The organism is Perspicuibacillus lycopersici (assembly GCF_025660475.1).
In the GTDB taxonomy this organism is placed as follows: Bacteria; Bacillota; Bacilli; order Bacillales; family Caldibacillaceae; genus Perspicuibacillus; species Perspicuibacillus lycopersici.
Genome location: NZ_JAOUSF010000004.1, coordinates 346,029 through 399,047, shown reverse-complemented (window position 1 = coordinate 399,047; position 53,019 = coordinate 346,029). Strand labels below are relative to the sequence as shown.

At 36.3% G+C, this 53,019-nt stretch carries 53 protein-coding genes and 1 riboswitch (1 of these 54 cut by a window edge); of the genes, 20 read left to right on the top strand and 33 right to left on the bottom strand.

What is annotated here, in order from left to right:
* Positions 1 to 304: 304 nt before the first annotated feature.
* Entirely contained in the window at positions 305 to 1,168 is an 864-nt protein-coding gene (locus tag OEV98_RS14015; RefSeq protein WP_263073959.1) for a nucleotidyltransferase-like protein, read from the bottom strand.
* A gap of 317 nt (positions 1,169 to 1,485) precedes the next feature.
* Here OEV98_RS14015 and OEV98_RS14010 point away from each other — a divergent pair, with 317 nt between their 5' ends.
* A complete protein-coding gene (locus tag OEV98_RS14010; RefSeq protein ID WP_263073958.1) occupies positions 1,486 to 1,830 on the top strand; it encodes a YgzB family protein in 345 nt (114 codons plus the stop codon).
* A 1,639-nt stretch (positions 1,831 to 3,469) separates the two neighbouring features.
* Here the strand turns inward: OEV98_RS14010 and perR are convergent.
* The 4 genes from perR to bcp form a co-directional block, all read right to left on the bottom strand.
* Positions 3,470 to 3,913, bottom strand: a complete 444-nt coding sequence (gene perR, locus OEV98_RS14005) for a peroxide-responsive transcriptional repressor PerR (protein WP_407676515.1) — start codon at positions 3,911 to 3,913, stop codon at positions 3,470 to 3,472.
* A gap of 234 nt (positions 3,914 to 4,147) precedes the next feature.
* Positions 4,148 to 4,693, bottom strand: coding sequence for a cob(I)yrinic acid a,c-diamide adenosyltransferase (locus OEV98_RS14000; RefSeq protein ID WP_263073956.1), 546 nt, complete (start codon positions 4,691 to 4,693; stop codon positions 4,148 to 4,150).
* Between the two features lies 1 nt (position 4,694).
* Positions 4,695 to 5,645 (bottom strand): D-2-hydroxyacid dehydrogenase, encoded by a 951-nt coding sequence (locus OEV98_RS13995; protein ID WP_263073955.1) that lies wholly within the window; start codon positions 5,643 to 5,645, stop codon positions 4,695 to 4,697.
* A 326-nt stretch (positions 5,646 to 5,971) separates the two neighbouring features.
* Positions 5,972 to 6,448, bottom strand: a complete 477-nt coding sequence (gene bcp, locus OEV98_RS13990; protein ID WP_263073954.1) for a thioredoxin-dependent thiol peroxidase — start codon at positions 6,446 to 6,448, stop codon at positions 5,972 to 5,974.
* A 182-nt stretch (positions 6,449 to 6,630) separates the two neighbouring features.
* Between bcp and OEV98_RS13985 the strand changes: the two genes are divergently transcribed.
* The 3 genes from OEV98_RS13985 to OEV98_RS13975 all read left to right on the top strand — a co-directional run bounded on the left by OEV98_RS13985 (position 6,631) and on the right by OEV98_RS13975 (position 9,758).
* Positions 6,631 to 7,044: a potassium channel family protein gene (locus OEV98_RS13985; protein ID WP_263073953.1), complete on the top strand. Its 414-nt coding sequence runs from the start codon at positions 6,631 to 6,633 to the stop codon at positions 7,042 to 7,044.
* Positions 7,045 to 7,137: 93 nt separating this feature from the next.
* Entirely contained in the window at positions 7,138 to 8,436 is a 1,299-nt protein-coding gene (locus OEV98_RS13980) for a glutamate-1-semialdehyde 2,1-aminomutase (protein ID WP_263073952.1), read from the top strand.
* 248 nt (positions 8,437 to 8,684) lie between these two features.
* Positions 8,685 to 9,758, top strand: a complete 1,074-nt coding sequence (locus OEV98_RS13975; RefSeq protein ID WP_263073951.1) for an FUSC family protein — start codon at positions 8,685 to 8,687, stop codon at positions 9,756 to 9,758.
* Between the two features lie 129 nt (positions 9,759 to 9,887).
* On the opposite strand, the gene OEV98_RS13970 is transcribed toward OEV98_RS13975, so the two are convergent.
* The 4 genes from OEV98_RS13970 to OEV98_RS13955 all read right to left on the bottom strand — a co-directional run bounded on the left by OEV98_RS13970 (position 9,888) and on the right by OEV98_RS13955 (position 15,125).
* Positions 9,888 to 11,942, bottom strand: a complete 2,055-nt coding sequence (locus tag OEV98_RS13970) for a sigma-70 family RNA polymerase sigma factor (RefSeq protein WP_263073950.1) — start codon at positions 11,940 to 11,942, stop codon at positions 9,888 to 9,890.
* A 330-nt stretch (positions 11,943 to 12,272) separates the two neighbouring features.
* A complete protein-coding gene (locus OEV98_RS13965; RefSeq protein WP_317633819.1) occupies positions 12,273 to 14,018 on the bottom strand; it encodes an ABC transporter ATP-binding protein in 1,746 nt (581 codons plus the stop codon).
* A gap of 166 nt (positions 14,019 to 14,184) precedes the next feature.
* Complete coding sequence (gene ntdP, locus OEV98_RS13960; RefSeq protein WP_263073949.1) at positions 14,185 to 14,718, bottom strand: nucleoside tri-diphosphate phosphatase; 534 nt, start codon at positions 14,716 to 14,718, stop codon at positions 14,185 to 14,187.
* A 227-nt stretch (positions 14,719 to 14,945) separates the two neighbouring features.
* Positions 14,946 to 15,125 (bottom strand): gamma-type small acid-soluble spore protein, encoded by a 180-nt coding sequence (locus OEV98_RS13955; protein ID WP_263073948.1) that lies wholly within the window; start codon positions 15,123 to 15,125, stop codon positions 14,946 to 14,948.
* Between the two features lie 157 nt (positions 15,126 to 15,282).
* On the opposite strand from OEV98_RS13955, the gene OEV98_RS13950 reads away from it, so the two are divergent.
* Positions 15,283 to 15,507 (top strand): hypothetical protein, encoded by a 225-nt coding sequence (locus tag OEV98_RS13950; protein ID WP_263073947.1) that lies wholly within the window; start codon positions 15,283 to 15,285, stop codon positions 15,505 to 15,507.
* Positions 15,508 to 15,771: 264 nt separating this feature from the next.
* On the opposite strand, the gene mutY is transcribed toward OEV98_RS13950, so the two are convergent.
* Positions 15,772 to 16,884: an A/G-specific adenine glycosylase gene (mutY, locus tag OEV98_RS13945; RefSeq protein ID WP_263073946.1), complete on the bottom strand. Its 1,113-nt coding sequence runs from the start codon at positions 16,882 to 16,884 to the stop codon at positions 15,772 to 15,774.
* Between the two features lie 155 nt (positions 16,885 to 17,039).
* On the opposite strand from mutY, the gene OEV98_RS13940 reads away from it, so the two are divergent.
* A complete protein-coding gene (locus OEV98_RS13940; RefSeq protein ID WP_263073945.1) occupies positions 17,040 to 18,020 on the top strand; it encodes a metal-dependent hydrolase in 981 nt (326 codons plus the stop codon).
* Positions 18,021 to 18,147: 127 nt separating this feature from the next.
* Positions 18,148 to 18,306: a small, acid-soluble spore protein K gene (locus tag OEV98_RS13935; protein ID WP_263073944.1), complete on the top strand. Its 159-nt coding sequence runs from the start codon at positions 18,148 to 18,150 to the stop codon at positions 18,304 to 18,306.
* Between the two features lie 41 nt (positions 18,307 to 18,347).
* Here the strand turns inward: OEV98_RS13935 and OEV98_RS13930 are convergent, their stop codons facing one another.
* Together OEV98_RS13930 and recX are read right to left on the bottom strand one after the other, a co-directional pair.
* Positions 18,348 to 18,668, bottom strand: a complete 321-nt coding sequence (locus OEV98_RS13930) for a YfhH family protein (RefSeq protein ID WP_263073943.1) — start codon at positions 18,666 to 18,668, stop codon at positions 18,348 to 18,350.
* A gap of 61 nt (positions 18,669 to 18,729) precedes the next feature.
* Positions 18,730 to 19,635, bottom strand: coding sequence for a recombination regulator RecX (gene recX / locus OEV98_RS13925; RefSeq protein WP_263073942.1), 906 nt, complete (start codon positions 19,633 to 19,635; stop codon positions 18,730 to 18,732).
* Between the two features lie 67 nt (positions 19,636 to 19,702).
* On the opposite strand from recX, the gene OEV98_RS13920 reads away from it, so the two are divergent.
* Together OEV98_RS13920 and OEV98_RS13915 are read left to right on the top strand one after the other, a co-directional pair.
* A complete protein-coding gene (locus OEV98_RS13920; protein WP_263073941.1) occupies positions 19,703 to 19,813 on the top strand; it encodes a YfhE family protein in 111 nt (36 codons plus the stop codon).
* A 126-nt stretch (positions 19,814 to 19,939) separates the two neighbouring features.
* The gene (locus tag OEV98_RS13915) at positions 19,940 to 20,116 is read left to right on the top strand and encodes a YfhD family protein (RefSeq protein WP_263073940.1); all 177 of its coding nucleotides are present in this window, start codon (positions 19,940 to 19,942) and stop codon (positions 20,114 to 20,116) included.
* A 45-nt stretch (positions 20,117 to 20,161) separates the two neighbouring features.
* Here the strand turns inward: OEV98_RS13915 and OEV98_RS13910 are convergent, their stop codons facing one another.
* The 7 genes from OEV98_RS13910 to OEV98_RS13880 form a co-directional block, all read right to left on the bottom strand.
* Positions 20,162 to 21,442, bottom strand: a complete 1,281-nt coding sequence (locus OEV98_RS13910) for a hemolysin family protein (RefSeq protein ID WP_263073939.1) — start codon at positions 21,440 to 21,442, stop codon at positions 20,162 to 20,164.
* A 226-nt stretch (positions 21,443 to 21,668) separates the two neighbouring features.
* Positions 21,669 to 25,628 carry a 5'-nucleotidase C-terminal domain-containing protein gene (locus tag OEV98_RS13905; protein ID WP_263073938.1) on the bottom strand — a complete coding sequence of 1,320 codons (3,960 nt, stop codon included), beginning with the start codon at positions 25,626 to 25,628 and terminating at the stop codon, positions 21,669 to 21,671.
* A gap of 508 nt (positions 25,629 to 26,136) precedes the next feature.
* Positions 26,137 to 26,574 (bottom strand): phage holin family protein, encoded by a 438-nt coding sequence (locus OEV98_RS13900; RefSeq protein ID WP_263073937.1) that lies wholly within the window; start codon positions 26,572 to 26,574, stop codon positions 26,137 to 26,139.
* Positions 26,575 to 26,734: 160 nt separating this feature from the next.
* Entirely contained in the window at positions 26,735 to 26,992 is a 258-nt protein-coding gene (locus tag OEV98_RS13895; RefSeq protein WP_263073936.1) for a hypothetical protein, read from the bottom strand.
* Positions 26,993 to 27,297: 305 nt separating this feature from the next.
* A complete protein-coding gene (locus OEV98_RS13890) occupies positions 27,298 to 27,792 on the bottom strand; it encodes a DUF6376 family protein (protein ID WP_263073935.1) in 495 nt (164 codons plus the stop codon).
* Positions 27,793 to 27,924: 132 nt separating this feature from the next.
* Positions 27,925 to 28,074 (bottom strand): hypothetical protein, encoded by a 150-nt coding sequence (locus OEV98_RS13885; RefSeq protein WP_263073934.1) that lies wholly within the window; start codon positions 28,072 to 28,074, stop codon positions 27,925 to 27,927.
* Positions 28,075 to 28,139: 65 nt separating this feature from the next.
* Entirely contained in the window at positions 28,140 to 28,967 is an 828-nt protein-coding gene (locus OEV98_RS13880; protein ID WP_263073933.1) for a serine/threonine protein kinase, read from the bottom strand.
* 162 nt (positions 28,968 to 29,129) lie between these two features.
* Positions 29,130 to 29,235, top strand: a riboswitch (SAM riboswitch).
* A gap of 406 nt (positions 29,236 to 29,641) precedes the next feature.
* On the opposite strand from OEV98_RS13880, the gene OEV98_RS13875 reads away from it, so the two are divergent.
* Together OEV98_RS13875 and OEV98_RS13870 are read left to right on the top strand one after the other, a co-directional pair.
* Positions 29,642 to 30,739 (top strand): 5-methyltetrahydropteroyltriglutamate--homocysteine S-methyltransferase, encoded by a 1,098-nt coding sequence (locus OEV98_RS13875; RefSeq protein WP_263073932.1) that lies wholly within the window; start codon positions 29,642 to 29,644, stop codon positions 30,737 to 30,739.
* A gap of 213 nt (positions 30,740 to 30,952) precedes the next feature.
* A complete protein-coding gene (locus OEV98_RS13870; protein ID WP_263073931.1) occupies positions 30,953 to 31,534 on the top strand; it encodes a GNAT family N-acetyltransferase in 582 nt (193 codons plus the stop codon).
* Between the two features lie 70 nt (positions 31,535 to 31,604).
* On the opposite strand, the gene OEV98_RS13865 is transcribed toward OEV98_RS13870, so the two are convergent.
* Genes OEV98_RS13865 through OEV98_RS13850 form a run of 4 tightly spaced genes read right to left on the bottom strand, consistent with a single transcriptional unit; the run spans position 31,605 to position 34,651 of the window.
* Positions 31,605 to 32,108, bottom strand: a complete 504-nt coding sequence (locus tag OEV98_RS13865) for an acetyltransferase (RefSeq protein WP_263073929.1) — start codon at positions 32,106 to 32,108, stop codon at positions 31,605 to 31,607.
* Between the two features lie 41 nt (positions 32,109 to 32,149).
* Entirely contained in the window at positions 32,150 to 33,073 is a 924-nt protein-coding gene (locus tag OEV98_RS13860; RefSeq protein WP_263073928.1) for an MBL fold metallo-hydrolase, read from the bottom strand.
* Between the two features lie 23 nt (positions 33,074 to 33,096).
* Positions 33,097 to 33,720, bottom strand: a complete 624-nt coding sequence (locus OEV98_RS13855) for an SAM-dependent methyltransferase (RefSeq protein ID WP_263073926.1) — start codon at positions 33,718 to 33,720, stop codon at positions 33,097 to 33,099.
* Positions 33,721 to 33,751: 31 nt separating this feature from the next.
* The gene (locus tag OEV98_RS13850; protein WP_263073925.1) at positions 33,752 to 34,651 is read right to left on the bottom strand and encodes an aminoglycoside phosphotransferase family protein; all 900 of its coding nucleotides are present in this window, start codon (positions 34,649 to 34,651) and stop codon (positions 33,752 to 33,754) included.
* Between the two features lie 156 nt (positions 34,652 to 34,807).
* Between OEV98_RS13850 and OEV98_RS13845 the strand changes: the two genes are divergently transcribed.
* The 4 genes from OEV98_RS13845 to OEV98_RS13830 all read left to right on the top strand — a co-directional run bounded on the left by OEV98_RS13845 (position 34,808) and on the right by OEV98_RS13830 (position 38,286).
* Positions 34,808 to 34,987, top strand: a complete 180-nt coding sequence (locus tag OEV98_RS13845) for a hypothetical protein (RefSeq protein WP_263073924.1) — start codon at positions 34,808 to 34,810, stop codon at positions 34,985 to 34,987.
* Positions 34,988 to 35,159: 172 nt separating this feature from the next.
* Positions 35,160 to 35,924, top strand: a complete 765-nt coding sequence (locus tag OEV98_RS13840) for a MerR family transcriptional regulator (RefSeq protein ID WP_263073923.1) — start codon at positions 35,160 to 35,162, stop codon at positions 35,922 to 35,924.
* Positions 35,925 to 36,027: 103 nt separating this feature from the next.
* Positions 36,028 to 36,648 carry a TrkA C-terminal domain-containing protein gene (locus OEV98_RS13835; protein ID WP_263073922.1) on the top strand — a complete coding sequence of 207 codons (621 nt, stop codon included), beginning with the start codon at positions 36,028 to 36,030 and terminating at the stop codon, positions 36,646 to 36,648.
* A 312-nt stretch (positions 36,649 to 36,960) separates the two neighbouring features.
* Positions 36,961 to 38,286: an Nramp family divalent metal transporter gene (locus OEV98_RS13830; RefSeq protein ID WP_263073981.1), complete on the top strand. Its 1,326-nt coding sequence runs from the start codon at positions 36,961 to 36,963 to the stop codon at positions 38,284 to 38,286.
* A 187-nt stretch (positions 38,287 to 38,473) separates the two neighbouring features.
* On the opposite strand, the gene OEV98_RS13825 is transcribed toward OEV98_RS13830, so the two are convergent.
* The 4 genes from OEV98_RS13825 to OEV98_RS13810 form a co-directional block, all read right to left on the bottom strand.
* On the bottom strand, positions 38,474 to 40,054 hold the full coding sequence (locus OEV98_RS13825) for an ABC transporter permease/substrate-binding protein (protein WP_263073921.1): 1,581 nt from the start codon (positions 40,052 to 40,054) through the stop codon (positions 38,474 to 38,476).
* Positions 40,054 to 41,178, bottom strand: coding sequence for an ABC transporter ATP-binding protein (locus OEV98_RS13820; protein WP_263073920.1), 1,125 nt, complete (start codon positions 41,176 to 41,178; stop codon positions 40,054 to 40,056). The genes OEV98_RS13825 and OEV98_RS13820 overlap by 1 nt, the downstream gene beginning before the upstream one ends.
* 200 nt (positions 41,179 to 41,378) lie before the next feature.
* On the bottom strand, positions 41,379 to 41,945 hold the full coding sequence (locus OEV98_RS13815) for a hypothetical protein (RefSeq protein WP_263073919.1): 567 nt from the start codon (positions 41,943 to 41,945) through the stop codon (positions 41,379 to 41,381).
* 50 nt (positions 41,946 to 41,995) lie between these two features.
* Entirely contained in the window at positions 41,996 to 43,018 is a 1,023-nt protein-coding gene (locus tag OEV98_RS13810; protein ID WP_263073918.1) for a DUF2332 domain-containing protein, read from the bottom strand.
* A gap of 152 nt (positions 43,019 to 43,170) precedes the next feature.
* On the opposite strand from OEV98_RS13810, the gene OEV98_RS13805 reads away from it, so the two are divergent.
* Positions 43,171 to 43,623, top strand: coding sequence for an SRPBCC family protein (locus OEV98_RS13805; RefSeq protein WP_263073916.1), 453 nt, complete (start codon positions 43,171 to 43,173; stop codon positions 43,621 to 43,623).
* Between the two features lie 60 nt (positions 43,624 to 43,683).
* Here the strand turns inward: OEV98_RS13805 and OEV98_RS13800 are convergent, their stop codons facing one another.
* From OEV98_RS13800 to OEV98_RS13785, 4 genes are all read right to left on the bottom strand, one after another.
* Entirely contained in the window at positions 43,684 to 43,908 is a 225-nt protein-coding gene (locus OEV98_RS13800; protein WP_263073915.1) for a sulfurtransferase TusA family protein, read from the bottom strand.
* Between the two features lie 13 nt (positions 43,909 to 43,921).
* Positions 43,922 to 44,989 carry a YeeE/YedE family protein gene (locus OEV98_RS13795; RefSeq protein WP_263073914.1) on the bottom strand — a complete coding sequence of 356 codons (1,068 nt, stop codon included), beginning with the start codon at positions 44,987 to 44,989 and terminating at the stop codon, positions 43,922 to 43,924.
* Positions 44,990 to 45,238: 249 nt separating this feature from the next.
* Complete coding sequence (locus tag OEV98_RS13790; protein WP_263073913.1) at positions 45,239 to 45,439, bottom strand: YkvS family protein; 201 nt, start codon at positions 45,437 to 45,439, stop codon at positions 45,239 to 45,241.
* Between the two features lie 206 nt (positions 45,440 to 45,645).
* Positions 45,646 to 47,148, bottom strand: coding sequence for a DHA2 family efflux MFS transporter permease subunit (locus tag OEV98_RS13785; protein ID WP_263073912.1), 1,503 nt, complete (start codon positions 47,146 to 47,148; stop codon positions 45,646 to 45,648).
* Between the two features lie 186 nt (positions 47,149 to 47,334).
* On the opposite strand from OEV98_RS13785, the gene OEV98_RS13780 reads away from it, so the two are divergent.
* The 4 genes from OEV98_RS13780 to OEV98_RS13765 all read left to right on the top strand — a co-directional run bounded on the left by OEV98_RS13780 (position 47,335) and on the right by OEV98_RS13765 (position 52,005).
* On the top strand, positions 47,335 to 48,222 hold the full coding sequence (locus OEV98_RS13780; RefSeq protein WP_263073910.1) for a TetR/AcrR family transcriptional regulator: 888 nt from the start codon (positions 47,335 to 47,337) through the stop codon (positions 48,220 to 48,222).
* Between the two features lie 486 nt (positions 48,223 to 48,708).
* Entirely contained in the window at positions 48,709 to 50,376 is a 1,668-nt protein-coding gene (locus OEV98_RS13775; protein ID WP_263073909.1) for a glycoside hydrolase family 13 protein, read from the top strand.
* 125 nt (positions 50,377 to 50,501) lie between these two features.
* Positions 50,502 to 51,497, top strand: coding sequence for a hypothetical protein (locus OEV98_RS13770; RefSeq protein ID WP_263073907.1), 996 nt, complete (start codon positions 50,502 to 50,504; stop codon positions 51,495 to 51,497).
* Between the two features lies 1 nt (position 51,498).
* Positions 51,499 to 52,005, top strand: coding sequence for a hypothetical protein (locus OEV98_RS13765; RefSeq protein WP_263073906.1), 507 nt, complete (start codon positions 51,499 to 51,501; stop codon positions 52,003 to 52,005).
* A 40-nt stretch (positions 52,006 to 52,045) separates the two neighbouring features.
* Here the strand turns inward: OEV98_RS13765 and OEV98_RS13760 are convergent, their stop codons facing one another.
* Together OEV98_RS13760 and OEV98_RS13755 are read right to left on the bottom strand one after the other, a co-directional pair.
* On the bottom strand, positions 52,046 to 52,561 hold the full coding sequence (locus OEV98_RS13760) for a DoxX family protein (protein WP_263073905.1): 516 nt from the start codon (positions 52,559 to 52,561) through the stop codon (positions 52,046 to 52,048).
* A 62-nt stretch (positions 52,562 to 52,623) separates the two neighbouring features.
* Positions 52,624 to 53,019: the 3' portion of a DoxX family protein gene (locus OEV98_RS13755; protein ID WP_263073903.1), read on the bottom strand. It continues 120 nt past the right edge of the window; 396 of the gene's 516 nt are visible here — the last part of the coding sequence; its start codon lies beyond the right edge, outside the window — the gene reads right to left on this strand; it ends in the stop codon at positions 52,624 to 52,626.

Genomic DNA, 53,019 nt, shown 5'->3' with positions numbered 1-53,019 from the left:
GCACGCCGCCAGCGTTCGTCCTGAGCCAGGATCAAACTCTCCAAAAAGTGTTTGATTAGCTCAAAAATGTTTTAAAAATAGTTTAATTAAACGCTTCGTCTTGTTCAGTTTTCAAGGTTCAATATAATTTCTTCGCCGCAAACGCGACTCACTTAATATATCACGATAAGTTTTTGTTGTCAATAACTTTTTTTATCGTGTCGCTTTTATTAAGTATCTCGTAGCGACGAATATTAATATACCATCTCTTTTTATTAATGTCAACACTATGTTAATGTTTTTTTAATATAACAATTGAATGGATTTATTGTTTCTTATAATAACGGTGAAAAATCGATTTTCCCTTTGATTCTTTCAATTCAACTGCAATATACTTTTTATCAATTAAATATTCGATAAAGACGATAAGATCTGTTGCATATAAGCTTAATTCTGGATGCTCCATAAATTCTTGGATTGACCAAAGCTCTTTTTCCGCCAACACCTTCATAATATGTGCGGATCCAATCTCTGTTCTTGAATGGATGAAAAATTCACTTGCTAAAAATAATAGCTCTAATTTTTTATGGAGTGGTTCTTCGCTATGGACAAGCTCTTCATACATTTTATATACTTCTGGTTCGATTTGTTTAACTTGATTCCATACCGTTATTTCTGGATGATAGCCTTTTTCGATAAGTGCTACTCTTCCTAAGTAATGAAGGGAATGGATAATGTGACTGTACGCGTCTAAGTATTGTTTTTTCTCGTAAAGTGTTTTCCCTTCCATATAGGTACGGATTAGCTTGGCGAACTCTAAGCCGATTCTTAGCTTACGTTCATGGAATGGGAAATCCTTTATCTCTTGGATTAAGCGGTATAAATAGTCGTTGCGGTCAAATAAAATTTTTCCGTAATAAAACCAATCAAATACTTTTCGGTTCGTCCCTTTGGAAATCCATAGTTTTACTTGAGCTTCATTGACGATATATAGGGCCAGCTTTTTTGCTTCGTATTCATAATGCTTGACGAATAATGGGTGTTCTTGTTCTTTTGAGATAATAAGCAGTATTTCGTCGAAGGTGTCCGTGATAGTTGCAAGGCTGTCCCGATTTTCAATCGAAAGGATTCCTAATGTCGTTGGGTCACTCGCACGTTCTTGGTATATACTTCTTAATATATTTTCCATAATTGCCTCCAAGCTCCTTCTATATGACTCTCTTAAAAAACACTGATTTTATAAGTATAAATGCAATTCGATTCGATGCAAATATTATTTTTATAAATCTAGTTTTTGTTTTAAGGAATTATCCGTTTAAAGAATATTCGACAATATTTTAGGAAATTCCTTCTAAATAAATGAATAAGTTCACAAATATCTTGTGGCAATTTGTTGAACATTGTTTCTGTTTTACTATAAATAATATTTTTTGTATTTAAATATATTCGTTATTTTTTCTATCTTTTTGCCTATTTATGGTATAGTTTTCATTAGGAGGGGGCTATATGGCGAAATATACGAGCAAAATTAATAGAATCCGGACGTTTGCATTAAGTTTAGTATTTATTGGCTTTATTATCATGTATATTGGACTTTTCTTCCGGAATCACCCAATTTTCATGGCGATTTTTATGGTTTTAGGTTTCTTATCTATAATTGCTAGTACGGTTGTATATTTTTTAATAGGGATGCTATCGACAAGGGCTGTCCAGGTTGTTTGTCCTTCTTGTAATAAGGTGACAAAAATTCTTGGTAAAGTGGATATGTGTATGTATTGTCGAGAACCTTTAACATTGGATAAGGAGTTAGAGGGGAAAGAATTTGATGAATCATATAATCGTAGTAAATAATGCTGCTAGCCTTGCTGGGAGCATTTTTTTATTGCAAATGCAGCTTCCCTTATAGACATTTTCCCACTTTGTTTAATTAATGGAATCGTTATTTCGATTGTTTGCATTTTTCCACCACTAAAACGTAAAAACATTTAAAGTCAAACACTAATTTCCAATTTTATCTCCCACGACAATACCAACCTCCGATAAAAAGACATAATAAAAGGCTTTTTTCGTATAGATTGTTGCTTTTTCTAAAAAGGCTACAGACGGAAATACACTCTGCGTATCCATTCTGTTCTGGCAAACACTTGGCCACCTCGTCGCTAGCGCTCCTCCAGGTTCACACCTGTCAGTCTTCGTATATTCAGTCTGCTCAGCGTTTCATTGAGGGTTATAGCAAAAGGAGATTGCTTTTTTATTCTAATTTACGGTTTATTTTAAACGGATTTCTTGGCAAAGTCATGCTCACTTTCCTATTCATATATTTGCTGTCTTACGGATTTCTCCGAAAATTTACGTTCACTTTCCGTTTGATGCTTGCACTCTTAAGGATGTCTAGCTAATTTCTCGCTCGCTTTCTTTTTGATGCCCACTCTCTAAAGGATTTTTAGCCCAATTCTTTCTCGCTTTCCTTTTGATTCCTACTCTCTAAAGGATTTCTACCCTTATTCTCGCTCACTTTCCTTTTGATGCTCACTATCTAAAGGATTTCTAGACCAATTCTCGCTCATTTTCCTTTTGACTATCACTCTCTAAAGGATTTCTAGCACTATTCTTGCTCGCTTTCCTTTTGATGCTCACTATCTAAAGGATTTCTAGCACAATTATCGCTCACTTTCCTTTTGACGCCCACTCTCTAAAGGAGTTCTACCCTAATTTCCCGCTCACTTTCCTTTTGACGCCCACCCTCTAAAGGATTTCACCCCTAATTCTCCCTCGCTTTCTTCTTGATACCAACTCTCTAAAGGATTTCTAGCACTATTCTTGCTCGCTTTCCTTTTGATGCCTACTCTCTAAAGGATTTCTACCCTTATTCTCGCTCACTTTCCTTTTGATGCTCACTATCTAAAGGATTTCAAAACCAATTCTCTCTCGCTTTCCTTTTGATGCTCACTATCTAAAGGATTTCAAAACCAATTCTCTCTCGCTTTCCTTTTGACCCCAACTCTCTAAAGGATTTCACCCCTTATTCCCGCTCCCTTTCCTTTAGACGCCCACTCTCTAAAGGATTTCTAGCACAATTCTTGCTCGCTTTCCTTTTGACCCCAACTCTCTAAAGGATTTCACTCCTTATTCCCGCTCCCTTTCCTTTTGACGCCCACCCTCTAAAGGATTTCAAAACCAATTCTCCCTAGCTTTCCTCTTGATACCCACTCTCTAAAGGATTCCACCCCTTATTCCCGCTCACTTTCCTTTTGACGCCACTAATCTAAAGGATTCCACCCCTTATTCCCGCTCACTTTCCTTTTGACGCCACTAATCTAAAGGATTCCACCCCTTATTTTCACTCACTTTCCCGCGGAAGTCTTCGTAATTCAGTTTTCTCAGCGTTCATTTACTAAACGTATCTCATGAAATAACAACAAGCTTTTAAAAAACGGCATAAAAAAAAGAGCTATTCATTAGCTCTTGATGAAGAATGGATATATAGTTATTAGTGCGATTTTTTTGCTGCACAGTCTGGGCATACACCGTAAATTTCTAAGCGATGGTGGCTAACATTAAAGCCAGAAACGTGGGAAGCAAATTGTTCTACTTCATTTAGACCTGGGTATGCAAAATCGACTATTTTTCCACAGTCTTCGCAAATCGCATGATAGTGATCATTCGTTACAAAATCGAAACGGCTAGAAGAATCGCCATATGTTAATTCTTTAACCAAGCCAACCTCACGAAATACCCGTAAGTTATTATACACTGTTGCGACACTCATATTTGGAAATTTTCCTTCAAGTGCTTTGTAAATTTCATCTGCAGTGGGATGGCTCATTGCATTTATCAAATATTCAAGTATCGCATGACGCTGCGGTGTGATGCGGACACCAGATTCCTTCAAGGTATCTAAAGCCTCTTTCAATTGATTCGTTGACACCGCCATGCACCTCTTTTCTCTTAAATATATTCTTAAATAATAATTAATATAATAAGTGTACTAACAATTTAGTACCTTTGTCAACAAATCCACTGTTCCTATTGGAAATTCTACAATATGTATGAACAGCTTAATCGATATAATTTAGCTGAAGTTACACGAACTGTTTCTTTTTATTGTATGCAATAACTTACGAATCTTACATGTTAATCAAGCTTTTAGCCTATAATTATTTCTTGTTTATTCGTGCAGTTTTTTCTCCTCAACGGAGAGCTTCACGTTCACATACCTTGCCGCAACAAAAAGAAAATCAGATAACCGGTTTAAATATGCCGTAACGAATGCCTGTACATTTCCAAGTCCTACAGCACATCTTTCGGCACGTCTTACAATTGTACGGGCGGAATGCAGCGCTGCTCCTGCCGGATGCCCACCTGGTAAAATAAAATTATTTAATGGCGGAATTGTTGCATCTAACGCATCGATATGCTTCTCAAGGTCTTGTACATGCTTTTCTTCCAGTTTCCATTTCACTTCTTTTCCTTCTGGAGTAGCCAGATGCGCACCGACATGGAATAGCAGTGTTTGGACCTGATGGAAAATTTTTAAGAGCTCCTGCTTTTCCGGAAACTGCTCATTCGAAAGAAAGCTCACTGCTAATCCAATCATCGAATTCGCCTCATCACATGTTCCATATGCTTCGACACGTAAATCATTTTTCGGTACGCGTGCTCCATACACTAATGATGTCGTTCCTTTATCCCCAGTTCTCGTATAAATTCTCATGCTAATACCCCCGATGGACGTCAATGATATTTTCAAATTTATTTTCCCCTTTTAAATACATATGTAAATTCCGGCGGAAAATTTCCAATCCCCGTTTTAAATAATTTCTGGAGATTCCAGTAAGATGAGGGGTGATTGTTACTTTATCCGATGACCAGAATGGGTGGTCTTCAGGAAGTGGCTCTTGTGCAAATACATCGAGAAATGCATGGGCAAGCTCGCCATTGTTCAATGCCTCTATTAAGTCTTCTTCGTTTACGGCGCTGCCTCGACCCATATTAATAAACACTGCCTCGTTTTTCATTAAGGAAAATTGTGGTTTAGCGAATACGCCAGTAGTTAACTCGGTACTTGGTAAAATCGACACAATGTAATCTGCTGCTGGTAAAATTTCATTTAGCTGCTCCATTGGATATACTTCATCAAATTCTTCTACTCGGTTTCCACTACGATTAATACCGATTGTTTTCATTCCAAATACTTTTGCATATTTGCCAATTTGGCTGCCGATTGCTCCCGCTCCTACTACTAACAATGTATGATCATACAATTCTCGTAAGGTTACATTGCGATTCCATATTTTTTCTTGCTGCTGTGTTTGAAATAATGCCGATTGCTTCGCATATTGTAGCATGTAGCCAATTGCGAATTCTCCCATTGGAATTTTATGTACGCCACGCACATTTGTCACTAATATATTTCGCTTAGCAATTGCTTCATGCGGTAATTTTTCCACACCTGCTGCCATGACCATGATCCATTTCAATGCCTTTGCTTTTTCAATAATGGCATCACTTAAATCCTCACCATAGGTCATTAATATTTCAGCCGTTTCAATCTCATCTCCTAGCTCTTTCATTCCTTTATAAAAAGAAAACGAAAGATCCGGAAATTCAGCTCTTACTTGTTTCTGCAAGGATTCCGCTGGGTACAATGATGCAACAATTTTCATATTCAACATCCTTTCAAAAGTATTTTGATAAAACACGTTCTAGACACTTCTCGTTTAATCATAACACGTTCGAAATATTATGAAAAATAATATGCAATGTTATTTAATCAAGCATTAATGGACGGGAAAATGCCTAAAAAAAGAGACCATTCGAAAATGGTCTACAAAAGAGTGAAGATTTTTTGAGGAGGTATTCTTACAATATACTATATGCCGTATTTTTCCGATGGAATAGACAAGAGCCTTCTCTACGAAAAACAGGCGTTTAACTATCCGAGTAAATAAAACGAAGGAACGTAACATACGCTCCCCTATTTATTCATCACTTACGCATCGGCTAAATGATTTTTAATAAACTCCAATGCTGCTTCCACATGGCCATCAACTTTCACATTACGCCATTCTTTAACTAATACGCCATCCTTATCAATTACAAAGGTTGAACGTTGAATTCCCATATATTCCTTACCGAAATTTTTCTTTAATGTCCACACCCCAAATTGCTCAGATACTTTATGATCTTCATCCACTAACAATAAAAATGGAAGACCATGTTTTTCAGCAAATTTTTTATGACTATCTAACTCGTCCGCACTAATACCGAGTATTGTTGCATTAAGCTCGGAAAATTCTTTCTGGCGATCGCGGAAATCACATGCTTCCGTTGTACAGCCTGGGGTTAAATCCTTTGGATAAAAATATAACACGACATGCTGGCCCCGAAAGTCGGATAATTTTAGCCGTTCACCATTACTTGCTAAAACCTCAAAATCTGGAGCTAATTCTCCTACAGTAACTGTCATTTATGAATCATCCTTTCTTATCTATACTATCCATACGATAGCGAAGTTTTTCGTAATTCGCAAACGTCATTACTTACCCATGTTGCGTATGTACTTTTTACTACATACCTACTCATTTTTCTAAACGGACAAGCATATTTCTAGTAGTAGAGGGATTTTATTTGATATGAATGAGGTGCTATATGATCGCCTATCTTTTTATACTAATCATTATTTTTTGTATTTCGATGAGCTTACGGACATTATTTTTACCCAATGCACTTCAAGATAAATTTTTATCATGGGAAAGCTTTGCATATTTATTTTTCATTTATTCTACGATCCTGCTTGGCTTCGGCTTACTATACTTTATTTGTATGGAAAATGGAATAGCCGTCATTCAGGAAAATGAAGAGTTATTATCTGGAAGTACACTCCATACTTTACAAACATGTATTTATTTTAGCGGGTCCACGCTATTTTCCGTTGGCTATGGCGATGTTACCCCAATTGGAATTGGACGAGTCATTTCGATATTAGAAGGGATGATTGGCTATACCATTCCTGCGTCCTTTGTTGTCCGGACAGTTGTCGATATCCAACAAGAACGCGGTTAATTTTTTTGCAAAAAGAGATTGGGCAATCTTACTCGCATTTATCTCAAATAGTGATACAATACTAATTGGAATTAATTGTATGGAGGTTTTATCATGAACTTTACGAAATCAGAACAATTACATAAACAAGCACAGGAGCATATTGTTGGTGGCGTGAATAGTCCTTCCCGCTCCTACAAAGCCGTTGGTGGTGGTGCCCCGGTTGCAATGGAAAGAGCGAAGGGTGCCTATTTTTGGGATGTAGATGGCAATAAATATATTGATTATTTAGCTGCGTACGGTCCGATAATTACTGGACATGCACATCCCCATATTACAAAAGCAATCACACATGCTGCAGAAACTGGTGTTCTTTATGGAACTCCTACTCCCCATGAAGTGAAATTCGCAAAAATGTTGAAGGATGCTATTCCATCTTTAGAAAAAGTACGTTTCGTAAACTCTGGTACGGAGGCAGTGATGACAACGATTCGTGTCGCACGTGCATTTACTGGTCGCGATAAAATCATTAAATTTGCAGGCTGCTACCATGGGCACTCAGATTTAGTATTAGTTGCAGCAGGCTCTGGTCCTTCTCAGCTTGGGATGCCTGATTCTGCTGGTGTACCGAAAAGTATTGCCCAGGAAGTAATTACTGTTCCATTTAATGATATTGCACCATTCCAAGAAGCAATGGAAAAATGGGGAGAAGAAATCGCTGCTGTTCTAGTAGAACCAATTGTCGGGAACTTCGGGATTGTTGAACCAAATCCAGGCTTTTTAGAGCAAGTTAATGACATTGCCCATGAAGCTGGTGCACTTGTAATCTATGATGAGGTTATTACTGCATTCCGTTTCATGTATGGCGGTGCGCAAAACCTACTTGGTGTTACACCTGACTTAACGGCAATGGGTAAAATCATTGGTGGTGGTCTACCAATTGGTGCCTACGGTGGTAGAGTCGATATTATGGAAAAGGTGGCACCACTAGGACCTGCTTATCAAGCTGGAACAATGGCTGGTAACCCTGCATCAATGCTTGCAGGTATTGCCTGCTTAGAGGTTTTATCACAAGAAGGTGTCTATGAAGAATTAGATCGCCTTGGCGGATTGTTAGAAAAAGGAATACTTGCAGCTGCTAATAAGCATGGTATCGAGATTTCAATCAACCGCTTAAAAGGGGCGCTTACTGTCTACTTCACAAATGAAAAAGTAGAAAACTATGAACAAGCAGATAACACGGATGGCGAGAAATTCGCACAATTCTTCAAGCTTATGCTTCATCAAGGTATTAACTTAGCCCCATCGAAATATGAAGCATGGTTTATTACAACCGAGCATACGGAAAAAGATATTGAAGAAACCATTGTCGCAGTTGATCAAGCATTCGCAGCAATGGCTAGTGAAAAATAAAGAGGAAAACATCTAAGAAAACTATACAAAATGCCCATTGTATTTTCCGATAAAATACAATACAATTTCCCAAGGAACCAACACCTTGGGTTTTTTTATATTTGATATGTGTAAACTAAACGTAAGCAAACTGACATCTTTTACGGAAAATATATGAGATAATAAAAAATTCTAGAAGACTAACTATTTTGTATGGATACCATTAGTCTATGGAAAACTATCACTCGTTTAAGAAAGGATTTACCAAAATGAAATTAGGTGCCCGTATATTAAAAACGGGAATGGCTGTAGTATTAGCATTATTTCTAGCACAGCTTCTCCATTTGGAGACTCCAGTATTCGCAGCAATATCAGCAGTATTTGCCATTCAACCATCCATCTATCGATCGTACTTAACGATTATTGAACAAATTCAAGGAAATATTATCGGAGCTGCCTTAGCCGTCATCTTCGTTATCATCTTTGGAAACCACTTCCTTGTAATTGGATTAGCTGCCATCATTTTAATCATGATTAACTTAAAACTAAATATAGAAAATACCATTTCGCTATCGGTTGTTACGTTAATCGTCATCATGGAAACGCCTGGGGATGCCTTTATTTCGTTTGCCGTTATGCGATTTTTAACGATCATGCTTGGAATATTATCTGCCTTTTTCGTCAACATGGTGTTTTATCCACCAAAGTACGAAAGCAAATTGTATAAGCAAATTTCCGATAGCACGAATGAGATTTTAAAATGGATTCGCATTTCCAACCATCAGGCAGCAGAGCAATTATTATTAAAAAACACGGTAGAATCAATTAAGGAGCAGCTTTCCCGCATTGACCAAATCTACTCCTTTTATAAGGAAGAACGAACATTATTAAAACGAAATACTCAAGCGAAGCTACGGAAGCTCGTGATATACCGGCAAATGATGACAACGTCAAGAAAGGCACTAGATATTTTGAAGAAGCTTCTTCACTATGAAAATGCTATTACGTCTCTTCCGGAATTGACAGCCAAACAAGTGCAACAGAAGCTAGAACAATTAGCCGCTAATCATGAGCATTTATTACTTCGTTATATCGGCAAAGCAAAACAAATCCATGAAGAGGAAATGAAGGAATATGAAACGAATCGTCAAGACCTACTTCGAATGTATCGAGAGTACCAGCATTTAGATCATGACGCAGAAAATATTCCACACACATTCCAATTTTTTGCCTCTCTTTTAGAATACAATGAACAACTAGAGCGATTGGAAATCCTCTTAGCTAGTTTTGAGTCGTTCCATTCAGATGATCAAGAAGTCGATATAACGAAGGATGTGCTATAAGAAGAAGGATTTGATAAGTAAAAAAAATGCTTGGAAATATGGTACCTCCCCAAATTAACCTTTTGGGGTAACCATTTTCCAAGCATTTTATTTATGCTGTATAAATCATCCTACTCCTCAAATTACCAACTATTCGATGGTAATTTCAACTACTTTATCCGTATATTTCGTTGTATTGTAACCATCGATTGCTAGAATTGCAGAAACGACATTTTCTCCAATATTTGCACTTTCTAAATCTATTTCACTAACGGTATCGAAATAACGTGGTTGCTCGATTTCCATATTTGGATCCATTTGATACATATCGTATTGTTTGCCGTTTCTATCTACAATTACTGTCTCGGAGCTTATATTCATATAGTTTAAAAAGTTTCCATCCTTATCAAGAAGATTAAAATAAAGTGATTCAAATTTGCGATCCTTTATTTCCTGATTGCTTATAACAATCTTAGTAGTATTTCCCTCTAATTCCATCTTATCAATCGAAATAGTGCTACCCGCATATTCAAAGGTTTTTGGATACTCCTCGGAAATATCCAGTTCGATTTGTTTTTTATCAAATACGCTTAAATAAATGGCAGAAAATTGAACTTTAACGTTTTTTGGCTTTTCTCCCAGCATTGATGGAAACTTTATTTGATAAGTATTCCAATTCATCTGTTGCGGTGCATCATAATAATATCCACTATATAAATCTGGTTTTAACTTTTTATCATTTACCTGCAAATTATCAAAATCAACATTATAAATCTGAAAGTCTTGTGTATCATAATTAATGCTATATTGAAGAATTGTTGCAGATGGTGCCATTATTAGTTTATCAATCCGGAACGGGACTCCTTCGACTTCCAACTCTTTATCTAGTACATATTCCTTCGACGATTGTTTTGTTACGGGGATTTCAAAATTCCAGTCTCCGTACTTTATATTTGAGTCATCGACATAGCCTGTTGGATAAGTAGAATCACTTAACAGCTTGCGAATTGTTGAAATGTTAACCTTAAGTGTAGCTTCGTCCTCTTTTAATGAATTTAGAATGAGCTTGCCATGGTACACGTTCTTTTCTTTCTTATTCATCTCAGATTCAAGATCTGGCGGGTAATATCCTATATATGATTCTGTATCCATAATTTCAAATTCATTCTCTATATAAACACCATCACCATAATTCATTACATATTGATTTTCTGCAGTAGTATCTTCAATTTCATAATAAACAACTGTTTCGATATCATCTGCTACCACACTTTTGATTGTTATTTTAATTCCATCATACTCAGACTCTAGATTCAATCTGTCTCCATAGTTTTTCTGGAAAATCGTACGTAATTCCTGATCATCTTCTGTCATCGCATAATAAAGGTTCGGGATAACACCTGTTAAAAAACCAATCCCGAATATACATACGAATACTCCTACAACAAAAGATACTCTTTTTATTAGTTTCCTAATCTTTTGTTGTTTTTGCTTTTTCTTTTCGTCCAACCGATCTTTGACAGATGCCATCACACTGGAAGGTATTTGTAAGTCATTCCGTAGTTTCGTAAGCTTCGATTGAATTTCCTGAAATGTAACCAATTCCTCCTGGCAGTGTGGACAATGATACACATGAATCTCTAAATCCACCTTTTTCGAATGTTCTATGTTTTTTTCTAAGTAAGCTAAATAATCATTTTGATACTCCTGACAGCCATTAAAAGTGGCAAAATACCCCATCGGTTTTCGAAGTGATTGGAATCCGTCGTTTAGAAGCTCTCTCAACCTTTCAAAGGAAACTCCGAGAAGCTGGGCAGTTTCCTCCTGTGTCGCTCCTTTTATATAGGCAAGGGCAATTGCTTCTTTTTCGTTTACATTCAATTGATCAAGTGCACGAAATATTTCATCTGAAGGACTTTCCTCTAAAGCTTGGAAACTATTATCTTTTGAAAGGCGTCTACAAATATCGATGAAAATCGAGGTAACCCAAGTTTCGAATGAAGTTTCATTTTTAAAACGAGGTAGCTCTTGACGGACTTTCATTATAGATTGGTAAAAAAGTTCCTCCACCTGTTTTTGATTTCTAAAATAAGTACAACTTAGTCGATAAAATGATTGTTTATTATACTCGAACCAATCAATGATGGATTCCACGCTTCTTTCTTTAATTGCTGCGATCGAAACGGAATCTGTTGCTGGGATCATAAATGTGTTACCCCCTGTATGTTTTTCTTATAATCTATTAACTATTTAAAATCGATTATATGTATTATTAATTCTTAGAATAATTTAACAACTATATTGTACCGTTTTTTCCCGTTCTCTTCCATTGATTATTTCCTTTTTCTACTATTTGGCATAAAAAAATACCAATCACCTTTGTATTGGTATGTTATCTAACTTTATAGTAACGATTTTTCCGACGAAGAACCTTGCATTCTCCTGTAAATTTTTCCATACATTTATGAAATAACCTAGTTTGAATTCTACAGTAAAAAAATCGAGTATTTTTATACCCGATTTTTCTATGCAAAATTAATTTAAATTTTGTACATCAAATAACTCGTAATAATGTCCTTTTTTCGCCATGAGTTCCTCGTGACGGCCAACCTCCACTATTTTCCCATGCTCGACTAACACTATTTGATCGGCATGGGTAATCGTAGATAATCGGTGGGCAACAATTAATGTTGTCCGGTCTCTCGCTAATTTGTCTAATGCTTCTTGAATTAAATGTTCACTTTCTAAATCTAGGGCAGAGGTAGCCTCGTCCAATATTAAAATAGGTGGGTTTTTCAAAAATACTCGCGCAATAGCAACCCGCTGTTTTTGTCCGCCGGAAAGCTTCACGCCTCGCTCGCCAACCTTCGTATCAAAACCATTTGGCAAATTCATAATAAAATCATACGCATTTGCCGCCTTGGCTGCCTCGATAACCTCTTCATCGCTTGCCCCTGGCTTCCCAAGTAAAATATTTTCCTTTACTGTATCACTAAATAAAATATTATCCTGTAAAACCATACCGATTTGATTGCGAAGACTATGTGCCTTCACATCACGAATATCACTACCATCGAGCAAAATTTTTCCACTAGTCACATCATAAAACCTTGGGATTAAGCTAACTAAAGTAGATTTTCCACCACCACTCATCCCAACTAATGCAATGGTTTGCCCTGCCGTTATATTTAAGGAGATATTTTTCAATGCAAGTGACTCGTCTTCCCCGTAGCTGAAAGATACATCGCGAAATTCAATATGTCCATGTGCCTTTTGTATTTCTTTTGCATTCGGCTTATCAGTAATGTCATATTCCTCGTCAATCAATGCAAACACTCGGTCCATGGAAGCGACTGCTTGTGTTAATGTTGTTGAGGAATTAACCAATCTCCGTAGCGGACCATATAAGCGCTCAATATAGCCTGTGAAGGCAACCATTGTACCTATTGATAAATTTCCATTAATAACCTCATACCCGGCATAGGCAACGATTAATATGGGCGAAATATCCGTAATCGTATTCACAACCGCAAATGCTTTCGCATTCCAGCTCGTATGTGCTAATGCTTTTTGTAAAAAATTTCGATTCGTTTTATTAAATAATGTTTGTTCATGCTCTTCAATTGCAAAGCTTTTAATAACAGCAACTCCTTGCACCCGCTCATGTAAATAGCCCTGTACCTCTGCAAGTGCTTGGGAACGATTTCTTGTTAATTTTCGTAAATTACCGAAGAAATATTTTATCGAAATAGCATAAAACGGAATCATTATAATGGAAACCAATGTCAGCTTAATGTCTAACGCGAGCATAATTCCAAGTGCAATGAAAATCGTTGTTAAATCGATCCATACATTCATTAGTCCCGTAATAACGAATTCTTTTGTCTGCTCCACATCATTAATTACCCGGGAGATAACCTCCCCTGTTTTTTTATTTGCATAAAATTGCAAGCCTAATTTTTGTAAATGGCCATATAAAAATTTTCGAATGTCATATAAAATTTTATTGGATGTCCATTGTGCAAAATATTGCCGATAATATTCCACGGGTGGACGAATGACAACAAAAATAAAGCCCATAATACCGATGGAAAGAAAAAGCCTTGTTAGCTTTTCATCCTTTGTTAATAAATCATTGGCGATAACATCATCGATAACATACTTAATTAGGATTGGAATTAGTAATGGGATAATAAATTTGATGATACCAATAATAAGCGTAATGACAATTTGTTTTCGATAGGGCTTAACAAATTCCATATAACGGCGCATAATCCCCATAAAAGTCTCCCCTTCCTTCTATTATTTTGTCTGTATCTCTAGTATTTGAACGAAATTAAAAAATAATCATTAGCAAACCATAGAAAAAGCCTGTTGTTTTTAGCAACAGGCTTCATATGTAATCGTTTCACTACACAAACGGATGGAAAATTTATCCTAATGATTATTAAAAGTTCCGATACGTTAAATATCTTTCATACCAAGTATCAATAAAGTCTGGTGCAAATGGACCTTTCTTTTGACGAATCCATTTGATTAATTTATCCATATTTGCCTTTAATATTTTGTCAATTACATCTGGATAGCCCATTAATTGACGATGCTCTTCATATTCATCCTCATCTAAAATGACGAAGGTCATATCTGGAAATACTTTAATATCCAAATCATAATCAATATATTTTAATGCTTCATCATCTACCACAAATGGTGAGCTTAAATTACAGTAATAATGAATTCCGTCCTCACGTAGCATACCGATAATGTTAAACCAATGCTGTGAGTGAAAATAGCAAATAGCAGGCTCTCTTGTAATCCACGTCCTACCATCCGATTCCGTAACAGTTGTTCGATCATTCCCTCCTATAACAATTGATTTCGTACCTTTTAATACAGTCGTTTCCTCCCATACACGGTGTATATGCCCATCATGCTTATAACTGTGTATTTGGATGGTTTCTCCTTCCATGGGTATACCCATTTTTAAATCCCTACTTTCTATTTACCAAAGAGGTTTGTCCTATTTTTTATTCCAAACATTATATACGTATCATTGTTTATTTTTTTATTATAACGTTTCATAGAGGATTTTAAAACAAAAGACCTGTTATTTTCTGGAGAGATTATTTTTCTTGTGGATGAAAAAGTAAAAAGGCGCCCCCATTACAGAAGCGCCTCGTGTAGTCGTTGTTTCTAGCTCATTAAGTATTAAGAATTTTTTTGTTTATTAGATTCAGCTTTTTGATTAGCTTTGCGCACTGATTGTACATCAGTTTCACTACCAAACTCAGTACCGAATTGGCCTTGTGAACCTTGTGCAGATTGTGCATTTTGTTGTCTTACGTTTTGTACATTAGTACCAGCTGAAGTTTTGTTTTGTTTAGCCATTTGTTATCACCTCCACTGGAATTAATGTAACCAGAATGATAAGAAACTATCCAAAAAATTAAAAAGAAATTTGTAAAAATTTGTCGAAGCTCCTGTCTACCCGTTCGTATATTTTTCTCACCACAAATAAAAACTAAGGAAAAAAGAGGTGTTTGCAATGTATGTAGGTAGAGATATGACGGAATTAACAATGCTTTCGATGAACGAATGGAGAAGTAGTGAATTAGCACATTTCCAGCATTCCTTTCAACAAATACTTCCGTATTTAAATCAGGAAGGACAAACGATTTATCGAGAAATTATTAGTGAAATCGAATCCCGTGGCGGATTAAGAAGGCTGGAAGCAGATTATACGCATGGGACAGAGACGGTGCATGATTGAGAGTTTTGATATAATTCACAAGGTGGGGTGTATTTTTTGTATGAAGATGCACCTTCGAGAAATTACTTATCTTGTTCCCGAAATATCATCTGCACTTTCTTGAAAAATTCTGGTAGATTCCCGAATTTTTTGCTTTACTTCCAAGAAATTGCTTGCTATTTTCCCGAAAAATTCCCCTCACTTCCAGAAAAATCAGCGGGGATTCCCGAAATTCCCGCTTCATTTTCCATAAAAATTACGCGAGATACTCCGAAAAATCCCTATTCATCTCCCAGTTACTCTACCATCCAAATAATTCTTCCATATTTTCTGATGTGATACTGGCATTGGATAGTCGGTTACCTCTTCAATTGCTACTGCTTTTAGCTCATTTGTTTCTTCAATGGTTCCCTCTACCTTACCGACATACACTTGAATATTCCACTTCAAATGAGAAAATACATGCTCTATCGTACAAAGTGGGGATTCTACGTGTGTTTGGATTCCATGCTTTGTTGCTAGTTCGGTTTCAAAGCTACTTAGTAAATTTTTTGGTCCGTTTTTTACTGCTACCTCGTTTGGGAACTCCCATAAATTGGCTAGTAATCCATTTTCCGGTCGTTTGCAAATTATTATACGGTTGTCAGAATCAAGAAGTACTGCTGCGGTTAGGTGCACGGTGTTGCCTTTTTTCGCTTTAGATTTTATCGGTAAATCGGACTGCTTTCCTTCAGCATATGCCTGGCAAAATTCCCGGACAGGGCATAATAGACAGGCTGGCGTTCCTGGTTTACAAATCATTGCCCCGAGCTCCATCAATCCTTGATTGAAGCTGGAAGGATCTTCCTCAGAAATAATTTCTCTTGTAATTCCTTCTATAAAAGTTCGCGTTTTTACTTTTGCAATATCGTCACTTAAGCAAAAAATTCTGGAGAGCACACGCATGACATTTCCATCAACTGCTGGCTCAGGGATTCCGTACGCTATACTTAATACGGCACCTGTTGTATATGGACCGACTCCCTTTAATTTTCCGAATTCTTCTTTCGACATTGGTACTTTACCGCCGTAGCTAGCTTGTACTTCACGTACTGCGGTTTGTAAATTTCGAGCTCGCGAATAATAGCCTAAACCTTCCCACACCTTTAATAAATCCTGTTCATCTGCATTCGCTAATGCTTCTATTGTCGGAAATTTATCGATAAACCGATGAAAATACGGTATAACGGTATCAACCTTTGTTTGTTGGAGCATAATTTCAGAAACCCATACTTTATATGGATCCCTATTTTTCCGCCAAGGTAAATCGCGCTTTTCGGATTGGAACCAATCGATAAGTGCTGTTTGAAACGCTTGAATCGGAAAATCTTTCACTAATGTTTCAATTCTTTCGTTCAATGTACTTCCTCCAGCATGATAAACTTAAAATTGGGTATATTATTAATATAATTTGTTGTTTTTGTACAATCCTAATTATAAACTGTTACATATATATAAGTTTATACTAGATTGTTAAAAGCTTCTATCGAAATTGTAATACGGAGGTTCAAATTGTGGATACTGGTACACATGTTGTAATGGGTATTGCCCTAGGTGGATTAGCCACTATTGATCCGGTCGTTTATAGCAGTACAGCAACCGCGCATAGTGTGTTGATTGCCACCATTATAGGTTCGCAAATTCCCGATATAGATACTGTTTTAAAGCTTAGAAATAATGCGGTCTATATTCGTAATCACCGTGGCATTACCCATTCCATTCCTGCTGTTTTTTTATGGCCGTTGTTGATTTTAGCTTTTTTGTACCCCTTGTTTCCTGCAGCAAATTTATTCCATCTATGGTTATGGACCTTTATCGCTGTGTTCATCCATGTATTTGTCGATATTTTTAATGCATATGGCACCCAGGCACTTCGTCCGTTTTCGAATAAATGGGTTGCTTTAGGCTGGATTAACACCTTTGATCCAGTGATTTTTGCACTTCATGTGATAGGTATCATTTGCTGGCTTGCTGGTGCAGACCCGCGAATTATTTTTCCAATTGTATATGTACTATTAATTGGCTATTATTTGTACCGTTATTATCTCCGAAATTCAATATGCGAAATTGTAAAACAACAAATTCCGAATACGGAGGATATCATTTTAAGTCCTACAGTTAAATTTTTCCAATGGCGGGTAGCGATCATTGCCAAGGATATGTTTTATGTAGCCCGTGCTTATCGCAATGATGTCGTTTTATTGGATGAATACAAACGAATCCCACTTCCAGATAATGCGATCATGGATGCAGCAAAGCAGGACAAAAATATTTCTGCCTTTTTATCATTTTCACCAGTTTATCGGTGGGAAGTAGAAGAAGGAAGTCGCTATATTGAAGTTCGTTTTATTGATTTACGGTACCGTAGTAATGGACATTATCCATTCGTGGCAATTGTCCAATTAGATCATGATTTAAACATATTATCTTCCTATACAGGTTGGATTTATAATAAGAAAAAATTACGTAAGAAGCTGGAAATTATTCCAAATTAAATGTCAATTATAGCATATTATCTCTGATTTTTTCTTACCAATATAAGGAAAGTAATATTCACCAGTAAACCACAAATACTAGAAGTGCGCAGCAGATGCGTACTTCTTTTTTTGAGGAGGGAATAGCATGGTTCGCAATAAAGATAGCAACTTTCCGAATCAGAAGGATATAAAATTAGAGGGAATGCCACGGGCACAAGCAAAATATGCTTCGAAACGTGCTGATGGTACGACTAACACCCATCCACAGGAACGAATGAAAGCGTCTAGTCAAAGAGAAGAATAAGATGAAGAAAGATCCAGTGCTAGTGCTGGATCTTTTCTCTCTTATTTTGGTAGCTCCAAAAGTGAAATTGGAATACCTTCTTCATGTGACTCTCCATTTAAACGATACCCCCATGCAAAAACACCTTTTAAATAGTCCACACGGAAATAGGTGTTGTCTTCTCCCTTTAATCGATAAATTTCGCCACGCTTGAAATCTTTAGGATTTAGTAAATACGCAGAGGCCATTAATGCTTTGCGCTCTAACACAGCGTATTCATTCACAATTCCTAGCTGCTCCGCCTTCCGTGCCTTTTCTCGTAATGATGCGATTTCTTGTTTAAGCTCATACTCGGTCATTTGACTATAGCGTTTTTCCGTCATAAACTTTGCTTCCCCTTCATTCGTTTATTGTTTATTTTTGGTTATTTGTTCAAGTATTTTTTTAGAAATTCTCTGATTGCTTTTCTGCTAAAAATCGATCAATTAGCTCGAGTGGAAACCCTTTTCGGAATAAAAATTGCTTTACCTTTAGTCTTCTCGCTCCATTCTCTTGAAGATGGTATTTATTCCATGCCTTCTCGCCTTGAACAACAATGGCATTCCATTCCTGATCCTCATCAACATCTTCTAAAGCAATGCCAATTGCCTGATTAGCAATTCCACCTACATATCCCTTTCTTACAAGCATAGCTTGCAAATCAAGCTTTAATTTTGGCAGGGACGATTGCTTCTTTTTTTGGATCCATTTTCTACAAAGCTTCTCTGCCTTTTCCAGCTGAAGCTCTGGTGAAAATAACGAAACTGCCTCTTCAATGATTTCCACGTTTATGCCTTTTTCCTTTAAGACACCATTGATAACTTTTGGCCCTTTATCCCCTGTATTGATTTGTGTTCTCACAAAGCTCATAGCAAATTCTCGGTCATTAATGAACTGGTTATTTTTCAAACGCACGATAACTTCCTTAACGATATCAATCGAATAGCCTTTTTCCGTAACATGCTGATACACCTCTTTTTCGGAACGCATCCGGTACGAAAGGAAATTAATCGCTTGATTGTATGCCTTTTGAATTTCTTCACGGAAAAAAATCTCCTGCATATCCGCTTCGGATAGTTCCTTCCCTTTCATTAATTGGTGCTTTAATAAGACATCTTCACTCACACTAAAGGCATATGCTTCTTCATTACCATTTTCAAAAAAAATATTGTACCGTTCCTTGTTTTTCTTTTGTACTGTAATTTTCTTTATAACAGGCAGAACTATCACCTCGCATTGTTCGTTAAAATTAATTCTTTCCTTTAATTTATCATAAATGAAAAATTTTGTAAGGATAACAGCTTTTTTCATCTTTCATGTATTTCCCTTTTCTTGGATGGGAAAAATAAAACTATCTTAAAAGGTGAGGTGCTTAACGATGGATAGAAAAAAACGTGATAAAATGAAAAATTCATTAAAAAAGGCGCAGGAAGTTATTTATGGACGCGATTTTAAACGAGCAAATCGTGCGGGTGGCTACAAAGAATAACAAACCTTTTGAGACTCGCATTTTCTACTAATTCTTCCCTCGCATAGGTTCGATTAAATTGCGAAATCTAACGAGGAGGAAACGGACATGCTTCCTCTTATTTCCGACTGGAAAGGAGATAGAATCATGGCAAAACGTAAAAAAAATCCGGATAATAAGGCGACATTACCACAAACTCCAAAGAATATGAAATCAGACGGTATTGACGTCGAATATTCCGAAGAATTAGCAGATCTTCAGGATCGTGAAGCTGTAGCACGTTCAGAGGCTGCGGAAAAAAGAGCCAAAAATAAAAAGCTTTAATGAAAAGAAAAAACAGGGTGCCATTCATTTGGCACCCTGTTTAAATTAATCATCCACTTGCTCTGTTTCGCTATTTTCCATAGCCTGCTTTTCTACCTTCACCCGCTGCAGGCGGTTATTATCAACCTCAAGGATGGTGATTTTCAAATGATCAAACTGAATAATCTCACCTTGTTTCGGTACTCTTGCTAATTTTTCAAATATCCAGCCACCAACATTATAATACGATGATTCTGGGTCTGTTATTTGTAACACCTCTGCGAAATCTTCGATATGGATTTGCGCATCAAATTCATACGTATTCTCATCTAATTTTTTCATTAGAAATACTTTTTCATCATGCTCATCCCAAATTTCCCCAACGAGCTCCTCAAGAATATCCTCCATTGTAATCAATCCAGCAGTTCCACCAAATTCATCATTAACGATTGCCATATGGCTTTTCGTTCGCTGCAGTTCTGGCAAGATTGAAGCAATTTTCATCGATTTCACAACAAAAATTGGTTGGCGTAATATGTCCCGAATATTTACTTCATTATTTTTCATAATTTCCGCGAAAAATTCTCGTTCCGATAAGAAGCCAATAATATTATCTATATTGTCTTCATATACTGGAATCCGTGAATAGCGTTCCTCAAGAAGAAGTTGTTTTACTTCTTCTACAGGGGTATTCACCTCAATCGCAACTATATCTAATCTATGGGTTAAAATCTCGCTCACAATAATTTCATTAAACTCTAAGGAACGATGAATTAATTCTTTTTCATTTTTATTAATGACGCCTTCCTCTTCACTAATATCCACCATTACTTTTATTTCATCTTCCGTAACACTTGGTACCGCTTCCTTATTCTTATACATTTTTGAAACAAGATCCTTTAATTTCGTAAAGAAGAAGTTAATTGGTGTTAAGCATTTAATTAAAAGAAATAAAATGCCAGATATTTTTAAGGCGTATACTTCCGCATTTTCCTTTGCCATTGATTTCGGTAAAATCTCCCCGAAGGTTAAAATAATTAACGTCATACCAAAAGTACTAATGATTAATCCCGTACTTGCACCAAAAATATTGGTTGCAATCGCTGTTGCAATACTAGAGGCAGAAATATTTACCAGATTATTACCAACTAGTATGGTAGATATTGCATTATCGAAATTATTCGATATAGATAAAGCCTTTTTACTTCCTGGTTTGTTTTCACTTGCATAATTTCTTAATCGTACACGATTCACACTAGAAAATGCAGTTTCTGCAGACGAGAAGAATGCAGATAAAATAATTAATACCACTAACAGAATTATCAATCCTATGGGCACGTCAGCCAAAAAATTTCACACTCCATAAAAAATTATAATAAAAAATATTGTTTTATTAACTTTACCATATTGGTACCTATCAGGCAAAAATAATCTTTATTTGCACTGACTGTTTATCATATCATACATATGCCCGAATCTGTTAATGTAAGTTCTTCCAAACAAAGTGTAAAAGGACTACCTAAAAGACGTTTGTAGCCATCATTAGGTAGTCCTCTATTATACTTATACAATACTATCGCAATGCTTTTTTGCTTTTTCTAAAGTAAACAATGGTTACAGAGGAACCGATAATCAATAACAAACCAAGTGCGAGTAGATTTCCATTGTTTGTTGCAGTGTTTGGAAGCTGATTACCAGGTTGATTTGTTCCCGATTCAGCTCCATCCTCTGTTTGATCACCATTTGTTGGAGTTTCGTTGTCTTCTGGTTGTTGATTGTCTACTGGTTGATCTCCGTCACCTGGGTCTTCTCCATTTCCTGGGTCATTACCGTCTCCAGGTTGTTCACCATTATCAGGATCTTCACTGCCTTCAGCCGCTGCAATGATTCTACCTTCAACGGCTGGTGCTACTGGACTGAATTGCTCTAAATATTCACTAAATGCTTCAAAATCCGGAATATCGATATTCGTCATCCGGCCATCCTCATAAGCATTTTTCAGTGATTCGTAGCCATCTCCCCCCATAGCAGTAAAGGAGTTTGTTGCTACAGAATAAAATTCCTCTAAGTTAATTGGTTCATATCCGCCATCTGCTGTTTTTACTTCAACAGACCAAACGCGTTCTCCTGCTGGTTTTTCTGGATCGAATTTGAATTTCAAACCAGAAACCTGGAAGAATCCACCGCTTTGCTCTGGATATTCGCTAACACTATGCTCTAATGCCTCCCAAATTTCTTCTCCAGAAAGCTCAATGGCAACTAATGTATTAGCAAACGGAAGTACTGTTTGGATTTCACCCATTGTAATGGTTCCTTCATCAATTGATGCGCGTACCCCACCACCATTTTGGAAAGCAATAGTTGTTTCCGGAATGAATTGTTGGACCTTCCAAACCATGCCGTCAGCAATTAAGTTTCCTAAATTCGTTTCTTTCGTCCGGACATCTGCTCTTTCACCATTCAATGGTACAGTTGTTTCACCGATTTCCAAATTCATGAGCTCATCAATTGCAGCACGATATTCCTGTACTTTTGCTTCTAATTCCTCATTTTTGCCAAACGCTTCCTCTGTAAGTGCTAATAGTGATGCGGAATGCTCTGTTATTACCCCATTTTCATCAAAGGTAACCGCAAGTTTTCCTAAATTATTTAAATTTTCTCCAGTTTGAACGATAACCGTAGGCTCTTCCTTCTCAATAACGACACCTTCTGGTAATACTGTATGGGTGTGACCACCTACGATGACGTCAATACCGTCTACTTGTTGTGCTAGTTCTAAATCAACATCATAGCCTAAATGGGATAGTGCAATAATTTTATTTATTCCTTGCGCTTCTAGCATCGCAATTGTTTGATTCGATTTTTCTACTGCATCTTCAAAGATTATATCCTCACTAGGGCTGGAGCTTGTAGGAGTTGTTTCCGTTGTAAGCCCGAAAATACCTACTTGTTCACCGTCGATTTCCTTAATGATTGCTGGATAAATTTTGCCGTTTTCTCCTGGATTGCCAATTTCATCCACCACATTATCTGCTAAAAATTCATCCGCAGAAAAATCAACATTGGCACTGACAAATGGAAACTCTGCTCCATTGACAAAGTTCTCAAGCACATCTGATCCTTTATCAAATTCATGATTTCCAAAGGTCATCGCATCAAAGCCAATAGCATTCATGAAATATTCATCTGCTAAGCCTTGATATAAAGTGAAATACAATGTTCCTGTGAAAACATCGCCAGCATTTAGCAGCAAACTATTTTCACTTTCTGCACGAACCTGTTCCACTGCATTCGCTAAAATTGGGAATTGTTCAACACGTGCATGGGAATCATTTGTATGCATAATCGTTAATTCGAAATCTTCCTCTTCTGCTGGAGCTTCAGCCAAATTAAATTGTGCTACCACTGGGTCATGGTCGGATGCTCTACCGTGTGCTTCCATGTAATCCGCATTTAAATGAAGCATTTCTATTTCTGCATTTGTAGCTAACGAATTAGTTGCTAAAATATGGTCTAACACTTGTGAATTTCCTTCGTAGTTATAGGAATAACGTTCCGCTAACGGAACATTTTCTACTAAATCTGTTAAAATATCGCCTTTTAACACTTCGATCGGAGTAGAAAATTGGAAATCATTCAAATCTCCCATAACAACGACATTTGCATCTGGATCCTCAGCAAGAATATCGCTTACGAAGCCATTGACAACTTCAGCAATTGCAAGTCGTTGCTGTTCACTGCTTAGCACAGGTGGTTGATTAATACCATTTAATGGATGGTCGCCACCTTTCGAATTAAAATGGTTTGCGACAACAATAATATCTTCACCATTAAAGGTAAATTGGGCAGCTAATGGCTTTCTACTATCTGCAAAAGCTTCGTTTGTAGGATCAATTCTACCTGGGTTCAATGTTAATGAACCATCTACAAAAGCAACCGCTTCAGTTGCAGTTCCTTTTTCACCATCCGCAAGCTGGACGCGTGCAGGATTATATAGGAAGCCTACACGAATATTTCCACCAGGCTCTCCGCCATCCTGATTGTATTCCGGTGCAATGTCTGTCCATTCATAGCTTGGACCACCTGCTGCTGCAATGGCTGTAATAAGTGCCTCATAATTTTCGGATGCATCTGCATTACCGCTATTAGTTGCCCCATCATTGTCCTGCATTTCGACAAGTCCAATGATATCTGGTGCATGTAAATTCGTAATAATTGATTGAGCAATTTTTGCGGTTTTTTCCGTTAAAGCATGATGATAATTTTCAATATTGTAGGTCGCGATTGTTAAAGAGTCAGCATCACCAGCTAATGTTGTCACAGGTGGTGTATACTCTCTTTCGATTAATTCCGGAAGCTGATCTTCATCGGTATATACTTTAAAGTTACTGAAATCAAAGGATAGTACACCTTCTACCATCCCATCAAATTGATCGCCAACTTTTGTTACAAAATCATAATTAAAGACGTCAATTAAAATGCGTTCTGGATTTGCAGTCTCATCTGTTAACAGTACCCCACCATTTGTCGTATACGTTTTATTTGCTACTGTTTTTGTCAGAACCGGAATTTCCCCATAGCTTTGCGGACCAACAACTACTGGATGGTCAACCGCAACAAGCATTCCTTCTAATGTTTCATAATAATCAAGGGCATCTTCCGCTGGGTCAAATACACCGAAACTATCATTATCAATAACCGTTGTTGGACCATCCAATACGATCGGCTCTGGAAGCTCAATACCAGATTGTAATACTTGTACATTCGATGCATTAATTTCCGTAACAGGTAAATCAATATCGATTTTACTACTTGTAATTACCCATTCTTTTACAGTTCCACTGACATTTACAAAATCCCCTACTTCAACGCCATGGGAGGATTTATAAACTAATATACCTTCCGATGTGTTCGGGTTATCATCTGGATTTAATGATTGAATAAAGAAATTTCTACTATCTTGAACAAATGTTACTACTCCTTGAACATTTTCCACCTGTTCATCAGCATATGGTGAATGATGACTGTCCCCTTGAATATCATGGATGGATAACCCTGCCTCTGGTGGAGTTGGATTTTCCTCCTCTGGAGGATTAGGATTATCACCATCAAACCAGATGGAAGATGGACTCTTTAATCCTGGTACAGAGAAATATGCCTCTAAATTACCTGAAACGAACACCTTTTCTCCAACAATTTCTGGATTCGAAGCTAAACCGAATTCCGCACGATAATCACTTGTCAGCTGGACAGGTAAAATTTTCGTTGGATCGGTTTCATCTGGATTATCTGCTAATGCAAAATTCGTATCTCCATTAAATGGTGCTTCAAAGTCATAATTATTAACTCCGAGTGTATAGCCAACAATATAGCCGGTAACCGTTGCTGTCCCGTTATTGTTCGCAATTGCTTCTTCAACAGTTATCGCATCTACTTCGGTTGCAAATGAAACTTGTGCATATGGAATTGTGTAGCTAAACAAAATAGCAAAAATCGTTACTACTAGCAGCATCTTATTCCTAACGTATTTCATTCTTTCCCCTCCATCTTTGTTTTCCTTATTCAAATGACTGTTCCAACAACGACACACTAATCCGGACTATGTATTTTTTAACGGCATGCCTCCTGATTATAATAGAGTCTGGAAAGCAATCAATCTATTAATTGATTGCTTTTCCAAAACTATTTATATCATAATTTGGCAGGATAATGTACCGAAATGTTTTATTTTAATATATAATTAACAAAATTAAAATTACTATAATATAATTTATTTGGAATCCATTTTTCATATTGAAGATAGGCTGGGACATAACAATTGATGTTTAAATGTAAGACGAACAATCATTCGGATAGCGGAGGAAATATACGTAGACTCCTGCGGGAATGGCATGAGCCGAAGACCCCGCACGAAGCGTAGCGAAGGAGGAGGCTAAGGCCATGCCCGCGGAAAGCGAAGTATATTTCCGGAGCGAATTTACCTACTTAACTTTGTTCGGATTCTCTTACATAAAAATACTTTTGTCCCATCCTCTCTCGATTTATTTTTTTATCGTTTTATTGTCTGTTTCTGTTTTGATAATGGAGAGTATTTTTTGTAAAATGGCAGGTAGTGGGACTCCGATTAATTTTATATTTTCTAGGATTGAGGTAATTTCATTTATAATATATCCCCAAATAACGATTGTCCGAATAACAGGTATGTCTAGTCCAAATATATTTGCCTCACTCGTTGCAAACAATCGATCGAGGCCATGAGCAATTGCAACAATGACAAGGACACCAACCTTTCTGGCAAGTCCGATAAACCCAATTCGGTTCGAAATTTGCTTTTTTATTGCTGCTTTAATAATTCCAGTAATATAATCAAGTACCATAAATAGTAACAAATATTGTAAAAGTAGATCCCAGCCCCCAAAAAACCATGTAAAGAAGCTTCCTGCTGCTCCTAATCCCATTTGGATGGTATTCAATTTCATATCATTTCCCCCTTCCTAACGGATTGTCCGATTCTACTACTATTATATGAAGCAAGCACTCGTTATGGTTCCAACCTTAATTGAAATCGCGCATATTTCCTATCATAACAGCCGTTTTATATGAAAATAGCGAACAGCTCTCACTGTTCGCCTTCTGTTGTCATTGTTTATTGTGCTGCATGTTTTGGACAATATAGGCGACCCAAATACCATGAATAAAGAAAATAAGTCCAATGATAAAGGAAAGCATTGTCCATGCAGTAATTCCCCAGCCAACAATATCGTATGACCCCTCATAATAATTCACGCGCTCGGTATTAATATTGGAGCTAATAATAGCCGCTGTTATATGCTTTGTAGCTAATAAGAAAGCCGCAATACTGAAAAAAAAGAAACTAATTTTGATTCGATTATTCATATAAACTCCCCCTATAAAAATTATCTCATAGAAGGAGGATCGTCTAAATATTTCCTTTGAACCATTTATTTTTAAAAATCTAACAATAATACTACTTTTCTCCTATTAAGGTTTTAAAGAGTAAATGATTTTTGGGTAGGTGAACGGGTTTTTTGAGAACACTTCATGCTTTTTCTGGAAAGTGACCATTTATTGAGGAACAACCGCCACCTTTTTTTAAAACGACCCCCTCTATTCAGTTGAAAAACATTGCAAATACAAGAAAATCCTACCAATAAAAATCGGTAGGATCCCTTATACAGCAATTATTGTCCCAACTCTTCCAACGTCTTTAAAAAGCTATTCATATTATTTATCGTTTCAAAGATTGGTGAGTTTTCTAATAGATTTATATAGTTTTCGCCGGCATTTAGTACTTCGTTTATTTGTTGTAGCAATGTTTCGCTATTGTCGACTATTTGTTGGTGGATTTGTTCTGCTATTGCTGGGGGTTCGATTGCTTGAAAAGTTTCTATTTCCTCCACAATCAAATGTAGTTGATTGTCCAGTTCTTCCTTCACCGATGGATCTGTGACAGCATTTTGGATCATTTGTGGTGCGTCATCTGCAAAATTACTTAATTCGTTAATGTATGCGGTAGTGTCATTGACGTATTCAATTGTATTATTTACCTCCCCTAAAAAAGAGCATCCACTAATAAACACACTTCCGAATAGGAGAACAATGAACAGTAATTTTTTCAATAAACCACTTCCTTCTTTTGGATTAACAACTATCACAATGACCATTGTTTTTTTCAAAAATTACTTACATTATATTGTCCTTACCACTATATACGTACTAAACGAAAAAATGTTTCAAATAGATGGTTATTGAGTGAATTGACCTTATACATCTGTTACTATAAAACAAAAGGAGGCGATAAGCTTTGTTTAAAAAATTTTTACGGAAATTAAAACATTATACAATGAGTAGTAGTCACCGCCATCATCGGCATCATCACCACTATCATAGCAGCAGTCATCGGAAATATAAGAAGCAATATTGGGGAAGTAGTAGCGATCGACATCATCATTCCCCATATAGCGGAAGTCACCGGTACAAAAGTGGAAGATATCGAAGCAGTAGCTAATTCTTCAGAAAATCATTACAGCAAAATCTGTTCATGTGTATCATGCACATTTCCTTCCAAAATTGCTTTATCAAGATCGTGAAAGATCTCTTCAACATTTGCATACCGTTCATCAATGCCAAGTAAGCGACGTAATAAATTCGTCGTTGTAGCTGGTAAGGAAAGCTCTTCTATCCACGAAAGAGCTTTTCTATTTTTTTTCGGATAAGTGGAATAAAGTAAAAATAAGAGAATATCCCCTAAATCATAATAATCGTCCTGAGTAAGTATTTCTCTCTGCTTGCTTTTTTCTTTATCGTTATTTTTCCTAGAATCAATTAATCGACATGCTAATCCAAAATCAATAAGTACTGGTACATCGTTTTTCATCAATATATTTGGAATCCGTAAATCGCCATGGTAAATGGAATGGTTATGCAAATAGTCGACAATGCTTACTAATTGCCGAATTAATAGAAGTGCCTCCTGTCTCGTAAATACCAGCTTTTTATCAAACAAAAGTGATTCTAAATTCTCCCCATCAATGAATTCCATAACATAAAACCAATGCCCCTCTTCTTGAAAGCTTTCCAAAAGTTTAGGAATTGATGAATGATTTCCAAGTAGACGTAACATATGAATTTCCTCGGTAAACCGATCTATCTCTAGCTGTTTTTTCCGTTTACTAGGTCGTAGTTGTTTTACCGCTACACGAGTGTCATTCAGAAGATCGATACATTCATAGACCATCCCATAGCTACCAATTCCTAACACTGCTTTTACTTGATAGCGCCCCATTAGTATTTTGTCTTTTTCAATCGGTGTATCAACAATAAATTGGATTATTTTGCGAACAAAACGCATCATCTCTCCCCCTCGCATCAATCAGAACTTTTTCTCTATTATATAGGACAACTAGCAATTGCAATAATCTTTTAAAACATTCCCTACAAAAGAAATATATTTGTGTGTTGACAAATTTCCGAAAAAAGCGTATTTTAATACTTATAAAACTTCATAGTAAATTTCTTATCCAGAGAGGTGGAGGGACTGGCCCTATGATACCTCGGCAGCGGACTTTTCTAAAGTACTGTGCCAATTCCAGAAAGCTTGATAGCTTTGAAGATAAGAAGAGATGAATTCCGAATGCAAACCTCTTCTTGTCTTTTAAGAAGAGGTTTTTTATTTTTTGGCTGTTTTTAAAGGTTTGTTGTAAATTAATGTGCCAGGAAATATATTATTATACCCTATTGAGCAGAATGAATACACGTAGACTCCTCGAAAAGCAGAAGCGCATGTAAAGGGACCTACAACCTGTAGTAATCCTGGTAAAAGAAACACGATGGACTTGCGAGTTGATGATGACTTATCGTACGAGGTTGGTGAAGTTTGCTAATCGCTGGGAGAGACAGCTAGCCTCCCCGCTCGCCCGAATGGATGCCAGGTGTGTATTTAAGTTTGCGGATTATTTTCCATTTACAACAGTCTATATATAAACAGGCATTTTTCATAACAAATACAAGAAAGAAGGAAGCCAAATGACAACAACCATTACAAAAGCACCTTTCCGTGCAGATCAAGTAGGAAGCTTATTACGACCTGAGCGATTACACAAAGCGAGAAATGAGTACAAAGAAGGAATCATTACAAAAACACAACTGCGCCAAGTAGAAAACGAAGAAATTAAACGTATTGTCGACAAACAAATCGAAATCGGCCTTACCGCTGTTTCGGACGGAGAATTTCGACGCACATGGTGGCATCTTGACTTTCTTGAACATTTAAATGGCATCGAAGGATATGTCCCTGAAAAAGGTTACGCATTTGCTGGGGTAGAAACAGAACGATACAATGTCCGGAATGTCGGCAAAATTTCCTTCAAGCCAGATCATCCATTTATTCAGGATTTTATTGATTTTAAAGAAATTGTAGGAGATCGTGCTGTTGCTAAACAAACAATCCCTAGTCCAAACCAATTGTTTAACATTGGCATTCAAAATGAAGACGTATACCATGATATTGAAGATTATGCGAATGATGTTATCCAAACATATCGTGATGCATTACAAGCATTTTATGCTGCTGGTGTTCGTTACTTGCAATTCGATGACGTATATATTGCGAGACTTTCCTCGCCAGATTCTACGTTTGAAAAATATTCCAGAGAATACTTAATTGACTTAGCACTTCGTGTAGTCAATGGCGTATTAGAAGGAAAACCAGAAGATTTAGTAGTTACCACCCATTTATGCCGAGGAAATTATCAATCAACTTGGGCTTTTGGCGGCAGCTACGCACTTATTGCACCTACCTTATTTGCAAAAGAAAAAGTGAATGGATTTTTCCTTGAATATGATGATGATCGCTCTGGTGATTTTGGACCACTTGCTTACATACCAAATGGAGATACTCGAGTCGTTCTTGGCCTATTCACTTCTAAGCGAGGCGAGCTAGAGGATAAAGAATTAATTAAAGCAAGAATTCAAGAAGCAACACAATTTGTTCCACTAGAGCAATTATGTATTAGTCCTCAATGCGGATTTGCCTCCACACATCATGGCAATAAGCTAACGGAAGAGGAGCAATGGCAAAAGCTGAAATATATTGTAGATATTGCGAAAGAGGTTTGGGGCTAAGCACTCGGTTTCGGGATAGATTTTTCACTATTTTTTAAGGCGGTTTTCTTGGAAAACCGTCTTTTTTATTGCCAACAAAAAAGTTATGTTGTAAAAATTATCAAAAAAATCTTCCGTTTATGTTATAAAATAGGAGTGATAGACTGGGAATTTTACTACCTCGTTGAACTAAAAAACAGGATAACCATTCGATAAATAATAGGAGCGAAAAACATGAATTTAGAAACTATTTTTACCGATTTCCCTGAAATGGAATCTACGAATCTCCTTTTGAAAAAAATAGAGCTTTCGAATCTCGACGATGTTTATTCGATTTTCCGTAATGAGAGGGTATTTACATATTGCGGTATTATTCCAAAGAAAAACATCGAAACAGTAAGTAAAATGATTGGACATTTTGAACGAGACTACAGCAAAAAAACACGGATAAAATGGGGAATATTCCTGAAGGCACAATCGAATAAATTAATCGGAATTATCGAAGCGATGGATTTTAATCAAAAAGTAAACATGGTTACCATTGGCTACTTTTTAGCGGAGGATTATTGGGGTCATGGCATTGCAACGGAATCTGTTCAAATACTTGTGAAATTTTTATTCGAAAAAGTACAGGTGAATCGAATTCAAGCAGAAGTCATGCCAGCAAACGTAAACTCCAAGAAGGTATTGTTAAAGAATGGCTTTATTAAAGAAGGCTTGTTAAGACAAGCCTCCATATGGTCCGGTAAAGGTGTAATTGATTTAGAAATTTATGGTCAGTTAAAAGCAGATTACGAAAAGCTTAACGAACAATAAAAATGGAAGTGAACTTCAACCATACTGGAGTTCACTTTTTCTCCAATGCAGATTACTGGAACAAAACCTCCTACAAATTACAACCCATTAAGTCTATTTCATCTGTGAGCTTCTTAAGCTTGATAAACCCACATTTTTTATAGCTATTAATTGCTCTTATATTACGCTTATTCACTTCTAGCACTACAGTTAAAGCAGCTTTTCCTTGCAAATAATGCAACAGCATTTTTATCATAGATGTGCCTATTCCTTTTCCCCATAATTTTGGTTCCCCAATAAATTGATCTATTCCGTATATATTTTCACTGCCAATCAAATCGTATTTTTTTAATTCCATTTCTTGTATTTCATAATATTGCATATAGCCTATTGGTTGATTTTTATATTCTACGATACAAGCTATCACATAATGGTTTCCAATAATTCTTGGACCGTATTTTTCCTTTACCATTTCCAAGCTGGAAGGTGGCTCCTCGTAAAATTCCAACACTTTTTCGTCATTGAGCCATTTCACCATCCAATAAAAATCGCTTTCATGCATTCGTCTAATCAACAAGTCATTTGCCTTAAGCATCCATTTTCACCTAAATTCATAAACAACCATCAAGCTTTCAATCAATCAAAAATGGTAAAGTATGCAATTCCGTTACGAATATTTCTGACAACTTGATTGTTCGATTCTAAATAGAGAAAACGTGTAAGTACTGCCATAAAAGCAGTAAGATTATACTTTGCCCCATAGATTTCCTTGGAGACTTGATTAGCAGTCTTTTCCTCCTGCTGTACTTTTTTGAGCACCTGAATTAGTCGGTGTTCATGACGACTTCGAATTTCCTCCGCTCTCACTTGCATATCCGCCATTATTTCTCCATGACCAGGTAGTGCCAGCACTGGATCAAACTGCTTCATTTTTTCTAAGGAGGCAAAATATGTACTTAAAACATCCTCCTCTATTCCTGTCCACAATCCAATGACGGGAGAAACCTTTTGTAAAATATGATCACCGATAATCATCCATTGCTTTTCCCGTTGATAAAAGCAACAGTGATCATTTGCATGTCCAGGTGTCCAAATAACCTCCCAACTCTCATCCCCTAGTGCTATTTGTTGTCCCTCTTCGAAATATCCGTCAGGAGTAAATGAATAAATGGCATACTCCTCTAGTTTTCTCTGCAATGGTTCATTATAGCCATGTAAGCGTACAAGCTCGTTTAATTGTTCTAATAGTTTCGGATGTTGATAACGTGCCTGCTCAAGTTGACTATATTTCGAAATATATATGGGTACACCCTGCGTTTCCTGAAACCATTTGGCGAGTCCACTATGGTCCTGATGCATATGGGTGAGGACTACTTTTTCGATTTTGATCCCACTGGCGAAAACTTGCTGCCAAATGGCGATTGCTTCTTTCGCATAAATGCCTGTATCAATAATGGTGTATCCATTCCTACCTTCTATTAAATAAGCATTCACGTCCCCCATTCCACCCGGGAAACGGACGACCAATCTACTAATTGTATCGGTAATTTTTGTTAACATACGCACTCTCCCTATGTTTTTTCTCATTTGCATGAGCATTCCTCCATGCGTAGCCGATAAATTAAAAATCTTTCATTTTTATTTTTCTCATACAATGGCATAAGTTTAATCTCATCGACTAATTCAAAGGCGGTTTGATTTTCTAAATAAAAAATATAATCTGTGGATGGGTAATATAAAATAATATCAACCTTGCGTTTATAATTTTCTACCGACAGTAAAATATTGTTGATTACCTTCATAAATACTTGAACAGAAAACGGGTTAAAAAAATAAAAGATGGAATCTTCCGTTTGAATTTGATAATCCTCTGCTAGACAGCATGTTAGCTCCAGCTCATGCTGTGCCTGTGAATTTTTTTTCACATAACTGGCTTTATTATTCATTGCTGCTTTGTATAGCTTTTCATCCATTTCAATACCAATCCCAGAAGTATGACAAAAATGATGGAGATAAAATATCGTCCGCGCTTTGCCGCATCCAAAATCAACGACACGGTCGCTTCGTTTAAATTCATACCTTTTTCGTAGCTGCTCAAGACCGGAATATGGCGTTGCCTCGTAGCGATGATAGTGAAGCGATTGGCTGAACCCTTTTTGATCATTTGTTTTTATGTTTAGTAATGCTTCATAATATTGCTCTTCCATTTTGTTACTCCATTCCAATTGGTTACTTTTGTTAAGCATACCATAGTGGAATTACGGTTTGAAAATCCTGATAATCCTTTCGTACTAATTGAAAACGATCCACCATTTCTGCAACACTTTTTTCGCCAAATGGAACAGACCAAAGTATCGAATAAAGCGAGGCATATGCAACATAAAGTGCTTGCCGCTGCCAAAATGCAAGCGTTGGTGTGCCACCAAAATAACCATCAATTTTCCCACGGGCAAATGGAATACTTACTTCCCTGTCAAATTGTTGTACCTTATAAAATTCCTCAACATAATCCCCAATATCACAGCGATTAAAATCAATCACCCCAATTTTCCGATCAACTGTGTAAACGAGATTTCCTATATGAAAATCGCCATGCTGATACACCTTCCGAACGCCCTTTAATAGATGGAGATGTTCCGTAACAAAGTCTACTACCACTGCATCCCCTTCTACTGTATATGGACTGTACACATACTCCTCTATCCGTTTCATTATTTTCTGCTGCATCTTCTTCTCCCAATCGGAAACATCTTTAGTAACTGGTAGCGAATGAATTTGCTTCAAATAGCTTCCAGCCTCGATTCCTAATTCATATTGCTTCGTCTCAGAAAGGCTATGAATACAATCCTCCAAAGGTGCACCGTCCACCCAGGTGAGCAGCATGTAGACATAATCTTCATTTTGACAAGTACCAAAGTCAATCACCCGGCTCATCGGAAAGGTAAACTGATTACATAAGCGAATCATCTCTAATTCAGCCTGCTTGCTATTTTTCACTCTAGCTTCAGCAATCCTTAGCAATAAACGGTTTCCCTGCTCATCCACAACAAAATATTTCTCGTCATTCGACCAGCCTTTATGTACATGTTCTATTTTTCTCCAACGCTCACTATTCGGAATTTCTGTTAACTTAAGCATACAAATCCCTCCAATCAAAAATCGATGGAATAAAAAGTTATATAATAGTATCATAGTTCATAATAATGATGATTTCCAACAGCAACCTCGCATACTATCAAAATAGTAAAAATTATTTATTTTACTGGAAAAATCAATTTTAATAGGAGGGATCCCATGAAGGATTACCATTTTTGTGCGACCTGTATTCATTTTATGGTAGAAAAAACAGACAAGGGAACCGGTTACCGCTGCAAACGACTAGGCTATGAAACCCATCCAAAATATAAATTTAATTGTTGGAATCCGAAAGAACATATTATTAAGCTGATGGAAAAAGAAAAAACGACAGAATAAACCATCCTCTCTTATAACAAGAATTCTGCATTCATCTACGATTATTTCAACTTCATTTGCGAACACTTATTTATAAAAATATCCTAAAAATTTTCATAAAAAATCTGTTATCCCCTATTGACCTTCACGTTACGTAAAAGTGTATCGTGTAGTTATGAAGGAGGTGTATATTGTGGAATATACTATTCAAAAGCTTGCTTCCCTAGCAGGCATTAGTACGCGTACGCTACGATATTATGATGAAATTGGCATACTAAAGCCCGGAAGAATCAGTTCATCAGGATATCGGATTTATGGTCAGAACGAGGTAAATTTACTCCAGCAAATTATGTTTTACCGAGAGCTTGGAGTGAATTTGGAGCAAATTAAAGAAATTGTCACCAATCCAAATTTTGACCCAACACTTGCACTAAAGGAGCATCGCGAAAGGCTTCTAGCCAAACGGCAGCAAATTGATGTATTACTTGAAAATGTAGATAAAACGATTGCCAATACAGAGAGGAGAATTGATATGACAGATCAAGAAAAATTTACTGGCTTTAAAAAGCAATTGATAAAAGAAAATGAGCAAAAATATGGAAAGGAAATCCGGGAAAAATATGGGGATGACACTGTCGATGCTTCCAATGCGAAACTCATGAATATGAGTAAAGAAGATTACAAAGCAGTTACAGCTCTGTCCGAACAAGTAAATGAAACATTAGCAGAAGCGCTACAAACAGGGGATCCTGCCGGAAGCTTAGCTCAGAAAGCTGCAGACCTACACAAGCAATGGCTCTGTTACTATTGGACTGAGTACAGCAAAGAAGCACACGCTGGTTTAGCACAGATGTATGTCGACGATGCGCGATTCAAAGCCTATTACGACAAAGTTCAGCCTGGGGCAGCGGAATTTCTCCGAGATGCTATTCATATTTATACTGGATCAAAATTGTAGACCAAATGACCCCATTTTTTCTCCTGCATTGTTTTCCTCCCTTTTTTTCTATAAAATTGATACTATTAAATAGAAAAAAAAGATTGGATAAAGGATGAAAATCATGCAATATCAAACGCGAATACCAGCTTACGAACGAATTGCAATCGATATTGCCAACCGCATCTATGATGGGCAATTAAAAGTAGGAGAAAAAATTCATGGTAGATCTACCCTTGCGAGTGAATACAATGTTTCTCCAGAAACGGTTCGAAAGGCGATCAAAATATTAGAGGATGTAGAAATTGTTCACTCCACAAAGGGTAGTGGAGTCGTCATCGGTTCAAAAGACAATGCCTTCAAATATATCAATCGATTTTCGGATATGAAGAGCTTAAAGGATTTAGAGTTGGAAACAAGGGAATTACTGAAGGAACGAGAAAAACTAGATAATAAACTGAATGAAACATTAGAAAAAATTATGGATTATGCGGGGAAATTACGCCACACGAATCCGATGACACCAATTGAAATGGAAATTACTAAGAGCTGTGTGCATATTGGCAAAACTGTCGGGGAAGTTAATTTTTGGCAGCATACAGGGGGAACGATTGTCGGCATTAAACGTGAAGGAAATTTAATCATCTCCCCCGGACCATACGCAAGCTTCCGGGAAGGAGATATTTTATTAGTTATCGGTGACGAGAAAATTTATGATCGGGTATTACGATTTTTAAATGAATAGTGAAGAAAAAAACTCGTCCTCGACGAGTTTTTTTCTTTTTTTGCCATAACAATATTTTTTTCTCTATGTAATTTTTGTTGGTTGCATAAAACTTTTTCCGGGTGTATTATATAAACATTATTAAAATACAATATAAAATTAACGTGTGTTTCTTAAAGTTACTTTAGAAACAAGAAAAAAACGATACGAAACCCTTTATATTTTTTTACCCAAAAGTTGCCTTTGTGCAAAATATATAACTGAGACCACAAAAAAACAATATACTTGAGAGTAGGAGGAAGAAATGTGAGTAGCAAAGATGGAACATCTAACATATCATCTGAAAATATTTCTTGGAAATATAAAAATTCTAATCCAAGCTTACAGGAAGTGCATAAGTCCATCCCTATTAAAACGACGGGAAGCTTTTTCAGGAGATTATTAGGATTTCTCGGTCCTGGTTATTTAGTAGCGGTTGGATATATGGATCCAGGGAACTGGGCAACTTCCATTGCTGGTGGTTCCGCATTCGGCTATCCACTACTTTCCGTCATTTTAATCTCCAATTTAATGGCGATTTTGCTACAAGCATTATCGGCAAAATTGGGAATTGTCACAGGAAGGGATTTAGCACAAGCGTGTCGAGATCATTTTAGTAAGCCTGTTTCCTTTGTACTATGGACTTTATGTGAATTGGCGATAGCTGCTTGTGATTTAGCAGAAATTATCGGTTCTGCCATTGCCTTAAATCTACTATTTGACATTCCTCTCCTATATGGAGTATGTATCACTGCCTTTGACATATTAGTAGTATTGCTTTTGCAAAACCTTGGCTTTCGCTATATTGAATCGTTCGTTATTGGACTAATTGCAACAATTGCAGCATGTTTTGGTATTGAGCTCTTTCTATCTCAACCTGATATGAAGGAAATTGTTACTGGCTTTATTCCTAGCCATGAGATTATTGCAAATCCAGATATGCTTTATATTGCACTAGGTATTTTAGGGGCTACTGTAATGCCTCATAATCTTTATTTACATTCTTCTATCGTTCAAACGAGAAAATATGAGGAAACTAGTGAAGGAAAACGTGATGCAGTTAAATTTGCTACGATTGATTCAACCGTCGCCTTAATGCTTGCATTATTTGTGAATGCAGCTATTTTAATTTTATCCTCTGCAGCATTTCATACAACTGGTCATCATGATGTAGCAGAAATTCAAGATGCCTACCATTTACTTGATCCATTACTTGGTACTGGTGTTGCAGGTATATTATTCGGGATAGCGCTTCTTGCTTCTGGTCAAAATTCAACTTTGACAGGTACCATTGCTGGGCAAATAGTAATGGAAGGCTTCTTAAATATTCGCTTAAAACCATGGGTACGTAGATTGATTACACGATTAATTGCAATTATTCCAGCAGTAGTTGTGACATTAATTTATGGGGAAAAAGGAACCGGGGAATTGCTCATCCTCAGCCAGGTTATTCTTTCATTACAATTATCATTTGCTGTCATTCCACTCGTTATGTTTACTAGCGATAAACGGAAAATGGGTGAATTTGTCAACAAAGCTTGGCTAAAATGGTTAGCGTGGATCGTAACCGCAATTATTGTAGTGCTTAATGTGTATTTATTATGGAGTACATTTTTCTAAATAGCTCTATTCGTCATGAGATAGGTTGTTTAACACAGCGCTAAGCAGACTCAATACAACATTACTTAGTTTATTTCCAACCATTTTTTTATTATTAGAGAAATATCAAAAAGGAATCACTCCGCAGGTATACGGGGTGATTCCTTTTTTGAACAAAGTCACAAATACGATTTTTCAAACCGTTTGTTTATTCTTCAATTAATCCTTCTTCTACCAGGAAATCATGTGCTACTTGGGCTGGTTGTTGTTTTAAACTATCAAACTTGTAATTTAATTCTCTCATTTTTGCATCATCAAGTTTTCCAACTAGGAGACTAATTACTTCCTCTAGCTCGGGATGCTCTTTAAGTGTTTTCTCACTAACAACTGGTATTGCATAATATGGTGGGAAAAAGCTTTGGTCGTCTTCTAATACCGTTAAGCCAAATTCCTCTAATAGCCCATCAGTTGAGAAGGCATCAATGACATCTGTTTCATTACTATTTAATGCGGTATAGCGTAATCCCCCATCAACAGCTTCACTGCCTTTAAAATTCATCCCATACGTTTTTGTTAAGCCAATTAGACCATCTTGGCGATTAGAAAATTCTATCGTACTACCAATGATTAGCTCGTTACTTACTTCTGCAAGATCAGAGAAAGTCTTCAGATTGTACTTTTCTGCAGTTTCTGGCCTTACTGCTAATGTATACGTATTATTGAAGCCGAGCGGTTTTAGTGCTTTCACCTGATATTTTTCATCGAACTCTTTTTCAACAATATTATATACTTCATCAGGATTATTGATTAAATCCTTCTTAAATAAATTAATTAATGCTGTCCCAGTATATTCCACATACATATCAATTTCATCATTTGTTAAGGCACTGAATACTACTTGTGTACCACCAAGGTTTAATTTCCTTTCTACCTCGAGGTCCGTTTTTTCTTCTATTAAGTCTGCAAGCATGTTTCCTAAAATCATTTGCTCACTAAAATTTTTCGAGCCAATAACGATTTTATCCTTTGCATTTATCATCGGTACTGCTACTGCTGTACCAATTGCGATTACTAAAATCGTCGAGATAGCTGGAATGAAAATTTTTCTACGTTTGTTACGAAGCTGTTCTGCAGCTGCATCTAATCTTTTGCCATGCTTTTTCGTTTGGTAGGACATTCTCGTTTCTATTTTTCCAATCACGAAGTCCATAAGCAATGCAAGGATACATGCTGGTATTGCTCCTGCTAAAATCATATTGTTATCAACGGAAGATACACCGGAGAATACGAGGTAACCTAGACCGCCAGCTCCGACAAATGCCGCAATGGTCATTAAACCGACAGCTGTTACGGCGGAAATTCGAATCCCTGCCATAATAATCGGGAATGCTAACGGAAGCTGAACTTTGCGCATCGTTTGACTGCCAGTAAGACCAATTCCTTTTGCTGCTTCTAAAATGGTTTTATCAATATTCGTTAAGCCGGTATACGTATTTTTTACAATTGGAAGCAAGGAATATAGTACAACCATCACGATGGCAGGAGTACTTCCAATTCCAATGAATGGGATTAAGAAACCTAATAGCGCTAAACTTGGTACAGCCTGGATTACATTGGCTACTCCAATAATCGGTTTCGAAAGCTGTTGATTTTTCGAAATGAGAATACCGAGTGGTACCCCAATAACTGCTGCAACTAATACAGAAAATAAACTCAAATAAATATGCTGCCATAATAAATCCAAAATTTGTTGATAATTTCCAGTTACATAATCAAAAAATGACTTCATTAAAATGCCACCTCCATATCAATAAGCTGGCTACTTAATACCGATAAAATACTACTTCTTGTAATCAATCCGATTAACTTCCTTGTTTCGTTGACTACAGGTAAATAGCCAATCTTATGTTCATTCATCGTTTGTAAAACGGAAATTAAATTATCCTCTGCAGATACACTTAATACATTGGTTGCCATTACCTCTTCGATAGTAGCGTTCATTTTTTGAAGCTTAATATCTTTTAAAGTGACAAGTCCTATCAATGCATGATGCTTATCCGTTACCATTAAGCTATCCACTTTATTTTCTTTCATAATTTCAATAGCTTGTAATACATTACGTTTTGGCGATACCTTCACTGGATCTGATACCATAATATCTTCTGCCTTTAATACTTCTGGGTTATTCCATACACGGCGTTTGCCAATGAAGTTCTCCACGAAATCTGAGGCCGGATTTTTCAATATGTTTTCTGGTGTATCATATTGAAGAATGTGTCCATCTTTTAGTAGGCAAATTTTATCCGCAATTTTATATGCTTCGTCCATATCATGGGTAACGAAAATAATCGTTTTGTTTAATTCTTTTTGCATATTGAATAGTTCTTCTTGGAGGGAGCTTCTTGTTACTGGATCTAATGCACTGAAGGGTTCATCCATTAGGATGATATCGGAGTTTGTGGAGAATGCTCTTGCTACCCCAATCCGTTGTTGTTGTCCACCACTTAATTCACTTGGAAAACGATAGAGAAATTCCTCTGGATTTAGTCCGACAAGCTCAAGTAATTCTTTCGTTTTCTTTTCTATTTCAATCGGATCCTCCCCTTTAATTTTTGGGATTAGCTCCAGATTTTCTTTAATTGACATATGTGGAAATAGCCCAACACTTTGAATAACATAACCAATATTTCTACGAAGCTCAATTGGGTCCTCTTTCGAAATATCCTTACCATCTACATAAATTTTTCCACTTGTTGGCTGAATTAACCGGTTAATCATTTTTAATAATGTTGTTTTCCCACAACCGCTCGGACCAATAAATACAACTAATTGCCCCGATTCAATATTTAAATTAAAATCATTAATGACTGTTTTTTGATGATATTTTTTAACAATATTTTCAAACCTAATCATCTTGTTCCCCCTAACACTGTTCTCTTTTAAATTATTATTCTGCGAAAGTAACAACTTTATTATAACACATAAGTTGTTACTAGTCTATTTTTACATCATTTTGTAAAATTTTTCTAAAAAATTTACTAAAAAACCGCAAAAAAAAAAACGACCTCTTATAATAGTGGCCGTTATTAGCATAGTAAATAATTTATATGGATTTATTCAGATTGAGAAACTTCGGTTTCAAAAAAATTTATATACGTTATTAAATTACTAAAGAAACCGCCATGGAGTATATCTAATTCTCTATCAATAGTACTTCTTGTTTCCCATGAATTCTTTTTTAATTCATCAATATATTCCTCGAATGATAAAAAGCTTTCAATAGTTGCCAGCAAATAGGATCTTGTTTCATAGGAATAGTCCTCTTGAACTGTCATATCTAGTAACGTTCCTCGAACATCTTTCACATGGAATTTTATCAGCTCCAATTCATCTTTAGTTATTTTTATTTTCGAATCTTTAGTCACAATCCAATCCTGCTCAAAGTAACCTAAAATATTTTCTGTAATAATTTTTGTTGGGTTATTGGGTGAATTTGCTACGAGTGTTTCTAGTTCATTCAATCTTTCTACATATTTATCAATATCATTATTATTTGGTTCATAGGAATAACTTTTATTAATACTGAAAAAAGAAAATGGATAAATCCAAGTCATTAATAAAACAAGTATGACGACAGCACTTAACGCGCTAAATAATATCGTTTTTTTTATTTTTGTCATAATATTATCTCCTCTTGTTCCGAACATTATCAACTGAAAAACATTTTTAATCAAATTAATTTCCATTCAAACCAACTGCCATGGCCATCGGTTGCTCCTATTGTTTGTTTATATTCTACGCCATTTATATAATAGTCTAGATGCAGGTTGCGATCCTGGATATTATTGTATAAATGAAAAATGGTACGCCTGCCACCAAGTGTAGCGATTTCTTCTAGTAGCTGTTTCTTTTGCTCCAATGGCATTTGATTTGCTACATGGGTGTGGAATACACATATTACCGAGTCTTCATCAATGGTATTTGCCAGATTTGGCAGCAATTCTACCCCATTTCCCTCGATTAATGTTAGCGAAGAGCTTTTCACATATTCACTAGCCGCATGCAACAATTCGCGCCGTTTATGATGCTCTGGCCAAATTAATGCTTGTAGCCAAAGCTCATCGTCTTCCTTTTTCAAATCCAATACATTTAGATCAATACCCATTCTTGTAGAAATAAGTGGAGCATTCTTCATGAGCATTGGTCGGTTATCCCCTTTAACCTCGGTTGCAATTTTTACAACGGAATCGAGCTTCCCATAGCACTCTTCCGTTCCATATGTATATTGATAGTGATCAAATAAAAGCTGCAAGCCAGCACTTGTACCAATTTCAATTAATGCTATTGGCTTTTTAGTCATTTCCTGTATATAACAAAATACTGGATAAAGATATCCACAGCGTCTCACTTCATTGGTTTGGACTAATCGTGTCGTAAGGATATTTTTAATTTCTTCTTGGTTTTCTAAGCAAAATGCCTTAAATGATGAAAATGCTTCCTCTACTCGTGCTGGATTTTCTACTAAGCTAGCATAATAGGAGGACAATGTGTGACTTTTTCCTTTTAGCAATAAATAGTGTACCGCTCCAAAAAGTAAATTTGGAACTGGCTGACCTGCTCCTGCAAAGGAGGATAATTGAAGTAATTGTGCATCCTGTGCAATCGCCAAGGAAAGCTGTTCATATAAATCACTGGATTGATGGCATTCCGTTTTAGCAAAGCGAATGAAACGTTCCGATAATTGTATGTTCAACCATTCTCCCCCTGTTCCCTAATAATTCCCATTCGTTCACCCGACTATATTTTACCTCTTTTCGGAATTTTTTACCACTTTCCGTTTTAAAATTAATAGTTAATTGCTATAATTTAATCATTACTGACATTGGACTCATAGGAGGAAGCGACATGGATTCGACATTCGTTTATGTAACCTATATTCAATCAACTCCTGAAAAAATATGGGAAGCATTAACTACTGCAGCAATATCAGAAAAATATTTTTTTGGAAGAAGAATTTATGCGGAATGGAAGGAAGGAGAAACAGTCACCTTTCTTCGAGAAAATGATGAATTGGATGTCTCGGGCAGGATTTTAATTTGTGAACACTTGAAAAAACTATCCTATACTTGGAATCATGCGGATGATACTCCTCGTGAGCATCCTTCTGTTGCAACCTTTGAGCTGCATGCATTGAATGATACGGTGAAGCTTGTCCTTACACATGATAATTTACTTCCTACTGATAGTTGCGAGGATAAAGGAAGCTTTGAAGGAGTTAATAATGGCTGGCCGGCGATTTTAAGTAATTTAAAAACATTATTAGAAACTGGCTCAACATTACCGGCAGTAGTCGTTTAACAAAATAGGACAGGAATTCCGCTTGATTTTAACGGGTTTCCTGTCCTTTCTAGCAAACTATTATTTCTTTTTCACTGTAATCGTCCATGCTGCAACATCTAATTGCTCAAAATTCGTTACTGTATGACCAGCCTCTGCTGCCCAGCGTGGAATACTTTCCGTTGCTTGTGTACAATCGAAGTTGATAACCAATTCATCACCGGAATTGATTTCTTCTATTGCATTTTTTGCTTCTATTAAAGGGAATGGACAAACCATACCCATCACTTCTAATGTTTTTTGCATATTTTTCACCCTCCTATAATGTCGATGCAATTGCGTTTGCATTTGCCTTCGCTACTTTTCGTGGACGAACAAAAAGGAAATAGGATGCTGTCCATGTTCCTAAAATCATAAAGAATAGACCTGCCCATCCTTGCCATGTCATCATCGCAGTCATTACTAACCCGTTCCCAATTGAACAGCCACCAGCAAGACTTGCACCAAAGCCCATCAAAATTCCACCTACAAAGCTTGTAATACCTGTTTTTGCATCTGGCATACGGAAACGGAATTCTCCACTTGCTTTCGCGGCAATAAACGAGCCTAAGAAAATACCTAATACAAGGAATACTCCCCAATTAATATATGTGTTATCGCCTGTAACTAAATATTGCAGAATGTTAGCTGATGGAGTTGTAATCCCAAGTCCTGCCACTCTTCCGGTTGCAACACTTAATGGCCAAGCAAGAATTGCGATCAAACCAACTAACAATGCTGTAAAAAATGGATGCCAGCGTTTTTCAAATAATAAATGTGCTAACCCAGTTTTTCGTTGTTTCATTGTTGGAATCATTACTTTTGGTTTTCTAAGCTCTCTTATAACAATAAATAAGACGATTGCAACAAGTAGAATAATAAATACCCAAACAGATAGTCCAGTAGATTCCGCTAAGGAGTTAGATGGTAGTTGAGTTGTTTGTAAAGATTGGTTCACTGGAGCCAATACACCAGACTTCATCACCGCACTCATAAACATATAGCCAAATAATGCAATCCAGCTACCTAATAAACCTTCTCCAGCACGATACCAAGTACCTGTAGCACATCCACCGGCAAGGACAATCCCGATTCCAAAAATATAAGAACCTACAATAACCGCTACCCACGGGAAGCTACCAGCAGTAAATTCAAATAAACCAAATTGTATCAATGTATATACACCGACACTTTGTACTGCGATTGCAATCAATAATGCATAAAACATGCGATTATCTTTTGCTATATACATATCCCGGAAACCACCTGTAAGACAAAACCTTCCTCTTTGCATAACAAATCCTAGAAGTGCCCCACATAGCAAACCAGTCAGAATCATTTGTAGCATTGTGTATCTCCTCTCTCAATACCAAGTAAACTTATATGTTTTATATACTTTTATTATATTAATCAGTTCCAGAAATAAAATCAAGTAAAAAATTTTTTTTGAAAATGAGAAGATTTTGTCGTATTGGAACAGTTGATCCTGAAAAGTAAAAATCTTCCATTATGTAAAGAAAATTAGTGATGAAGTTCAACACTCCAACTACTTGAACGAAAAAAACAGCCATCCGTCTGGACAGCTTGCTTGTTTCACCTATTTTACAATCTTATAATTTTTATGATTAACTACTGTCTTGATTGGTTCCCCTGTTTTTTTGTTAACCCCTAATTCGACGATTACAGAATTATCGCGAAGCACTGTTACCTCACCTTTTTTGCCTTTTTTTGCACCGCGTTTAATTTGAATCGTATCGCCGACATTTGCCTTTACGGTATTAATCGCTTCTTCCGCCATTTCCCATGCTCCTTTAATTAAACTATTTGCTACTGCTCGTCTTATATAGTGTTCCCACTATTGAGCGATGCAAAAGTTTTTTTCAATTATTTAAGTTGGAGAATGATGGGAACCATCTAAACACTTCGAAATCCTTGGAAAATAGCAATTATCACCATAAAAAAAGCACCCTTCAGTAGAAGGATGCGGATGCTATATATACACAATTAGTTATTTCCTACAGCTTTTTGGGTTACCTTTTCATTTGCTCCGTTCGTATCTTCTGCTCTTCTTGCTCTTTTAATAAAGAATGCAAGTACTAATGCAGCCAATAATAAGAAGGTTGCAACTAAGAACGTGTCATTAATTCCGCCAAGCATACCTTGTAATCCAAGTTGTTTTAACATTTCTGGTGTAGCATTTGCACCAGCAGAAGCTATTAAGTCCTCTGTATAGGTATTTTGACGAATCGACATGATTGTTATTAATGTAGCCGTTCCAATTGCTGCAGATACTTGGTTTAATGTATTGTTCATCGCCGTTCCATGTGGATATAAGTGTACTGGCAATTGGTTTAATCCATTAGTAGAAACTGGCATCATTACCATGGACATACCAAACATCCGGATCGCATGTAAAAGCATTAAGTAGTGATAACTTGTATCCATTTCTAAATGACTGAATACAAAAGTGGTACCTGTTGCAATAGCTAATCCGGTTACCGCTAAAATTCTTCCACCGAATTTATCGAATAATCTACCAGTAATTGGAGACATTCCCGCATTTAAAATGGCTCCTGGTAATAGCATTAAGCCTGTTTTCATTGGGGAAATTCCAAGAACTGCCTGTGCATAAATCGGAATTAGTAAAAATCCAGAGAACATCGCCATATTTAAAACCATCGTGATTGCTGATGCTAATGCAAACATCGGATATTTAAATACAGCGAAATTAAGCATTGGACGTTCCATTTTCGATTGACGTGTAATGAATAGAATTAGTGAAATTGCCCCAATGCCTAACGATATATATACGATAGGATTACTCCAGCCATCATCGCCACCAGCAGTACTAAATCCATACAATAAACCACCAAAACCGAGACTGGACATAATAAGTGAAGTAAAGTCTAAGCGCATTTGAACTTTTTCTTTTTTATCTTTTAATAAGATAAAACCAAGAATTAAAATAACAAATGCAATTGGTGCCACTAGATAGAACAATGCACGCCAATTATAATGCTCGACAATCCATCCAGATAACGTTGGGCCAATAGCTGGCGCAAACATTAAAATTAATCCAAACACACCCATTGCTGTCCCACGTTTTTCAATTGGGAAGCTCACGAGCATTACATTCATTAACAATGGCATCATAATCGCAGACCCTGAAGCCTGAATCATTCTAGCCGCCAATAAAATCGGAAATACATGTGCAATTGCACCTACAATCGTACCGATTGTAAATAGACTCATTGCAACAAGGAATAACCGGCGAACCGAGTATTTTTGAATTAAAAATGCTGTCGTCGGAATCATAACCCCACTGACAAGCATAAATCCTGTTGTCAACCATTGAACCGTAGATGTCTCCACATGGAGATCACCCATAATTGAGGTTAATGCGACATTTAATAATGTATTATTTAAAAAAGAAATAAACGCCCCAACCATTAAAACTGCAATGATTAAATATGGTGGGCGTGAGCTTACGTTCAAGCCTTTATTCATCTATATATTCCCCCTTAACTCTCGAACATTTCTATATACGAAATAGTTTACATGAGATATATCATATACTATGGTTTCAGTTATTGCAATGGAAATATTCCTCTATATATTAGGATTTGTCTTAGTCCTAAAATTCATGTAAGATGATTTTTATACCAGTAGTATAATTTTTTTAAAGGTGATCATATGAATGATAGGAAAAAGCATGTAATCATGATGGCACACCAGCTATTTATTGAAAAGGGATTTCAGGCAACATCCATTCAAGATATTTTAGATTACAGTGGAATCTCTAAGGGTACATTTTATAATTATTTTTCATCAAAAAACGAATTACTAATTGCACTTCTTAAGGAACTTTATTTCGAAATGGAGCAAGCTCAAAACAAACTGCTTGTTGGTCAGGATGCTTCCGATCTTGAAATTTTCATCAAACAAGTTGAAGTGCAAACAGAGCTTAATCGCAAGAATAAATTAATTTCATTATTAGAGGAAGTAAATTTTTCCAATGACAAGGAAATCATTCATTTTATTCGTATCGGTCAGCTCAAAATATTGAAATGGTTACATTCTCGCTTTCTCGATATTTTCGGCAAAGAAAAAGAACCGTATATACTTGACTGTGCGATTATGTTTACAGGAATTTTGCACATTAACTTTAAATATTATTCTGCTGCACATGAGAAAAATATTAACATTTCCAAGGTTGTTCGCTACAGTGTTTCGCGAATTGTTTCGATTATGGAAGATGTTGCAAAATCTAAAGAACAATTATTTGAACCACAATTATTAGGACATTGGCTTCCGAAAAATCATCAACAAAAAAAAGTATTCCAACGAGATATTGATAAAACCATCACTGCATTAAAGAGTGGAATAAAGGATACCGATCTCGAAGATAAATATTTGGAGTTCCTCGATTTTATCCAAGACGAGCTATTACATGCGAAGAAACCAAGAAGACATCTTGTCGAAAATGTATTTAATGAAATGAAAAAAGATTTAAGTCCTACAAATAAGAAGGAAATCTTTGCCCTAGAGGTTCTAATTTCCACTTATTTTCAGAGAAGTTGATTCAACCTACGATAAATTTTGCCTTAAAAAATATCGAGCATTTCGAGAGCTGTTCCATTCTCTTGCATGTGGTATATAAACAGCTCTATATTTTTGCCCTTTTTTATGAATTCTCCATGACATCCACTTGATTCTTCCCATAAATATTGTCAATACTAATATCTCATGGTATGATAGAACCAATCAATGCAATCGTTTGCATTATTTGTTGCATTCATTAAGAAATCAGCTTCTTTTTTTAGCTAGAATTGAAAGCGTTTTGATGCTTAAGATATTAGGGGTAGTTGTTTTGAAATAATCCCCCGAATGAATATATTTCGCTCATACATTCTAAGCGGGTGGGAGACTACGGGTATTCATTCTGCTCAGCATTCATTTTTGTTTGATTTATATCCCTACTCTAAACATCAACATAAAAAACATTCATGCAAACGATTTTTCTAAACAAAATATTGCACAGTCATAACAGAAGGTGAGGATTACAGTATGAAAGAAATTTGGTGGAAAGAAGCAGTTGCCTATCAAATTTATCCACGAAGTTTTATGGATTCCAATGGTGATGGAATAGGTGACATTCAAGGAATTATCTCCAAACTGGATTATTTAAAAGAACTTGGCATAGATGTCATTTGGTTATGCCCAATGTATAAATCTCCAAACGATGACAACGGGTATGACATTAGTGACTATCAAGATATAATGGAAGAATTCGGGACAATGGCCGATTTTGATGCATTATTAGAAGAAACACACAAACGGGGAATGAAGCTAATTATTGACCTCGTCATTAACCATACAAGTGACGAACACCCATGGTTCGTCGAATCGAAATCCTCAAAAGATAGCGATAAACGGGATTGGTATATTTGGCGAGATGGAAAAGACGGCAAAGAACCAAATAACTGGGAAAGTATTTTCGGTGGCTCTGCATGGAAATACGATGAAACTACCGATCAATACTTCCTTCACCTCTTCTCCACTAGACAACCAGATTTAAATTGGGAAAACAAAGAAGTTCGTTTTGCCCTATATGACATGATTAACTGGTGGTTAGATAAAGGAATTGATGGCTTCCGAATTGATGCGATTAGCCATATCAATAAAAAACAAGGATTACCTGATCTACCTAACCCGAAAGGCTTAAAATATGTTTCCTCCTTTGATTACCATATGAATGTCGAAGGAATTCATAAATATTTAGAAGAATTACGGGATGAAACATTTGCAAAATACGACATTATGACGGTCGGTGAAGCAAATGGTGTAAGTGCAGAAGAGGCTGACCTTTGGGTTGGTGAGAAAAATGGCAAGTTCAATATGGTTTTCCAATTTGAACATTTAGCACTTTGGGACGCAGAAACAAAAGCATCTATTGATATTGTTGAATTGAAAAAAGTATTGAATCGCTGGCAAAAAGGTTTAGAAAACGTTGGCTGGAATGCACTATTTATTGAAAATCATGATCTACCTCGGGTTGTATCGACATGGGGCAATGATAAGGAATTTTGGCGTGAAAGTGCAACTGCATTAGGGACAATGTATTTCTTTATGCAAGGAACACCATTCATTTATCAAGGGCAAGAAATTGGCATGACAAATGTGCAGTTTCCAACCATTGAGGAATATGACGATGTGAAATCCATCAATCTTTATAATATTAAACGCAGTGAAGGTGCTTCCCATCAAGAAGTAATGGAGTACATTTGGGCATCCAGTCGAGACAATTCCCGTACCCCAATGCAATGGTCAGGTTCACTTGAACATGCTGGATTTTCAACTGCTACTCCTTGGATTGGTGTGAATCCAAATTATAAAGAAATTAATGTGCAAGCACAAATAGAGGATGCAAACTCCATTTATCATTATTATAAAAAAATGATTCAGCTGAAGAAAACGTATAAAATTTTTACCTATGGAATTTTTGATTTAATTTTGGAGGAACACCCACAAATATTTGCATATACAAGAACATTAGGGGATGAGCAGGTTCTAGTATTAACAAACTTATCAGACACCCCTGCTACCTTTGAAAACGATGCATTTGCTTTAAATAATGAACAGCTATTGCTTCATAATTATCCGGTGGATCGACAAGAAAATACAGCTTCATTAACGTTAAAACCGTATGAAGCAAGAATTTATACAATTAAATAATAACAATCTGTGCGAAACCCGTTGTCTTTTAATGGGATTCGCACTTTTTTTGTAAAAATGGATAGTAGAAATTTGTCGAATATTGTACGATTAATATAATAATTCTGTATAGGGGTGTATTCATTTTGCAAATTGATTTAGTAACGAACATATTGTTTGGGGTAAGTGGCGGGCTATTATCATTAGTCGGTCTAATCGCCATCTTTGTGACACTGAATACTCAATACAATATTGAGAAGGCAAGGGAAGTTCTCTGGAAATTAAGGGAGACCTATCAATTTTATGATTATAAAAATATCGAAAAGAATTATGGAAAAATCAATTGGTTACTTGTTCAATACGGGAAATTCATTAAATTAGACCCACCTATCAAACTTTCCATTAACATTGGAATATGGACAATTTTTATTGTTGGGATTGCTTGGTTTATTTTTCTACTATTAATGGGGGGACAATTTACTAATCCAATTTTGTTAGGGTTTGTTTGGATATTAGTTACGATTAGCTTAGTGATTTTATCACGTTTCATTTATTTATTAGTTAAATTGAAGGATATTAGTAGCTTCGTAAATATTCCATCGAGCATTAATATGGAAGATGCAACCCACCGTCTAGAAAATAACTTTTATTCCGAAAGCCTTTCGATAGCTGAATTAGCACTTATGGATTCCAAGTTCACGTTAAATTATTTTAATAATGAGCCTTCTCATATGAACTTATATATTTATAGTATGCGTAATATCCAATATTTAACGTGCAATTATAACTTTTCCACTGATCAAGGGTATAAAAAAATCAAGTACTATTATACGCGAAAAGAAATGAACATTCCTAAGGACTGGGAAAATGAACAAGTATTAAAAACAGATTTAAGTGATGTTTCCTTAATTGTTCAACTAAAAAAACAGGATTTATCCGATATTTCTTTAGAAAATCTCTCTTCAATTACCATTGAGCTTGAAATGAAATTGTTAGATGGAACATTAATTAAAAATATTTATATTCAAGATATTACGGAAGAGGATAAATTAACAGGAATTGTAGATATTTATCCGTTTTATCGTCCGATGATACAATATCACTTCTCCGATGATCCAATAGAAATGAAGGAGGCATTGTGAGATGAAGGAAAAAACATCTAATAAATTTTTCAACTATCTTCTTAACACAAAGCCATTTACTCGTTTAATATCTTCGATGGATAAAGTGAATAGTATACATATGAAAAACAAAGAAAAAACATTATTTTTTAAAAAAATATACGAAAAAATCATTTGGTATGGGATTATTTTTTGGATTATTTTCTTTAGTATTTTTTGTTTTAAACAAACGTTGGAAACAAAAGAACGTTTAGTAGCCTTTGAAGAAAACTCTATTCTTCCCTACTTGGCGGGAGCACTCATTATACCTTCCGAGGAAATTATCTTATCTAAGCAAAATCAGCCGATTCTTCATCCGGCACTCCAATTTTTCGGGATATCGGATCATACAAATTTTGAGTATGAGGTAAACACACTGCATGATGGAAAATATATATTAACCTTCCATTTAGATAAGCAAGGTTATGTACAAGATTGGAAGTTAACTCCACTCGCGTCCATCGAAAAAGAAAAAAGCAAGTCACCCTGAAATTTACTGGTGACTTGCTTTTTTCTTTGAGCTTCTATCGTTAAGCTGTTACTGTTTTTTTCTGTTTCGCTACACGGTTTCTTCTGTTATCTAAATATGTTTTGAACATTGGGATTAAGAATCGATCAACACCGAAGTAATATGCTCCTGCTCCAACAAATAATAGGATAACTGCAAATGCTAATAGAATTGGATTTGTGCTAATTGTTCCAGCTAGTAAGAAGTTAAAGTTCATAAATGCTCCTGCAATTAATGCTGGGATTGTTAACGCTCCAAGAATCAAGCCAAGTCCTACTAAAAATTCTCCCCATGGAATAACGAAATTAAATAATTCTACATTTGGTGCTGCGACGTTTTCTAAAAATGTTCCGTACCACGCTTGCACGGTTGGTGCCTCGCCCCCAGCTTTTGCAATTGCACCTTGTAAAAATCCACCTGCATCAAAGCCATCCGTTAATTTATGCCAACCACCTGTGATCCATTGTACCCCTAACCAAATTCTTGCTACTGTCCAAATTACGTTTACGATTGGATTGTTGAACCATTGTTTTTTCATTTTAATTTCCCCCGATTTTGATTTTTGTGAAGTTATTCACTATATTGGTGAAATTTTTATTGTTAAACTGTTGCTACTTTCTTCACTTTATTGCCACGGTTATGTCTGTTTGCGAAATATGTTTTGATCATTGGTACTGCGAATCGGTCCACACCGTAGTAGTATGTGCCTGCTCCGATGAATAATAAGATAACTGCAACTGCTAATAATACTGGGTTTGTGCTGATTGTTCCTGCTAATAAGAAGTTCAAGTTCATGAATGCCCCTGCGATTAATGCTGGAATTGTTGCTGCTCCAAGTATTAAACCAATGCCTACTAGGAATTCTCCGACTGGGATGACGACATTAAAGATTTCTACATTCGGCATTGCGAAATGTTCTAGAAATGCTCCGTACCAGCCTTGGACTACTGGTGCCTCACCTCCGGCTTTGGCGATTGCGCCTTGTAAAAATCCTGC

Excerpts from the sequence above, each read along its gene's own strand:
- OEV98_RS14015 (WP_263073959.1), bottom strand. The coding sequence starts at position 1,168 with ATGGAAAATATATTAAGAAGTATATACCAAGAACGTGCGAGTGACCCA.
- OEV98_RS14010 (WP_263073958.1), top strand. The coding sequence starts at position 1,486 with ATGGCGAAATATACGAGCAAAATTAATAGAATCCGGACGTTTGCATTA.
- perR (WP_407676515.1), bottom strand. The coding sequence starts at position 3,913 with ATGGCGGTGTCAACGAATCAATTGAAAGAGGCTTTAGATACCTTGAAG.
- OEV98_RS14000 (WP_263073956.1), bottom strand. The coding sequence starts at position 4,693 with ATGAGAATTTATACGAGAACTGGGGATAAAGGAACGACATCATTAGTG.
- OEV98_RS13995 (WP_263073955.1), bottom strand. The coding sequence starts at position 5,645 with ATGAAAATTGTTGCATCATTGTACCCAGCGGAATCCTTGCAGAAACAA.
- bcp (WP_263073954.1), bottom strand. The coding sequence starts at position 6,448 with ATGACAGTTACTGTAGGAGAATTAGCTCCAGATTTTGAGGTTTTAGCA.
- OEV98_RS13985 (WP_263073953.1), top strand. The coding sequence starts at position 6,631 with ATGATCGCCTATCTTTTTATACTAATCATTATTTTTTGTATTTCGATG.
- OEV98_RS13980 (WP_263073952.1), top strand. The coding sequence starts at position 7,138 with ATGAACTTTACGAAATCAGAACAATTACATAAACAAGCACAGGAGCAT.
- OEV98_RS13975 (WP_263073951.1), top strand. The coding sequence starts at position 8,685 with ATGAAATTAGGTGCCCGTATATTAAAAACGGGAATGGCTGTAGTATTA.
- OEV98_RS13970 (WP_263073950.1), bottom strand. The coding sequence starts at position 11,942 with ATGATCCCAGCAACAGATTCCGTTTCGATCGCAGCAATTAAAGAAAGA.
- OEV98_RS13965 (WP_317633819.1), bottom strand. The coding sequence starts at position 14,018 with ATGGGGATTATGCGCCGTTATATGGAATTTGTTAAGCCCTATCGAAAA.
- ntdP (WP_263073949.1), bottom strand. The coding sequence starts at position 14,718 with ATGGGTATACCCATGGAAGGAGAAACCATCCAAATACACAGTTATAAG.
- OEV98_RS13955 (WP_263073948.1), bottom strand. The coding sequence starts at position 15,125 with ATGGCTAAACAAAACAAAACTTCAGCTGGTACTAATGTACAAAACGTA.
- OEV98_RS13950 (WP_263073947.1), top strand. The coding sequence starts at position 15,283 with ATGTATGTAGGTAGAGATATGACGGAATTAACAATGCTTTCGATGAAC.
- OEV98_RS13935 (WP_263073944.1), top strand. The coding sequence starts at position 18,148 with ATGGTTCGCAATAAAGATAGCAACTTTCCGAATCAGAAGGATATAAAA.
- OEV98_RS13930 (WP_263073943.1), bottom strand. The coding sequence starts at position 18,668 with ATGACGGAAAAACGCTATAGTCAAATGACCGAGTATGAGCTTAAACAA.
- recX (WP_263073942.1), bottom strand. The coding sequence starts at position 19,635 with ATGAAAAAAGCTGTTATCCTTACAAAATTTTTCATTTATGATAAATTA.
- OEV98_RS13920 (WP_263073941.1), top strand. The coding sequence starts at position 19,703 with ATGGATAGAAAAAAACGTGATAAAATGAAAAATTCATTAAAAAAGGCG.
- OEV98_RS13915 (WP_263073940.1), top strand. The coding sequence starts at position 19,940 with ATGGCAAAACGTAAAAAAAATCCGGATAATAAGGCGACATTACCACAA.
- OEV98_RS13905 (WP_263073938.1), bottom strand. The coding sequence starts at position 25,628 with ATGAAATACGTTAGGAATAAGATGCTGCTAGTAGTAACGATTTTTGCT.
- OEV98_RS13900 (WP_263073937.1), bottom strand. The coding sequence starts at position 26,574 with ATGAAATTGAATACCATCCAAATGGGATTAGGAGCAGCAGGAAGCTTC.
- OEV98_RS13895 (WP_263073936.1), bottom strand. The coding sequence starts at position 26,992 with ATGAATAATCGAATCAAAATTAGTTTCTTTTTTTTCAGTATTGCGGCT.
- OEV98_RS13885 (WP_263073934.1), bottom strand. The coding sequence starts at position 28,074 with ATGGGGAATGATGATGTCGATCGCTACTACTTCCCCAATATTGCTTCT.
- OEV98_RS13880 (WP_263073933.1), bottom strand. The coding sequence starts at position 28,967 with ATGCGTTTTGTTCGCAAAATAATCCAATTTATTGTTGATACACCGATT.
- OEV98_RS13875 (WP_263073932.1), top strand. The coding sequence starts at position 29,642 with ATGACAACAACCATTACAAAAGCACCTTTCCGTGCAGATCAAGTAGGA.
- OEV98_RS13870 (WP_263073931.1), top strand. The coding sequence starts at position 30,953 with ATGAATTTAGAAACTATTTTTACCGATTTCCCTGAAATGGAATCTACG.
- OEV98_RS13865 (WP_263073929.1), bottom strand. The coding sequence starts at position 32,108 with ATGCTTAAGGCAAATGACTTGTTGATTAGACGAATGCATGAAAGCGAT.
- OEV98_RS13860 (WP_263073928.1), bottom strand. The coding sequence starts at position 33,073 with ATGTTAACAAAAATTACCGATACAATTAGTAGATTGGTCGTCCGTTTC.
- OEV98_RS13855 (WP_263073926.1), bottom strand. The coding sequence starts at position 33,720 with ATGGAAGAGCAATATTATGAAGCATTACTAAACATAAAAACAAATGAT.
- OEV98_RS13850 (WP_263073925.1), bottom strand. The coding sequence starts at position 34,651 with ATGCTTAAGTTAACAGAAATTCCGAATAGTGAGCGTTGGAGAAAAATA.
- OEV98_RS13845 (WP_263073924.1), top strand. The coding sequence starts at position 34,808 with ATGAAGGATTACCATTTTTGTGCGACCTGTATTCATTTTATGGTAGAA.
- OEV98_RS13835 (WP_263073922.1), top strand. The coding sequence starts at position 36,028 with ATGCAATATCAAACGCGAATACCAGCTTACGAACGAATTGCAATCGAT.
- OEV98_RS13825 (WP_263073921.1), bottom strand. The coding sequence starts at position 40,054 with ATGAAGTCATTTTTTGATTATGTAACTGGAAATTATCAACAAATTTTG.
- OEV98_RS13820 (WP_263073920.1), bottom strand. The coding sequence starts at position 41,178 with ATGATTAGGTTTGAAAATATTGTTAAAAAATATCATCAAAAAACAGTC.
- OEV98_RS13815 (WP_263073919.1), bottom strand. The coding sequence starts at position 41,945 with ATGACAAAAATAAAAAAAACGATATTATTTAGCGCGTTAAGTGCTGTC.
- OEV98_RS13805 (WP_263073916.1), top strand. The coding sequence starts at position 43,171 with ATGGATTCGACATTCGTTTATGTAACCTATATTCAATCAACTCCTGAA.
- OEV98_RS13800 (WP_263073915.1), bottom strand. The coding sequence starts at position 43,908 with ATGCAAAAAACATTAGAAGTGATGGGTATGGTTTGTCCATTCCCTTTA.
- OEV98_RS13795 (WP_263073914.1), bottom strand. The coding sequence starts at position 44,989 with ATGCTACAAATGATTCTGACTGGTTTGCTATGTGGGGCACTTCTAGGA.
- OEV98_RS13790 (WP_263073913.1), bottom strand. The coding sequence starts at position 45,439 with ATGGCGGAAGAAGCGATTAATACCGTAAAGGCAAATGTCGGCGATACG.
- OEV98_RS13785 (WP_263073912.1), bottom strand. The coding sequence starts at position 47,148 with ATGAATAAAGGCTTGAACGTAAGCTCACGCCCACCATATTTAATCATT.
- OEV98_RS13780 (WP_263073910.1), top strand. The coding sequence starts at position 47,335 with ATGAATGATAGGAAAAAGCATGTAATCATGATGGCACACCAGCTATTT.
- OEV98_RS13775 (WP_263073909.1), top strand. The coding sequence starts at position 48,709 with ATGAAAGAAATTTGGTGGAAAGAAGCAGTTGCCTATCAAATTTATCCA.
- OEV98_RS13765 (WP_263073906.1), top strand. The coding sequence starts at position 51,499 with ATGAAGGAAAAAACATCTAATAAATTTTTCAACTATCTTCTTAACACA.
- OEV98_RS13760 (WP_263073905.1), bottom strand. The coding sequence starts at position 52,561 with ATGAAAAAACAATGGTTCAACAATCCAATCGTAAACGTAATTTGGACA.